A 50,917-nucleotide genomic window follows, 5' to 3' on the forward strand; every position below is an offset into this window, starting at 1 on the left:
CTTCCCAAGGATATGGGATTGCGCCATCGTTCCGGGTTGGGGATGTCATTGGAGACAGATGCGCTGGTTATTATTGTCTCGGAGGAGAGAGGAAAGATCTCCGTGGCCCATAAAGGTAAGTTAAGTGTGAATGTGACAGCGGAAGAACTGCAACAAATACTCTCCGGGGAGCGGGAAGTGACGAATTACTGTTAAAAGATCTGAAACTGGTATCTCTATCTGTAATTCTTTTGCCTATTTTGTAAACTCTATATTGCATTATGCCTAATTTTGTAGCCGGATTACGAGTACAATTATTAAATAATATAAAATATCTTCCGCTATGGATTTAATGCAAGACATTATTGCGCGCGCTAAAGCTGACAAGCAGCGTATTGTTCTTCCCGAAGGTACCGAGGAAAGAACTCTTAAAGCTGCCGACCGATTACTGGCCGACGGTGTAGCAGACATTATCTTAATTGGAAACCCCGCTGAGATCAAGGAGTTGGCGGCAGGTTTCGGACTGAACCACATCGGTGAGGCAACTCTTGTCGATCCGAAAAATCACGAGAAGAAAGCCGCGTATGCAGACTTGCTTTTCCAACTTCGCCAAAAGAAGGGTATGACTCCCGAGAAGGCTGCGGTTTTAGTTGAAGATCCTTTGTTCTTGGCTTGCCTGATGATTAAGTCGGGTGACGCTGACGGTGAGATCGCCGGCGCTGAGAATACGACGGGTAATGTATTGCGTCCTGCTTTGCAAATTATCAAGACGGCTCCGGGCATGAAGTGTGTTTCCGGTGCGTTCCTTATGTTCACGAAGACTCCTCAATATGGGGATGATGGTATTTTGGTATTTGCCGATTGTGCGGTTATGCCGAATCCGAACGCGGAAGAGTTGGCTAGCATCGCTGTAGCTACCGCCGCTACGGCTCGTAATATCGTAGGCGTTGAGCCTCGTGTGGCTATGTTGAGCTTCTCTACGAAGGGTAGCGCTTCTCACGAGATGGTAGACAAGGTAGTGGAGGCTACTCGCTTGGCTAAGGAGATGGCTCCGGACTTGAAGATCGACGGAGAGTTGCAGGCCGACGCGGCTTTGGTTGAGGCTGTAGGTAGCAAGAAAGCTCCGGGTAGCGAGATCGCCGGTAAAGCGAATGTTTTGGTATTCCCGACTTTGGAGGTGGGTAATATCGCTTATAAGCTGGTTCAACGTTTGGGTGGCGCTGAGGCTGTCGGTCCTATCCTTCAAGGTATGGCCGCTCCGGTGAACGACTTGTCTCGCGGTTGTTCCGTAGACGATATTTATAAGATGGTAGCGATCGCTTGTAATCAATCCATCGGTTTGAGATCCGCAAAATAATAGATAATCCTAACGACTTAATAATATGAAGATTCTAGTATTGAACTGCGGTAGTAGTTCTATCAAATATAAGTTATTCGATATGACCTCCGGTGAGGTTATGGCTCAAGGTGGTATCGAGAAAATCGGTTTGCCGGGCGCGTTCCTGAAATTGACGGATAAGGAGGGCAAGAAGGTGGTTATCGAGAGAGAGATTCCCGGCCATCAACAAGGCATCGAGTTTATCTTGAGCGTATTGACCGACGCAACTTATGGTTGTATCAAGGACTATAAGGAGATCGACGCTGTTGGTCATCGTTTGGTACATGGTGGCGAGGAGTTCGCTTCTAGCGTATTGATCAATCAGGATGTAATCAATAAGGTAATCGAGTGCTCTGATCTGGCTCCGCTTCATAACCCGGCTAACTTGAAGGGTGTTCGGGCGATGGAGGCTTTGATCCCGGGTATTCCTCAAGTAGCGGTGTTTGATACGGCTTTCCACCAGACCATGCCGGATTATGCGTATATGTACGGTTTGCCTTACGAGATGTACAAGAAATATGGCGTACGTCGTTATGGCTTCCACGGAACCAGTCATCGATATGTATCCCGTCGTGCTTGTGAGATCTTAGGTGTTCCTTATGAGGATCAGAAGATTATCACGGCTCACGTAGGTAACGGTGGTTCTATTACCGCCATCAAGAATGGTAAGAGCGTGGATACTTCCATGGGCTTGACTCCGGTTGAGGGTCTGTTGATGGGTACTCGTTGCGGCGACGTGGATGCGGGTGCTTTGTCTTTCATCATGGATAAGGAAGGCATGGATGGTGCCGGCCTTTCCGACTTGATCAATAAGAGAAGTGGTGTTGCCGGTCTTTCCGGTATCTCTTCCGATATGCGTGAGATCGAGGCTGCCGTAGCTGCCGGAAATCCGCGTGCGATCATGACCTTGAACGTATATAACTACCGCATCAAGAAATATATCGGCGCTTATGCCGCCGCTATGGGTGGTTGCGATATCTTGGTTTGGACCGGTGGTGTCGGTGAGAACCAATGGGCGACCCGTCGTGCGGTTTGCGAGAACATGGAATACATGGGCATGAAGATCGATGTTGAGAAGAACGAGGGCATGCGTGGCGAGGAGATGGTAATCAGCACTCCGGACAGTAAGGTGACTATCATCGTCGTTCCTACGGATGAGGAATTCATGATCGCTGCCGATACCTTGGAGATCTTAGATAAAAAGTAACCAGTAACGTTTCATATAATTTTAGCTAATCCTCGCAGCTTACAAAACACGGGATTAGTGTTTAGATCGCCCCGACACCGGTTGGGGCGATCTTTTTTATGCGAATATCGGATTATTCGTTACTTTTGCGGAATTACATATTAAATATATACAAAACATGGCTCAATACAAACGTATCTTATTAAAATTAAGCGGTGAGTCGCTGATGGGTGGTAAACAATATGGGATCGATGAGGTTCGCTTGAATGAATATGCGGCACAGATCAAGGAGATCGCCGAGATGGGTGTACAGATCGGTATCGTGATCGGTGGCGGTAATATTTTCCGCGGGTTGAGCGGCGCTTCCAAAGGTTTCGATCGGGTAAAAGGAGACCAGATGGGGATGCTGGCAACGGTGATCAATAGCTTGGCGCTTAGCTCCGCTTTGGTCGCTCAAGGTGTGAAGGCGAAGGTACTGACGGCTATCCGTATGGAACCGATCGGCGAGTTCTATAATAAATGGCGTGCGATCGAGTTGCTGGAACAAGGCAACGTGGTAATCATGTCTGGCGGTACGGGTAATCCGTTCTTTACTACGGATACCGGATCTTCCTTGAGAGGCATCGAGATCGAGGCGGATGTCATGCTGAAAGGTACCCGTGTGGACGGTATTTACACCGCTGATCCGGAGAAAGATCCTACGGCTACCAAGTTCTCCGATATTACGTATGATGAGATCTATACCCGGGGCCTGAAGGTAATGGACTTGACCGCTACCACGATGTGTAAAGAGAACAACCTCCCGATCATCGTATTCGATATGGACACCAACGGCAACTTGAAGAAAGTGATGAGCGGAGAGAATATCGGGACACTGGTGCATAATTAGTGCCATTAACCGATGACATGGCAGTGCCATGCTGATGGCATAGTTGTGCCACTGGTTATGGCACAGCTATGCCATCCGTATGGCACTGTCGTGCCACAGGCATGGCAAGGTTGTGCCAGCCCTGTGGCAAATACGTTAGACCTTTATTCTTGTATATGAAGCATCCCTTTTTACTAGTATGGTTAACCTTGATCGTATTGTGTGGTTGTACGAGCTCGGGGAAACAGAAGAGGCACGTTATTGGCCTCTCCCAATGTATGTTGGACGATGCTTGGCGGGAAGCTATGATTAACGATATGCGTATCGAAGCCTCTAACTATGATGATGTGGAAATTATTATAAAGGACGCGCAAAACAATAACGAGACACAAATACAACAAATACGAGACTTGATCCGCCAAAAGGTGGATGTCTTGATCATCTCCCCCTATCAATCCGAGCCGATCACGGCAGTTGCCGAGGAAGCGTACCGTGCCGGAATCCCGACGATCATTACAGATCGCAAGGTAAATACCGATCAATACACCTCTTTTGTCGGGGCGAACAATTATGAGATCGGACTAGCGGCAGGCAATTACGCCGCCCATTATCTTCCCCCGAACGCTATTATCTTAGAGATATGGGGACTCACGCAAACCTCCCCGGCGCAAGAGCGACATAAAGGTTTTGTCGATGCCTTGCGAGAAAGGGAGGATCTTTCTTTCCGTAAGATAGAAGGACAATGGTTGGTCGATACGGCCCGGATGGAGCTTCGGAAGTTAGAGCATCCCGAGCAGATAGATTTCGTTTACGCCCATAACGACATGATGGCCATAGCCGCCCGGGAATACTTTATAGCATGGGATTCCATCCGAGGACGGGATTTGCGGATTATCGGCGTGGATGCTGTGGCGGGTGCCGGTCTGGAAGCCGTGGAAGATGGACGGATCAACGCCTCTTTCCTCTATCCGACAGGAGGGGAGCAAGTGATTCGCACGGCTATGCGTATCATTCAGGGGGAGCCGGTGGATAAGTTTATCCCTCTTCGTACGGCTCCGGTAGATCATCAGTCTGCCCGCACCTTATTGTTGCAAGCGGACCAACTCCAGAAATATAAGCAACGTATCGAGGCGCAGCGTTCCCGCATCGACGGTTTGTCCGACCGGTTTTATTTCCTGCGAAACTCTTTAGGGGTGATCTCCTTATTGATGATCGGTTTTATTGCCCTTTCCATTTACGCCTTTTACATAAACCGGAAGATGAGGCAGGCGAATCGTAAGCTAATCTCCTTGAACGCGGAGATGAAAGAGGTGACGGCGCAGAAACTCCAATTCTTTACGAATGTCTCCCACGAGGTACGTACGCCCTTGACCTTGATTCTCGCCCCTTTGGATCGCTTGATTGTCTCGTTGCGGGAATCTCCTTACGCCTCGGATCTAGGACTGATCCAGAAGAACGCCAACCGTTTGTTGCGTGTGATCAACCAAATATTGGATTTCCGGAAGGTGGAAGGCAAGCAAGAGAAACTAGCGGTACGGGAAATCGATTTGGTTCCTTTCGTTGGCGAGATCAAATCTTATTTTGACAGTATGGCCTCGGTACGTGTGATCTCCTATACGTTCACTTCTTCGATAAAACAATGTACGCTATGGATCGACCCGGACTTATTGGAGAGAGTATTTTTCAATCTTCTCTCGAACGCTTTTAAGTTTACGCCGGAGGGAGGTAGCGTGCGAATAGAGCTGACGGAAGAGGGAGATCGGGTCTTTATACAGGTTATCGATACGGGAAGTGGTATCCAACCCGCTAACCTTCCGCATCTGTTTGACCGTTTCTATACGGAGGATCGGTCGATGGGAACCGGGATCGGATTGCATTTGGTAAAGGAGTATATACATATGCACGGAGGGGAGATCCGTGTGGAGAGCGAGCCGGGGCAAAGAACTACCTTTACCGTTTGCCTACGGAAAGGAAAGGCGCATTTCGAGGATAGCGACCTGATGGAAACGTCCGTATCCCATCAAGCCTACGAAGCCTCCCGGTTGGACGACTCGGAAACCAAGGAGATGCTTTCCAAGACCTATCCTTATACGATACTGATCACCGAGGATGACGATGAGGTCCGCTGCTTTTTGGAACGTGAGCTTAGCCTTCATTTCAAGATCCGGACGGCCGCGAACGGGAAAGATGCCTTGCGGGTATTGGAAGAGGAGGAGATATCATTGGTAGTAAGCGATGTGATGATGCCGGAGATGAATGGTTTCGAACTTTGCCGGACGATCAAGTCGCAACTTCCCTTTAGCCATATCCCGGTGATCTTATTGACCGCCTTGACCGATGAGCGTCAACGGATTTTCGGAATAACCGGCGGGGCGGACGATTATATACAGAAGCCTTTCCATACGGATTACGTGAAGATCAAGATTATCCACCTATTGCAAGAACGCCAGAAGTTACGGGAACGTTTGTTGGAGAAGCTGCGGGATAATAAGCTCCTTCTGTCCGAGCCGGAAAAGGTGGAGAGTATCGATGATACCTTCTTGCGTAAGTTCGCGGAACAGATCGAGGCGGTTTATGCGGACCCCGAATATAATGTGGAGAAACTAAGCGAGACCTTGGGATTATCCCGGGGGCACCTTCACCGGAAGATCAAGGAGCTGACCGGAACCGCACCCGTCGAGTTCTTGCGTACCTATCGCTTGAATAAGGCGACCCAGTTGTTGAGGCAGAACGCGTATACGGTGAGTGAGGTCGCTTACCGAACCGGTTTCTCCTCGCCCGCTTACTTCTCTAAATGTTTCAAGGCGGTCTACGGGGTTACGCCTACCGAGTATCAATAACATTTGTACGATCTTTATCACAAATGTCATATCTCCCCATCTTTAGGGGATAAGTGCTTTTCTATCCGGAAGAATCCTATTAATTTTGGCGGAGAATCAAACTGTATTATCCTTTAATCCGTTCGTTTATGAAACAACAAACAAAGAGACTTCTTAAGAGTTTATGTATGGCTGTCGGTGTCGTTTTATTAAGTGCTGTCGATCCGTTGGCCGGATATGCGACAGAACGTACTATAGATATAAAGCATCTGGGCGAAGGACAAAGCATTGTCCGTGTGGATGCGCAAGCCAAGTATTTGTTGCTTCCGGTCGAGGAGTCCTCGCCGGAATCCAAGTTATATATGATTGTCGATAATGACGTGGTACGGACTTTCAATGTTCGTTTGGCGGTGAATAAGGTGGATTATTTCGTTCCGGTAGATCTCTCGGGGTATGCGGATAAGCATATCTCCTTCAACTTCCAGCTTGCCCCGGAATCGGCTCTTTGCTGGAAAGAGATGAAGCTATCCGATCAGTTTGATTCGTCTAACCGGGAGAAATTCCGTCCGGCCTATCATTTCTCGCCGGCTTGGGGATGGATGAATGATCCGAACGGCATGGTATACAAGGATGGTGAGTATCATTTGTTCTATCAATACAATCCGTATGGCTCGATGTGGGGGAATATGCACTGGGGGCATGCGATCAGCAAGGACTTGATTCATTGGGAGCATCAACCGGTGGCGATCGCTCCGGATGCCTTGGGTACGATCTTCAGCGGTAGCTGTGTGGTGGATAAGGATAATACCGCCGGTTTTGGCGTTGGCGCTATCGTGGCTTTCTATACCTCGGCCAGCGACCGGCAAGTGCAGAGTATGGCCTATAGCTTGGACAACGGCCGGACGTTCAAGAAATATGACCGGAATCCGATCCTTACTTCTACGCAACGTGATTTCCGTGACCCGAAAGTTTTCTGGCATAAGGAATCCAATAAATGGATCATGGTACTCGCCGTAGGGCAGGAGATGCAACTCTATTCTTCTCCCAATTTGAAGGACTGGACGTATGAGAGCAGTTTCGGGGAAGGACAAGGAGCGCATGCGGGCGTTTGGGAATGCCCGGACTTGATCGAGCTTCCGGTAAAGGGTACGGAATTGAAGAAGTGGGTCTTGATCTGTAATATCAATCCCGGCGGTCCGTTTGGCGGCTCCGCTACCCAATATTTCGTAGGTACGTTCGATGGGAAACAGTTCGTGAATGAATCTCCGGCCTTGACCAAATGGATGGATTACGGCAAGGATCATTACGCTACGGTAACTTGGAGTAACGCTCCGGAGGACCGGAAGATCGCCTTGGCTTGGATGAGCAATTGGGAGTATGCGAATAACGTGCCGACCTCGCAATACCGGAGTGCGAACTCGGTTCCTCGCGACTTGGCTCTTTATACGAAAAACGGGCAGACGTACTTGAGCAGCACCCCGTCTCCCGAGGTGTTGAAGTTGAGAGGGAAAGCCCAGAAGAAAGGTTCCTTCAAGGTAGACCGTTCCCATGAGGTCAATCCGATACTTTCCGATCATACGGGAACCTATGAGATCGAGATCAAGTTTAAGAATAACGGAGCCGATATCATGAGCTTCCAGTTGTTTAACTCGAAAGGCGAGGAAGTGGAGATGTATTATAATCTTCTGGATAATACGTTCACGATGGATCGCCGTAACAGCGGGGCTACGGATTTTAGCAAGACATTCGCCACGGCTACCTCGGCCCCGATCTCCGCCGCTAAGGAATATACCTTACGCTTGTTGGTAGACAATTGTAGCATAGAGGCCTTCGACGGGAATGGAGAGTTTGTCATGACCAACCTAGTCTTCCCGGAAGAGCCGTATAATCGCATTAGTTTCAATGCGAAGGGAGGAGCGTTTACGGTTACGTCATTAACCATTTATCCCTTCAAATAATTAAAAACAAAATATATCATGGAAAAGAGTAAACCTGTAGTAGTAGGCATTGGTGAATTATTGTGGGATGTTTTCCCGGAAGTGAAGAAAGCCGGTGGAGCGCCGATTAATTTTGTGTATCACGCTACCCAATTAGGAGCGGGAGGTTACGCGATCAGTGCCGTGGGCAACGACGTGTTCGGAACCGAGATTATTCAGGAATTGGATAAGAACGGTATCGATAGTAATTATATCAGTACGGTGGAATATCCGACCGGAAGCGTGATGGTAGAGCTAAAGAACGGCATCCCTTCCTATACGATCATCGAAGGTGTGGCATGGGATCATATCCCTCTTACCCAAGCGTCTATCGATTTGATGAAACGTGCGGACGCCGTATGCTTCGGAACATTGGCGCAACGTGCCGCGGAATCTCGTGAGACGCTTCGTACCTTACTTTCTTATATGCCTAGTCATGCCTTGCGCTTTTTCGATATCAATATCCGTCAGCATTTCTATTCGAAGGAGCTGATCGAATCGTTGCTCGAATTGGCGAACGTATTCAAGATCAATGATGAGGAATTGGAAATGCTTCGCCCGATGTTTGGTCTGGAAGGCACGATAGAGGATATGTGTCGCTGGTTCATGAAGAAATATGGTTTGCGCTATTTGATACTTACGGCCGGGGCGGAGTATAGTACGATCTTTTCCGAGGAGGAGGTCTCTACGATTCCTACCCCGAAGGTACAGGTGGTAGATACGGTAGGCGCCGGCGATTCTTTCTCCGGGGCGTTTATCTCTTCGATCTTAACCGGGAAACCTTTACGTGAGGCGCATGAGAAAGCGGTAAAAGTAGCCGCTTATGTTTGTACGCAGAGTGGCGCATGGCCTGCTTACCCTAAAGATTTATAAGCCATGAGCGAGAAGACTTCATCCTTGAAATTGATTCCCGTGATGTTGGCGTTCTTCGCCATGGGATTCGTGGACTTAGTGGGTATCGCCTCTAATTACCTGAAAGCGGATTTAGGCCTGAGTGATTCGGAGGCGAATATCTTCCCGTCGCTCGTGTTCTTCTGGTTCTTGATCTTCTCCGTCCCGACGGGGATGTTGATGAACCGTATCGGGCGGAAGAAGACCGTGCTATTGAGCTTGATCGTGACCTTCCTTTCGCTGGTGATCCCGATCTTCGACGACGCCTATATGGTCATGTTGATATCCTTCTCCCTGCTGGGTATCGGTAACGCTTTGATGCAGACCTCCTTGAACCCGTTATTGTCGAATATCGTAAGCGGGGATAAGCTAGCTAGTTCCTTGACGTTTGGCCAGTTCGTGAAGGCGATCGCCTCTTTCTTGGCTCCTTATATCGCCATGTGGGGCGCTACCCAAGCGATACCGTCGATGGGACTCGGTTGGCGTGTCCTTTTCCCGGTCTATATGGTGATCGCCGTGATCGCTATCCTGCTATTGGGAACTACCTCTATCCGTGAGACCAAAGAGGAGGGGCGGCCCTCTACCTTTGGCGAATGTCTGGCTTTGCTGGGCAAGCCTTTTATCCTGCTTTGCTTTATCGGTATCATGTGCCATGTGGGGATCGATGTGGGGACGAATACGACCGCCCCGAAGATCTTGATGGAACGTCTGGGTATGACTTTGGCTGATGCCGGTTTCGCCACGAGCCTCTATTTCATCTTCCGTACGGCGGGGTGCTTCTCCGGGGCTTTCATCTTGCGGAAGGTCTCTCCGAAAGGATTCTTTGCCTTTAGTGTTTTCTTGATGTTATTGGCGATGACCGGTCTGCTGTTCTTCCATTCGAAAGAGATCATCTATGCTTGTATCGCCTTGATCGGCTTTGGAAACTCGAACGTCTTCTCTATTATTTTCGCCCAAGCCCTGCTTTCTATGCCGAATAAGCAGAATGAGGTGTCCGGCTTGATGATTATGGGACTGTTTGGCGGCACGATCTTCCCGATCTTTATGGGAGTGGCATCCGATATGTTGGCTTCTCAGGCAGGGGCAATACTGGTGTTGTGCGTGGGTGTAGCCTACTTACTATTCTTTACGCCTAAGTTAAGTAAACAGTGACGGCGATAAGCTTTTATACGGTACTATAAATCTTTTGTTAGGGAGTATTTTAATTATATGTTTGCGAAGTTGGAAATCTTTATTACTTTTGTTAATTAAAAGATTCGCAAACAAAAAACGTATATTTATGATAGATACGAAACAATTGATCAAAGCAGGGGAAGAGAAGATGACGTTCGCCATTGAGTATCTGGACGAGCAATTGTCTCACATTCGGGCTGGTAAGGCTAATCCGAAAATCCTCGATTGTGTGAAGGTAATGTATTATGGGGCGCCTGTTCCTCTTACTAACGTGGCTACGGTGACGGTTCCGGACGCACGGACTATCATGATCACTCCGTGGGAGAAGAAGATCATCCGCGATATTGAGAAAGGTATTCTGGATTCTGAGTTAGGTATCACGCCGGAGAATAACGGTGAGGTGATCCGCTTAGGTATTCCTCCGTTGACTGAGGAGCGTCGCCGTCAATTGGTGAAACAATGTAAGCAGGAGGCGGAGAATGCGAAGATCAGCGTTCGTAACGCTCGTCGTGACGCTATCGAGGCTTTGAAGAAAAGCATCAAGTCTGATGGGGTTCCCGAGGACGTAGAGAAAGACGCCGAGGCAGAGGTTCAGAAAATCCATGATAAGTTTATCAAAAAGATCGATGAGCTTTACGCCGTTAAAGAAAAAGAAGTAATGACCGTTTAAATAATTGAAAGTTGAAACTTGAGAATTGAGAATTGAGGAACCCCATTGAGTCCTTATTCCAATTCTCAATTTTCAATTCTCAATTTTCAATTCTCATGAGGGGACTGGTAATAAAAAACACAGGTAGTTGGTATACGGTCCGTACGGAAGACGGGCGAGATATAGAGAGTAAGATCAAGGGTAACTTTCGTCTGAAAGACATAAAGAGTACCAATCCGGTCGCGGTAGGAGACCGTGTCGTAATCGATATTAATAAAGAAGGAACCGCTTTTATTACAGAGATCGAGGAGCGTAAGAATTACATCATTCGTCGTGCCTCTAACTTATCGAAGCAATCGCATATTATCGCCGCGAACTTGGATCAGGCGATGCTGATCGTTACAGTGAATTATCCTATAACAACAACGATATTTATCGATCGCTTCTTGGTGACAGCCGAGGCTTATCGTGTCCCCGTTAAATTAGTTTTCAATAAGATTGATCGTTATAATAATGAGGATCAAAGAGCGTTGGAGAATTTAATCGAGTTGTATACCTCGATAGGTTATCCCTGTTCGACGCTATGTGCCCGGACCGAGGAAGGTTTGGATGCCTTGAAAGCGGATCTAAAAGATAAGATTACGCTTTTGTCCGGCCATTCGGGTGTCGGAAAATCCACGATTATCAATAAACTGGTGCCGGGGGTGAATCTCCGTACCGGTGATATCTCCGAATATCATAACAAAGGAATGCATACGACCACCTTTTCTGAGATGATTTCTCTTCCCGGGGGAGGCTATTTGATCGATACTCCGGGTATCAAAGGATTTGGAACGATCGAGATGGCGGACGCTGAGATCTCCCATTATTTCCGGGAGTTGTTTAAATACTCGGAAGAATGCCGTTTCAATAACTGCACGCACCGTCATGAACCGGGCTGCGCCGTCATTCAAGCCGTTAACGATGGGCTAATCAGCGAGTCCCGCTATAAAAGCTATCTAAGCATCTTGGATGATCGCATGGAAAGCAAGTACCGGGAAGAATTCTAACACTTTATTACAACATCAAACGGCCGGCAGGCTCATACCTGTGATTTTCCGGTATAGATCGAGCGCATATACATCGGTCATGCCGGAGATATAATCGAGTACGCATTGTATCTTGCCATATGTAGTAGGTGCGTTTGTGTCGTATTGCTCCGGTATCCGTTGTAAGAGCAGCTTGCTGTAAGCATGCTCTTGGTTCATCACGGCCTCGGTCAAGCTGTCGATCAGATGGCTGAAAATATGATAACCGGCTAATTCAATGTCGAGCACTTCTTTTGCCTTATATATTTTCTTGTATGCTGTAGCCGAGCAATTAGCGTAAGCCTGTTTGGCTTGATCGCATATGTTACTGATTAACGGAGTGCTGTAGGTACCATTGAGAATGCTTTCCTCGTTCTCTAAAAAGACACGGGAACATTCATCCACTAATAGCCCGATAATACAAGAACGCAGATAGGCGATTTGCTCATTGGTATCGTCTACCATATGCATGACCTTGCGGATATGCTCCAGCCGCTCTCCTTCGAAAAATCCCAATAATAGTTGTATGGCCTCTTCGGTGGTCAGGATATGTAGTTTGCAAGCATCTTCTATATCCATAATTTGATAGCAGATATCGTCTGCCGCCTCTACTAAGTAAACTAACGGGTAACGAAGAAATTTGTCCGGGGCTTCCGGGCTATGTCCGATCCCTAGCTCTTGGGCGATTTGCAGATAGCTTCCCTCCTCCGATTGGAAAAAGCCGAATTTCCCTTTCTTTCCTGAATAGATGGATGCGTAAGGATATTTGATGATAGAGGCTAATGTGCTATATGTTAAGGCAAATCCCCCTTTCCTGCGTCCAATGAACTGATGGGTCAGCAACCGCATGGCGTTTGCGTTACCTTCAAAATGGACGAAGTCTTCCCAGCGTCCCCGTTCCTTCCGTACTTTCTCTTCTAGTTTTCGCCCATTCCCTTCGGAGAAGTAAGCGGAGATAGCTCTCTCTCCGGAATGCCCGAATGGAGGGTTTCCCATATCATGGGCAAGGCAAGCGGCTGATACGATGGAACCTATCTCCGGGAAGTTGATACTGCCGTCCGGATATTTTTGCATAAGTCCTTTCGCTACGTTATTACCCAATGAACGTCCTACGCATGATACTTCCAGACTATGTGTAAGTCGGTTATGTACAAAGATACTTCCCGGAAGGGGGAACACCTGTGTCTTGTTTTGTAGTCTTCGAAAAGGGGATGAGAAAATCAAACGGTCATAGTCACGTTGGAAATCAGTTCTCTCATGTTTCCGCTCGTGATACTCTTCCATCCCGAAACGCTTGCCGGATAATAGCTGGGTCCAGTTCATAGTCAATACATTAATATATATATCGCAAATGTAGAGATAATCTGTGCAAATCATTGAATATTTGTGGAAGAAATTAGAGTTAATGGTTAATTTCCTGACTGAGTTGTTTTCGAAGCTTGTAAATAGAGCTGTAATTTTATTCCAAGATGATAGTCAGATAGTGATTGGATGTTATAGGAGGAAGATGATAATGAAGAAAAATTATGTTAATTGAAATTTGTTGTTAGTTTCATTAGAACTAAGTCGTTTTTCATGTTTTGACAGACAAATATATATATAATAACTATACATACAAGTTAAAACGTAACAAAAATCAGTATGTTCCTCACTTTTTCAGGTGTTTGCGATAACACATAGTCAAATTTTCATCATCCCTCAATAAATTAAATATGTTAATTTGATTTAGTTCTAATGATACTACGTTGTTATTATTATTTAAAATAGAACCGTTTGATTTTAAATAGAAAGAGATTTCTGTATGAACATAATAATAACTTTAAACAAAAAAGAGTAAATGCCTATGCACTAAAAAAGAAAGAAAAGAGAGCCCGATCTCTCTAAAAAGAGTATGAAAATTAAAAAAGCACAAATGTAGAATCACTTAAATCAAAAACGATTTTTCATGAGAAAGTCATTTATCTTATTATTGGCGTTTTTTCTGTGTGTTACAGGATATGCACAGAAACTAACGATTAGTGGTGTCGTCATTGACAAGGATCTAAATGAGCCACTAACAGGAGTGAACGTGTTAGTAAAAGGTACGACAACCGGTACCATTACTGACTTTGATGGAAAATATACCTTGGAGGCTGACGCAAACTCTATTTTGGTATTCTCTTATTTAAGTATGAAAACGATTGAGGAGCCTGTAAATGGCCGTACGAAAATCGATGTTACGATGGTTTCAGACGCAGAGGCTTTGGATGAGGTTGTCGTAACGGCGATGGGTATCAAACGTGAATCAAAGACTTTGACTTATTCCGCACAAACGGTAGGCGGTAAGGACTTGAACGAGATTAAGAATGTGAATATGATCAACTCTTTACAAGGAAAGAGCGCTGGTTTGCAGATTACCCCGAACTCTACGGGTGCGGGTGGTTCTTCCAAGATCTTGTTCCGTGGTAATAAATCTATTAGTGGTAATAATCAGCCGTTGATCGTTGTGGATGGTGTTCCTATGATGATGAATGTCTCGGATTCACAGATTGATGGATCTTATGGTGGTGGTCGTGATGGTGGTGATGCCATGTCTACTATCAACCCGGACGATATCGCTCAGATTACCTTGTTGAAAGGTGCTTCCGCCGCTGCTTTGTATGGTGCGGTCGCTGCCAACGGTGCCATTATGGTTACGACTAAGTCATCGCAGTCTGGAAAAGTCGCTATAAATGTATCTAGCAATACGACGGTTGAGACTCCGATGGTGTTACCGAAGTTCCAGAATTCTTATGGCGTAAGTAACCAAGGAACGTTTAGCTGGGGCGATAAGCTTGCTTCTTCTTCTCCAAACTATGCGAAGGATTATTATAATCTTGGCTATACGACCAACAACTCTATCTCGTTGGCTGGTGGTAATGATAATATCTCATCTTATTTTTCTTATGCGAATGTATCTTCTAATGGTATCGTTCCGGAGAATACATATATGAGCCATAACTTGCTAGCGAAGGTTGGCTTTAACCTATGGACAAAACTTCATGTAGACGTGTCTGCTCGTTATAATAATCAGCATATCGAGAACCAGCCGACTGCCGGTTATGTAGGTAATCCTACTTTGGGCGCTTACTTGTTTCCAAGAGGAGAGGACTGGGATTATTATAAGAGTAACTATGAGGTGTACGATGGGACAAGAAATATAAATGTACACAATTGGACAAATACCGCTCAAGAGCAGTTCTCCAATCCATACTGGATGTTGAATCGCCAAAAACCGGTTTCTTATCGTAATCGCTATGAGTTTGGCGGTAGTGTCAAGTATGACATAATGGAAGGTCTTTCCGTTACAGGTCGCCTGCGCTATGAACGTGGTGATGAGACATGGAACTTGAATGAATATGCGTCTAGTACGGCAGGCCGTAACTTGCTGGGTACGATGAAAGACACACGCGTGAATAGCGAGCAGACTTATGGTGACTTGTTGGCCCAATATAATAAGACTTGGGAGGATACTTATTCTTTGTCTGTAACTGCAGGTGGAAGCTACCAAAAGACAAAAAGTTCTTCTTTAGAATTGATCGGTTGGGGTGATTCTCAGTTCTCTGTTAACGATGCGGGCGTGATTACAAGTGGTGCTTACTATCCTAATATCTTCTCTCCGGCTAACTATTATAAATTACAGACTACAAAGACTTTAGCTGAGAAACGTTTGAATTCAGTGTTTGCTACTGCCCAATTTGGTTATAAGGAAGGTCTGTTTATCGATGTTAGTGCCCGTAACGACTGGTCCTCAACATTGGCGTTTACAGATGGTGTTTCATTCTTCTATCCGTCTGTTGGAGCAAGTGTTTTGTTGGATAGATTTATTGATTTCGGCAAGAACGTGGATTTATTCAAGTTACGTGCTTCTTATTCTATTGTAGGTAACGATGTGCCTATCGGTGTGACCAACGAGCGTTATACATTAGGAGATCAAGGAGCGTTGAATCCGCCGGAAAAATCATCTTTCCGTACGTTGAAACCAGAAAAGACAAATTCGTTGGAAGTCGGCTTTGATGGTACATTCTTCCAGAATCGTTTCAACGTAAATTTGACCTATTATAAGACAAATACCAAGAATCAATATTTTGACATCTCCGCTCCATGGGAAACAGGTTTGAAGAGCCGTTATATTAATGCTGGTAATGTACAAAACCAAGGTTTCGAGGTTAGTCTAGGTTGGTATAATCAATTTACAGATAATTTCAGCTGGAGCACGAACTTTAACTTCTCTTACAATAATAACAAGATTATAGAGTTGGCCGACGAGCTTTCCGAGTGGAACCTGACAAGTTATTGTACAGGTGCCAAAGTGCTCTTGAAAGAAGGTGGGCATTTCGGAGACCTTTATGTTCGTGACTTACAACGTGATGATAACGGAAAGCCTATTGTCTCTGATACCGGTGCCCCTGTATTAGCGGGATCCGATAATAAAGATCTTGTTTATGCGGGCGATATGAATGCGAAAGTGAACATGGGTTGGACAAATACCTTCCACTATAAAGATTTCACGTTGTCATTCTTAATCGATGCGAAGGTTGGTGGTAAGGTCTTGTCGATGACTGAGGCTACCATGGATGGTTGGGGCGTTTCCGAACGTTCTGGTTTGGCTCGTGACGCAGGTTTTGTAGAGGTCGATGGAGTACAATTTGATCCGCAATTGTATTATTCAACTACCGGTGGTACAAGCTACAACTCTAATATCTTGACTTCCCAGTACGTATATGACGCAACTAATGTTCGTTTGCGTGAGTTATCATTTGGTTATACCTTCCGCAACTTGTTTGGCGCAGGTAAAAACTTGACCGCTTCTATCATTGGACGTAACTTGTTCTTCTTCTATAAGGATGCTCCGATGGATCCGGATGTAGCTGCTGGAACGGGTAATGGCTGGCAGGGTATCGATATGTTTGCGTTGCCGACAACCCGTAGCTTTGGTTTGAACTTAAAACTTAATTTCTAAATCTTACAGGTATTACTTATGAAACTAAATAGAATTCTAAAATATGCGGCTGTATCAGCTTTAGCTTTTAGCACAGGATTAACAACCGTGAGCTGTACAGACGATTTTGAGACATTGAATACCGATCAGTATGAGGTAGACCCGAACACTCTTCCTTTCTCTGCGCAGTTTAAAGAACCGCTGTCTTATGTATATGCTCCGCAACAGAACTTGTTCCAGTACTGCTTTAGTTTGAACGTAGACTTGTTTAGTGGTTATTTCATGACACCACATAATTTCAATGGTTCCGGTAACGTGGATTATGCGTTGAATCGTAGTTTTTGTGGAGGTATGTACGAGAATGTTTATTTGCACATATTCAATAATACACGTCGTTTGATCGCCTCTTGTGACGAACAAGGATTGACAGACTATGCGGGAATGATGCGTGTTGTTCAGGCTTATGCGGTCCAGATGTTGACGGATGTTTACGGCCCGGTAGCTTATACGTCTTGCATCGAAGATCCGACAAATGGTGCTTCGTTCTCTTATGATACACAGCAGAGCATTTATAACTCCATTTTCGAATTGTTAGATAAAGCGCTTCAAGATTTCCAGAGTCCGAAATCCACATTGGAGGAGAGACAGTCATTCGACTATTGGTGTAATGGCGATTTGGATATGTGGATTCAAGTAGCCAATCAATTAAAGCTACGTGCAGCCTTGCGTATCGTGAAGGCCGACCCGACTTTAGCTAAACAAAAAGCTGAAGAGGCTGCCAAGGGCGCTATCTTAAAGCAGGATGTATTGATCAATAAGAGTTTGAGTAATGAGCAAACTCGTATGTTCGAATGGGGAGATAGTGGCATGAACGCTAACTTAACCACGATACTGGAAGGATTCCAAGATCCTCGCTTACCGCTGTATATGACGAAGAACCAAGCTGATGTTGAATGTGAGGATGGGAAGACGATCGATTCCGGTACTCAATATTTAGGTATTCGCGGCGGCTGTGACTTGCCTGCTAAACCGAATCAATGGGGTAACTTCTCGAAGATCGTTTGTTCTTATACAACAGCTTTACCGGTAATGATGGCAGCCGAAGGTTATTTCTTGCGTGCGGAAGGTGCGTTGCGTGGTTGGAGTAACATGGGAGGTACGGCGAAGGAACTGTATGAACAAGGTATCCGTGTTTCTATTAAGAATCAGTTGGCTTATAAGGGAAGTCTGGCCGGAGTAAGCTCAATTTCAGAAACAGAGATCGATGCTTATATCAGTGGCACGACAACACAAAAGGACTTCGTCGACCCGGTTAATGGTCAAAACAGCATCAAGGCTCAGAATGATATTACGGTTAAGTGGGATGAGAGCGCAACTAATGAGAAGAAATTACAACGTATCATTACACAGAAATGGATTGCGAACTTCCCGTTGTCTTGCGAGGCTTGGGCGGAATTTCGTCGTACAGGTTATCCGAAATTATTCCCGAACCGCGTGAATAAGAGTAATGGGGATATTGATACGAATGAACAGGTTCGTCGTTTATTGTATTCCGATAATGAGGATAATACGAATACCGTGGAATATCAAAAAGGTATCGAGCTGCTGAACCAAGAGAATACGGGTTCGATCTCCGGTGATAAAGGTGGTACTCATGTATGGTGGGATAAAGCTGGTGCAGGTAATTTCTAATCGGCATTAATAGGTTTTATTGTTAAATAATATGTAATGAAAGGGCTTCTTCGAGTTTGCGAAGAGGCCCTTCTGAATTTTGTAGTACTTTAGAAGGATAAATCTAAGATTATATGATGAACAGATGTATTTATTTATTTTGTTGGCTTTGTCTGGCTTGCTGGTTAAAGCCCTTATCAGCAGAGGAGCAAGCCTTGTTGGCGATCCCGGAGCCGGGAGAGAAAACCTTGATTCACTCAGATTGGTATGCCCGGAAAGCGAATGAAGTGAAAATGGATGGGAACCGGTTGAGTGCGGCGCCTTTGGATAAAACAGGATGGTTACCAGCCCGTGTGCCGGGCACGGTATTGACTACACTTTTGGAGAACCATATGTATCCGGCTCCCGAGTTCGGCTTGAATAACAATCTGATACCCGATATACATGAGGTCGGCAATGATTTCTATACTTATTGGTTTACTCGTCAGTTTACTATCAATAATTTACCAGAGGGACGTAATGTCTGGTTAAATTTCCGGGGCATTAATTATAAGGCGGAAATCTTTTTAAATGGTAAGCGGATCAATCGAAATACCCATGAGGGCATGTTCTTGAGGAAGACTTTTAATATAACCCCTTATCTTCGTACGGATGCCCCCAATGTATTAGCGGTATTGGTTTATCCACCTACACATGCCGGAAATCCGAATGGCGGACAAGGTGGTGATGGGCAGATCGCCCGGAATAATACGATGCAATATACGCCGGGTTGGGACTGGATACAACCGGTACGTGACCGGAATACGGGTATTTGGGATGAGGTCTCTATTACGACAACCGGGCCGGTATGCCTCTCTTCTCCTTATGTCGTGACCAAGGTACCCGGCGTACGTGATCCGGAAACGAAAACTCAAAGGGAGGCTTTTGTGAATACCTCTGTCGAGCTAGAGAATACCGGGAGCACTTCCTTAAAGGGGCTATTGGTTTGTGAGACGAACGGAACCCGCTTAACCCAGCCGGTTACTTTATCGCCATTCGAGAAGAAAACGGTATCCTTGAATCCTTTAGCGGTAAAGAATCCTCGTTTATGGTGGCCTAACGGTATCGGTGAGCAGCCTTTATATGATATGAACCTCTCTTTTGAGATCGGGAATCAAGTGAGTGACCGTGAACGGTTGCGTTACGGTATCCGAGAGATTACTTCCGATAAATGCCCGGATAACGGGGGACGCCGTTTCTTCGTGAACGGACAGAAAATATACGTCACGGGTGGTAACTATATTAATTCCGATTGGCTGCTTCGTCTTTCTCCGGAACGTTATCGGGATGAGGTACGTTTCCATGCGGAAATGAATCTGCGTATGATCCGTGTATGGGGAGGTGCGTTGGTGGAACGGCCGGAATTCTATAACGCCTGTGATGAGTTCGGTATCTTAGTCTTTCAAGATCTGTGGGGCAGTGGTGATTGCAATGGCGCTTGGGAGGACCCGACCAAGATGGATTCCCGAGAGCGTCGTTGGGAATATCCTGATAATCACGATTTATTTATCGCCTCCGTGGAAGATCAAGTGAAAATGATCCGTAACCATCCGAGTCTTTGTTTCTGGTGTGGGGCGAATGAATGGCCTTTAGCGAAAGATATCGATCAATGTTTGAGAAAGGAGGTTTTCCCCCGGTTAGATCCGGAGCGTCTTTTCGTGAGTTTCTCTACAGATACGTTGTTTACCCGGAATTATTTGGGGGATAATGGGGATGGTCCTTACGGTATACAAGAGCCGGAATGGTTCTTTAGCTTCCGTTCGCATCCGTTTAATCCGGAAGCCGGATCGGTTGGTTCCCCGGAGGTCGAGAGTATGCGGGAGATGATGACGGAACAGGATTTGGCCGGTTTCCCAAGGAAAGGTTTTACTCGTAATTATACGTGGCGCTATCATAAGGATCTGGGCTATGGCGATCATCTGGAGCGATATGGGGAGGTGAAAGATATCGAGACCTATTGTAAGTATGCCCAAGTCGTGAATTATGACCAATATCGTAGTTTTATGGAAGGCTGGGCCTCTCATATGTGGGATTGGTATACGGGTATCTTGATCTGGAAAACCCAGAATCCATGGACATCCTTGCGGGGGCAAATGTATGATTGGTCTCTCGATGTAAATGCTTCCTTGTACGGAACCCGGAAAGGCTGTGAACCTTTACATGCCTATTATAACCCGGTAACCCGTAAGGCGGGATTGTTGAATACGACCCTGAAAGATTATACGGATTTATCGATTATAGCCCGTATTTATAATCTGGAAGGCAAACTGCTTTGGGAGAAAGAGACGAGAGCGAGCTCCAAGGCGAATACGGTACAGGAATTATTGGATATCCCCGTTCCGGAAGGGATCCAAGGCGCTTATTTCTTACGGCTGGCTTTGAATGCGGACGTTCCCAATATTTATTGGCTGACAACCGAGCCGAAAGACTACACCAGCTTATCTCAACTTCCGAAGTCAAGACCGGATATCAAGACCGAGATCAAGAAGGAAGGCTCGAATTTCGTAGGTACAGTCCGTCTGAGCGCTGATTCGCAGATCTCGTTCTTCAACCGTATCAAGGTCTTTGATAAGGAGACAGGCAAACGAATCTTACCGGTACATTATTCGGATAACTATATTACGCTAATGCCGGGTGACCAACAAGAAATAAGCTTGGAGTTCCCTGCTAATCTGCCGGAGGAGCGAATACAAATCGTGGTGGATAGCTACAATTCTCCTTTGCCTTGACGTACGATCTCGAAATTATCCGTCGTGCAATCTATAACCGTAGAGGCTTCCAATCCTCCGAAACCGCCATCGATTACGATATCCACTTGATGCTCGTATTTCTCGTGTATCAATTCCGGATCTGTCGTATATTCGATCACCTCATCCTCGTCACGGATGGACATGGTTAGGATTGGATTTCCCAAGGATTGTACCAATGTACGGGTAATGTTATTGTCCGGTACACGGATTCCGACTTCTTTCCGGTTCTTGTAAATCTTTGGAAGCTCGCTGCTGGTGGGTAAGATAAAGGTGAAAGGACCGGGCAGATGTTTCTTCATCAGTTTGAAAGCGGCGTTGCTTACCTTGGCGTATTCACTAAGATTAGACAGGTCGTAGCAGATGATAGACAGGTTGCTTTTCTGTGGATTAACTCCTTTCATCTGACATATTTTCTCTACCGCACGCACGTTTAACGCATCGCAACCGATCGCGTAAACCGTGTCGGTAGGATAAACGACAAGGCCGCCGTCCTGCAGGACTTTGACGACCTTGTCTATTTCTTTTTGATTCGGATTCTCCGGATAGATTCTCACTAACATATTAGCCGTAGATAATGTGTCCGTTCTCGTCTGTATATTCCTCTAATCCTTTACTATATTGGTTCATGGCCCGGAGGCTCATACCCATGCTTGAGAAACCACCATCGTGGTATAGGTTCTGCATCGTTACCTTGCGGGTAAAGTCGGAGAACATCATTACGCAATAGTCCGCGCATTCGTCAGCGTTGGCGTTACCCAGTGGACTCATTTTGTTAGAAAAGTCCATCAAGTGTTCCATTCCCTTCACGCCACTACCTGCGGTTGTCATTGTCGGGGATTGGGAGATCGTGTTCACACGTACGCCTTTCTCACGGCCATAGATGTAACCGAAACTACGGGCGATAGATTCCAACAGGCTCTTAGCGTCCGCCATATCGTTGTATCCGAAGAACGTGCGCTGGGCGGCCACATAACTTAATGCCACTACGGAACCATTCTCGGCGATAGCGTCTTGTTTCTTAGCTACCTGTAGCATCTTGTGGAAAGAAATAGCGGAGATATCCAACGTCTTTTCCAGCATTCCATAGTCCAGATCATCGTACGTACGTTTCTTGCGTACGTTCGGACTCATACCGATAGAATGTAAAACGAAATCTATTTTACCACCTAATATTTCCACTGACTTCGCAAATACGGTCTCCAGATCCTCTACGCTGGTTGCGTCCGCCGGGATTACCTGCGCATTCAACTTCTCCGCCAAAGCATCTACCTGACCCATACGAACAGCGATAGGCGTATTGCTTAACGTGATAGTCGCACCTTCCTCTACGGCTCTTTCTGCCACTTTCCAGGCGATAGACATATCGTTCAGAGCACCGAAGATAATGCCTCTCTTGCCTTTCAATAAATTATGACTCATACCTCTTGTTTATTAATTACGGCACAAACATACACAAAATGTGCAACATACGCAAATGAATATCATAGCCTGACATTTGAATATGTGCCTTGATATTAAAACAAGGTAGAGCCATTCTTTGTTGGCGGCTACTTCTTATTCCCGGAAATAAACCCTCTTTACCCGAGGCGAGATAGAGGTTAATATCTCATAAGGGATTGTTTTCAGTTTATCCGAAAGTTCGCTCACCGGTAGTTCGTCGCCGAAAATAATTACGGCGTCGCCTTCTTGCGCATGCGTGTCGGTGACGTCGATCATGCAAGCGTCCATGCAGATGTTGCCGATAATCGGACAGCGTTGTCCATTGATCAAGACTTCCCCACCTCCGTTGCTGAAGTGGCGATCCAGTCCGTCGGCGTATCCGATCGGGATGATAGCGATCCGGGAATCACGTTTCACATAACTCATACGGCTATAACCGATCGAATCCCCTGCGGGTACGTTTTGTATTTGTAAGATCGTTGTCTTCAAGGTGCTGACATTCCGTAAGCCTTTTTGTCCGGATGCGCTTACTCCATATAAACCGATACCTAAACGTACCATATCCATTTGATAAGCGGCGAAACGCTCGATTCCCGCAGAGTTTAGGATATGTTTGATTACCTTATACTCTAACCCGCTTTCTAGTTCCCCTGCGGCTTTGGTGAATTTATCCAATTGTTGATGGGTAAAATCATCGAAGACGTACGAGTCGCTTCCGGCTAAATGAGAGAAGACCGAACGGGCGATAACCCCGGATTGCGCTATCAAGCGTTCACAGATCGCCGGGACATCCTCCGGTTGAAACCCTAGGCGATGCATGCCGGTATCGATCTTGATATGGATAGGGTAAGAGGTGATCCCTCTGCGCTCGGTCTCCCGGATCATGGCATCCAATAGGCGGAAGCTATAGACTTCCGGTTCCAGATGGTTCTCGAACAAGACATTGAAACTGCTGAATTCCGGATTCATGACGATAATGGGGATCGAGATGCCTTCTTTACGCAATTCGGCTCCCTCGTCGGCTACCGCCACGGCCAGATAGTCGCAACGATGTTCTTGAAGGGTCTTCGCCAACTCGTAAGAGCCGGCTCCATAACCAAAAGCTTTTACCATACAAACCATCTTAGTCTCCGGCTTTAGCTTGGAACGATACTGATTGAAGTTGTGTACGATCGCGTCCAGATTTACCTCTAGGATCGTCTCATGCACTTTCTTCTCCAACAACTCGGAGATCTGCTCGAAATGGAAATGGCGGGAACCTTTAATCAAGATCAACTCATCCTTGAATTTCTTGAAGGAAGGAGACTTGATAAATTCCTCGGTGGTTGTGTAAAACTCCTTCTCGATCTCGAAGACGGAAGCATATTCCTTTAAGTCGCGGCCGATACCGATGATACGATCTATCTTCTTACGGCGAACCAAATCGGCGACCTTCTTATATAGAGATTTCGGCAAGGTACCCGATTGAAGGATATCGGAGAGGATTAAAGTGCTCTTTAATTGCTTGCCTACCCGGCGGCTTTGTTGGAAATCGAGCGCGATATCCAAGGAGTTGATATCCGAGTTATAGGTATCATTTATCAACAGGCAATTGTTGATACCTTGCTTTACGTCCAATCGCATAGCCACCGGCTCAAGATGCAAGAATTTTGTTACGTCGTTTACGCTGGTGGGTTTTAGGTAAAGCATAACCGCCATACAATGGATCACGTTCTCGATAGAAGCGTCGTCCGTGAACGGAATGGTAACGACCCGGTTGAAGCCCAGTAAAGTACAGTGAATGATCGTCTCAAACTCTTTCTTATCGATAGACTCGATAAACAAAGGAGCCTCGGAGTCCGTACGGCTCCATGCGATCGCTTTATGGGAAAGGCAAGCCGATTCGATACAATTGGCGATAAATAAATCATCCCCATCATAAATAATGGCTTCGCAATCATTGAAAAGCGTCAGCTTCTCCATACATTTCTGATTGGAGGAGAGGAAATTCTCTTGATGAGCCTCCCCGATATTCGTGATGATACCGATCGTGGGGGCGATAATGGGTTGCAGGCGTTCCATCTCGTCCGGTTGTGAGATACCGGCCTCGAAGATGCCCAGTGTATTTTTCTCGCTCATCTGCCATACCGAGAGAGGAACCCCCAACTGGGAGTTGTAGCTCCGGGGCGAACGTACGATGTTGAACTCGTTATGCAGCAGTTGATAGAGGAATTCCTTTACGATCGTCTTTCCGTTGCTACCGGTGATACCGATCACGGGGATGTTGAATTGCTTCCTGTGGTGAGTCGCCAGCTTTTGTAAAGCTCGTAACGTATCTTTTACGATCAGGAAGTTCGCGTCCTTCATGCTCTCGAACTCCGGTAGCATATCGCTTACCACGAAGTTGCGAACACGAAGTTTATAGAGTTCCTGTATATATCTATGTCCGTCGTTCGTCTTGGTTTTCAAGGCGAAGAAGAGGCTTTGTTCCGGGAAGGAGAGACGACGGCTGTCAGTCAACAACAAACTGACCGTATCGTCAAGCAATTGGTTTGTTTTAGCACCGATAACTCTTGCTATTTCTTTAATTGCGTATTCCATTCTTTTATTTTAGTTTAGACTTTACTATTTCGATCTCTTTTCTGATATCAAAGGAAGGAATTTTCTCGCTAATTCGTTCCATCTTTAACAAAGTTTGAAGGATAAACCGCTTATAGGCCTCGCTATCCGGTTGAAAGGGCTTATGGTTAATAGCTTTTTGAATATCACCCCATTCTTTAAGGATTGCCGAAGTGTCTGTGGATAAGAAATTTTCGATAAAACGTTGCCAAATATAATCAATGGCCAATGGGGAGGGATGGAGCATATCGTCCGCATAGAAACGATAATCCCGGAGCTCGTCCATAAGGATCTCATAAGCGGGGAAGTAGGCGATTCGGTCGGGATAATCTTTCTGTAAGGCGTCCGTGGCTAGCAATAGGGTAGCTTTGCTGAGTTGGTTCTCGTGCGCCCCGTCTTTCCAGTGGCGGATCGGACTTACGGTAAATAAGATTTTCAAGGCGGGATTTTGTTCCCAAAGGGCTAGTAACAGAGGTTTCCAGTCCTCGACGATCTCTTGCGTGGATAATCGTTGCCGGTCGAACATCTTTTCCGGTAGCTTATGGCAATTCGACACGATTCGCCCGTCGCTCTTGAGGCGGTAGACGAAAGCGGTTCCCAACGTGATTACCAACCGGGTCGCTTTTCGCAGGAAATCGGAGGATTCGGATAAGCGGCTGTTTATATGGCCTAGGCATTCTTCTTCCGAGGGAGCGGAGAAACGGCTATGATGGGTAAAACTATGGTATATGCCCTCATGCTGGAATAAATCGCCGGGAGTGAAATACTCCGGGCGTAGCAGCATCCGCAATCCTTCCGCTACGGAAGCCGGGTTATACAGAGTACCGAATGGGTTTATATCTACGGAGAATTTATTCTCTTCCAGTTTCCGCCCGATATTCTCGGCGAAGCAGGAGCCCATCATCACGACCCGGTCCTCATACGAGAAAGAGAATCGTGCTTTCGGCAACAGGATTCGGGTATAAAGTTCCATATTTACTTTTTCGCGAAAGTAGATATATGTTTACGGAAATGCAAATAAGGAAGGTGTTTTAGGGGAATAATGTAACAATGCCCATTGTAAGGTTGTTAGGATGGGCAGTATAAGGAGCTTACGATGGGCATTGTCGCGACCTTATAATGCCTATTGGCGGAAGGTCGGGAGTGATACTATAAAAGAACGGCGGTAACTTGTTGAATGTTACCGCCGTTGGTCGTAGCCTTTGCCGGGGCTACGCTTCATCTCCCATCGTTGCCATATATTCTTTCCATAAGGAGTCTATGTCGTAATCATTGCCGAGCGCATATTTCACGCCACCATCGAACGACCAAGGAATAACCTCTAATGTGCTTCGGTTGAACTTCCGCAGGAAATCCGGGCTCTTGGTTTGCGTAAGCCATGCGAGGAAGAAGCCTGTCGTGCGGTAACCATCCATATAATGGCCGCCTTTGGGACGATCTTCCAAGGTAAAACCGCCGTTCAGGTATCTTACGGCATCCGCCACACCTTCTATCATAGCCCAGAAAGTCTTATTAGTCCCATAGCTGCCTATGCCTTGAGGCTCCAATTGGAAACCATGTGTCAGCTCATGGTATAATACGCCACGGGTCTCGTAATCCACTTTCGCGGTGTCGTTATTGGCAAAACTTTTCTCGATCCATTTCGTGCTGTATACGATACTGATGGAAGGGGGCGCTCCGTCTTTCGCAGATACCCCGTCGTATTCCTTTAATGTATAGTGGATCTCCTCGATGCCCGGGATACTATCTTCCGGAGTGAAATAAAGCGTCTCTACGACCTTGCGGGCGTGCTTGGTAATATAAGCTTCCGGATCAGGGATAACGGCGGCATAGATCGCCGAGCCCTTAGCCTCGGGGGAAAGATTCTCGAAATCAATCTTTCCGATGTAATAATTATCCCAAGGAGTAGGGGTGGCTTCCGCTACGGTAGCCGCCTGTTCCTTTTTGCCGGAGCAAGCGATGCAAGTCCACAGCAGGAAAGCACCGCTGATTAATTGTTTATATCTCATAAGTCTCGTCTGTTTTTAGGTGAAAATAGGCTAATCTGTCAGTGAATAAGGACGATCCTCTCCGTTGAACAATCGCTTTTTGTTCGGGCTGGAAGTCATCTCGAAAGTGAGCGTTCCACCGTTCATGATGTCATCCTGCGTGATGTATCCTTTGGTATAGGGTTTCCCGTTTAGCTTTACCGCTTTTACATAACGGTTCTTGTCGCTGACTTTATCGGCTTTTACCTCGAAAGTCTTACCATTCTCCAAGCGAACCTTCATATAGGGAAGGTAGGGAGCGCCTAATACGTATTGATCCGTACCTGGGCAAACCGGATAGAATCCCATGGCGGAAAGGATATACCAAGCGGACATCTGGCCGCAGTCGTCGTTACCGCAAAGGCCGTCGATATTGTTGCGATACATCTTATTCATGATCTCACGTTGCCAGTATTGGGTTTTCCAAGGCTGGCTGGTCCATGCGTATAAGAAAGGGATGTGATGGCTAGGCTCGTTGCCGTGTACATAGCCGCCTAGTAATCCTTCCTTGGTCACGTCTTCGGTATGGGCGAAGAACTCATCGGGCAGGTGCATATCGAACAAGGAATCCAGTTTTTGCGTAAATGAGCGGTCGCCTCCCATCAGCTTGATCATGCCGTTCACGTCTTGCGGTACATAGAAAGAATAATTCAAGGCATTTCCCTCTATAAACCCTTCGCCGTGCGTACTCAGCAGGCTGAAGTCTTCCTTGAAGTTTCCATTCGTATAACGAGGACGGGCATAGCCGATCGAGGTATCGAATACATTCGCATAATTGGACGCACGTTTTTTATAGGTATCGGCCACGGATCGGTTTCCCGCTAATAAAGCTGTATTATAGATGGTCCAATCATCATAAGCATACTCCAAAGTCAAGGAGCCTGCGCTACCGTTGCGATCTAAAGGAACATAACCTAATTCCATAAACTCTTTGGTTCCCTCATAATACGGAATCGTAGAACTGCTGATCATCGCTTTTAACGCGGCGTCTTTATCAATCGGTAATCCTTTGGCGATAGCATCCGCCAAGACAGAGACGGAATGATAACCGATCATGCACCAGTTCTCGTTTGCCATATGGCTCCAGATCGGCAAGGCATGATGAACGCTTTGCTCGCAATGTTTCAACATGGATTTGGCGATATCCGTGTTGACTTGTCGGTTGATGATATTGAACAGGGGATGTAGGGCACGATACGTATCCCATACGGAGAATACGGTATAGTTCGTGAATCCGTCCGCTTGATGGATATTATGGTCGAGTCCGCGGTATTGACCGTCAACGTCTGTGTATACGCAAGGATTGATCATCGTGTGATACAAGGAGGTGTAAAGCATAGCCAATTGGTCATCGCTTCCTTTCGCGTCGATGACGGAGAGCGCCTTATTCCAAGTATCGGAGGCTTTGGCGGCTAATTGGTTGAAGTCCGCACCGGAAGCCTCGGCACGTAGATTTTTTAAGGCTCCCTCGGTGCTGACTCCGGAAAGGGCGACTTTCACTTCCAACTCATCAGACATTTTCGGATCGAAATCAAAATAAGCGACGATCTTACGTCCTCCGATATCCGGGAAGTTCTCTTTCATATTGAACTTGGCATAACCGCCCCGATAATTAACTTTCGCTTTCTCTTCGCATCCGTAATGCGTGATCGGTTTGGAGAAAGACATGGCGAAATAAGTATAGTTGGTACGTGCCCAACCGTTTGTAATACGATAGCCGGTTACCAGCGTATCGTTCTCTACGCGAATATTGGTCCAAAGAACTTTGCCGTCATAGTTATAGATCCCGTGAATCATATCAAGGATAATGCGTTGGTTCTCACTGTTCGTAGGGTATGTGTATTTGTGGATGCCGGCCCGTTGGGTAGTGGTTAGTTGCGCCTTTACGCCATAATCGGCGAGCATCACCTCATAGTATCCGGGACGGGATATCTCGGTGTCATGCGAGAAGCGGGAACGGTAACCGCCATCGGGATTCGTGGCTGTACCGGGATTTAGCTTCAACGTTCCGGTGGTAGGCATAATCAAGATGTCTCCTAGGTCGGAGTGGCCGGTACCGCTGAAGTGGGTGTGGCTGAAACCTACGATGCTGCTATCCTTATGTTGATAGCCGGCGCAATACTCGTAGGAGCGAGGTTGGTATTTACCGTCTACGTTGTGCGGTATGGTATCCGTATCCGGACTGAGTTGCACGAGTCCGAAGGGTACGCAAGCGCCCGGGAATGTATGTCCCATTCCATTTGTCCCGATGATCGGGTTTACAAGATCAACTACATTAGTCTGTGCGATCGCTACTGTTGAGCTGGCTGCCAGAAAAAGGCAACACATCGATTTCTTGAGATTTATCATGTCGTATCAATTAGTTAGAAAAGGATGAAACATAAAAGGCCACCTTTGATAGTTCCAAGGATAACCTTTGATAGTGACAAAGGTAACCTTTTATATTTTCAGATCAATAAGTATAGTAGTCCTCTATCATTGTCAAGTGCTAATTTGTTAATAATGGATTTCTACTATACTTAGTTGATATTTAGAACAATGAGTTAGCCTCGTTCGGAGATAAGTTTGCGTTAGCATCCAATTGTCTTTGCGGAATAGGGAAGATATTACGCTTTGGTTCGTTGGATGCAGTCTTGTCCCACCAAGAAGTGGTTACGAACTTGTTGAAACGAACCAAGTCTGTACGGCGGATTCCTTCGAAAGCAAACTCTCTACCTTTTTCGGCCAAGAACTCATCCATGGTCAGAGTAGCGGTCGTATATTTCGCTTTCTCCCAATCCTCTGCCTTGAAAGAACGTTGACGAACGCTGTTGATCATATCTACCACTTCTTGCGTTGCTTTGCCCCCGTTCTTACGCATCAAGGCCTCCGCTTTGTTATAGATAACCTCGGAATAACGGAACATCACCCAGTCGTTGTTCATATCGCCGGTAGTACCCGGTTGGATCTCATACTTGATAGAGCGAGCACCGCTGTTTTCTTCGCCCTCGGTCATGGACTTAATGTAGTTTACGAATACCAAATCCTGCCCATTGTACTCCTCTGAACCTTTCAAAGGCTCTGCGGTCGTGTCGTAGTAGTAATTACCGTTTTCATCTACTTTGCGAGGATATTGCTTACCGATCAAGAAACCCTCAATTTTTCTCAAGTCGTTGTCAGCGAATGAGTCATAAAAGGTAGGTTGCGTCACCAAGCCGTTCCAAGGACCGGATTGCAAATCCCAGCCAGTTTGGTGTGCGTAATGCAACCAACGTTGATACCAGCCCATTCCTTTGGCATATACTTCATCATACACGATTGACCAGATAATCTCGGTAGATCGCTTGTCGTTATCCGCACGGAAAGTGTCGTTCCACTTCTTATCCAATGCGAAACCTCCCTTAGCTAATTCATCGCAAGCAGCGATACAATCATCCCAGCGTGCTTGTCCAGTATAAATTTCCGCATTCAAATAGAGACGAGCCAGTAATGCGTAAGCCCCCCATTTGGATACACGTCCGTAGGTCTCTGTTTTACTCTCTGACAAAGAAGGAATACTCTCGTTTAACTCTTTTTCGATCCAAGCGAATAACTCTGCGCGAGATTTGGAGGAAGGATTGATTTCACCGATTTTCTCGCAAATTGGAGCCGTACCGAACATATCCATCACATACCAATAACAGTAAGCGCGATATACACGCATCTCCGATTGTGCTTGTGCTTTAGACATTGGAACTTGGAGTGCTTCAAAATCTATATTCTCTGTATCTGTAAGGAAGTTGTTAGCATATCCGATACCTTCAAATAATTTTTTCCAAGCATCCACTACTTGACCATCCGTAGGAATCCATTGATGGCGGTGTAAGCGAATCCAGTCTCCATTGTCATAGCCGTGGCGACCTTTTTGAGGCCATGCGGCACAGTCGGAAGATAACTCGTTACATGACCAAGGCGATTGGGCTACTTGCATGGTTCCACAGAAGTGCCCCCATGGACGCATCATGGCGGCCATTACCTCGCCTGCATTGTTGTAATAATTTTCAGCGATTACCGAGCTATGTATTTCCTCTGTCAGGTCCGTACAAGAGGTAAATGCGGTAGCTCCCAGCAATAATGAAATTGCGCATATATTTTTTAAAGCTTTCATTGTATTGTCTTAAATCTATTGTTACTTAATTAGAATCCAAAATTAACGCCAAACGTGAAGGTACGGGTGGTGGGATAAGATCCGCGCTTCTCTATACCTGCTTGTAGTCCTGTTACGTTTACGTCAGGGGTTAAACCTGAGTATCCTGTAATAGTCGCAAGATTGGTGACATTACCATAAATACGTAAGTTGCGCACATATTTATTATTTTTGAAGTTGAATGTATAACCTAGTGTCACGTTATCGATCTTCAAGAAGTTCCCTTTCTCTAGATAATAAGAAGAGAACAATGGTTGCTCTGTTACCTTGTTCTTCAAGGCATCCTTATATACGTTTGTGCCAGACTGATCGATATTGACAGTCGTTCCGAAATAAATAGCACCCTCGTTCAATACGTCATAATCAAACATACCGCGCAGGAAGAAGCTGAAGTCAAAGTTCTTATAGGTAAACGTGTTCTGCAAACCAGCCTTGAATTTCGGCAAACCGTTACCGATAAAGGTACGGTCAGCGTCAGACAGACCTTCCTTTCCGTCTATGTCGCGAAGATTCCAAGTTCCGTCCGGGTTGATGCCATCGCATACATAACCGAAGAATGATGCGATCGGCTGTCCTTCTTGTAGGCGGTAAGCCTTGCCCGGGTTGCCCGGAGAGGGCAGGTCATATTGATCCTCGTAAGAAGATTTGTACACGTCGTTAGACAAAGATGTCAATTTATTATTCTCGTATGAGAACGTGAAATTAGCCGTGTAAGAGAAATCCTTAGTCTTTACGACCTCTGCGTTTAATGCTAATTCTATACCTCTATTTCTCATCGTGCCTACGTTGGTGGTGATCGTGTTGTAGATCAAAGATGGCTGTTGGGCATTGTAGCTACTGATCAAGTCGCGAGTCGTACGACTATACCAATCGATCGTACCATTTAGGCGTCCACCTAGCAAGCCGAAGTCGAAACCTACGTTCAAGGATTCATTCTTCTCCCATTTCAAATCTGGATTCGGGTTGATATTCGGACCGTAAGTGGCGGTTAGCCATGAACCGGTGTAAGCGTTCCAAGCTCCAGCGCCTGTACCGTAGGTAGCGAGAGACATATACGGATCGGTAGGCAAACTACCCGTGATACCGAAACCGGCACGGAATTTCAATACGTCGAACACTTCTTGGCTCTCCATGAAGTCCTCACGAGAGATCATCCAGCCTGCGCTGACAGAGGGGAACCAAGCCCATTTGTTGTTCGCTCCGAACTTCGTGGAACCTTCACGGCGGATAGAGGCGCTGGCCATGTATTTACCGTCGTAATTATAGTTGGCGCGGGCGAAGAAGGCGATCAGTTTGCTGGTCTCTTTTTTACTCTTCATCTCGGCCTTACCATCTTTTAGGTAACCGCCGGCTTCTAGGTTATTGGTACCGAATACGTCCGTCAAGAAGTTCTTGTTCTCGGCGCTGAATTGCTCGTATTCAAAATCTTGGTAACTGTATCCCAGCAAACCGGTAATATTGTGTACGCCGTTGATGGAAGTATTGTAGTTTGCTGTCCATTCAGTGGTACGGTTGGTATTCTGATAATATTCTTTTTTGGCGCGTCCGTTTGTACCGTCTTTATGTTGGCTATATTCCTCACGCATACTATAATCGTTAGTTAACGCATCGTTCTTCTCCATAGCGAAGAAAGCGGCGGCTGTCAAACCGGGGATAATCTCATATTGAGCCTTGAAGTTCGCCAATAAATTCTTGAATTCCTTTTTCTTGGTACGCTGGTATATGCGGGCTACCGGGTTGAAATCTTCGTAACCGCTGTAAGTTTCCCAGAAGGAGCCGTCTTCCTTATAAATAGGCATCGTCGGGTTGATACGGATAGCCTGGTATAATATGCCGTAATTAGGGATATCTCCTACCTTATCCACATCATCGGAAACTGCGTCCACTTTCACGAAAGAGTTTGCTAGATTGAAAGAAAGCTGTAGTTTATCATCAAACGCACGGTGGTTCACGGCGATAGAGCCATTGATCGTTTCACGGCTGGTGTTACGGATCATACCATCATTCTTTTTGTAATTTAAAGAAGCGCGATAGTTTGTCTTACCATTACCACCGGTAGCGGTCAAGTTGTGTACATGGGTGAAATTACTCTTATTCAATAAAGCGTCGTAATGGTTATCCCGTCCACCAAAGTCGCGGATATTGGCGTTGTTGGTTTCCTTGCCATAAGCGACGAACTCGTCTCCATTTAAGATTTCCGGCCGTTTATAAACCGCCTCGTGCATGATATATCCTGAGTAATCCACTTGAGTAGTTCCGGCTTGCGGACGTCTCGTGGAGACGATGATCACACCGTTATTACCCCGGGTTCCGTAGATAGCGGCTGCGGAACCGTCTTTCAATACGTCGATCGCCTCGATATCCTCGGGTGCGATAGCGTTCAAAGAAGTCATATTACCCGGCATACCGTCAATAATAACGAGAGGCTCATTGCTACCTTTCAGAGATGAGGCACCACGCATCTGTACTTTTACCTCGCCATTCGGGTCGGTGCTACCACGTGATACAGTCAGACCAGCTACACGTCCTTCCACCAATTGCATCGGGTTCACTACCGGTGCCTTGTTAAAGTCGGATGCTTTCACGCTGGTAACGGATGAGGTGATCTCACCTTTCTTTTGGGAACCGTAACCTACGACTACTACCTCGTCTAGTGTCTCAGAGTCTTCAGCTAAGACTATGTTCAATGTTTTTTGCCCGGTATAACGAACTTCTTGGGATTTGAAGCCGATGAAGGAAAATACCAATGTGCTGTTATCCGGCACATCCAAGGTGAAATTTCCGTCAAAGTCCGAAGCTGTTCCGTTCGTGGTTCCTTTCACAACAATACTAACGCCAATCAGAGGTTCACCCTTTTGGTCTTTTACTACACCTTTAATGGTTGAACTTTGCTGTGCGATCTGATGAATCTCCATGTTTCCCATTTCAGGAACAGTAGAATCTTCGGCCGCATAAGAGGACTGAAACATTAAAGATAAACAAAGTAACAAAGAGGTTCGTCCACCTAATAAAGTCAGGCATTTCCTCGTCTTACCTTCACTCTTTTTTTTCATAAAAACATTAAATTAAAAGTTAATAATGTGCTTCCCGAAGGAAGAATACACACAAGCGGTTTGCTTTGTTATTCGACAGCAATATTAATAGGTCTTAACGAATTGAAGAGTGCTTTGAAATACCGAAGAAGTGTCATGAAATGCATATGGCAGATTATGATACTCTTTTGGTTGATTATGACACTATTTAGGAATCAATGATTTATGCCTCTTTTGTGCGGTATTCTTTAGGAGTCATGTTATATTTACGGGCAAACTCCCTATAGAAGTATGATTTGTTAGAAATCCCTACATTATAAATAATTTCCTGAACGCTCATGTTGGTATTTACGAGTAATTGCGCTGCATAGTTTAACCTATAATCCTTTATAAAATCACTCGGCGTCATGGTAGATATTTTCTTGAAACGGCGATATAAGATGCGGGTGTTTATATTCAGTGCGTCCGCTACCAGCTCGGGACCGAGTCCTTCCTTGCTGACATTTTCTTTGATGATAGCGGTTACGGCGTCAAGGAATTCCTTGTCTTCTTGATGTAATAATTGCCCTTCCGTATATTGATAAGCACTTTCCGGAGAATAGAAATACTCTTTTAATTCTCTTTGATTTGTCATCAATCGGTTCACGACGGATAGGAGAACTGTTGGCGAGAAAGGCTTGGTTAGATAGGCATCCGCTCCTATATTAAGTCCTGCCGCTTGCTCTTGGTCTGATATTTTGGCAGATACGATAATAAGCGGGATATGACGGGTATATCTATTTTCCTTGATAAGAGAGATCAATTCCAATCCGTCGATATTAGGCATCATGATATCGGTGATGATAAGGGAGGGAGTGTATTGCTTGAGGAATTCCAGAGCCTCCTCCGCATTATAAGCTTCCTGAACCTGATATTCGGAAGAGAGGGTTTCCGTGATTAGCCAGACGATGTCTTTATGATCGTCGATAACGAGTATCATCGGTTTATCTTCCGTCTCTTTTTGTGCCGTATGTGAGATTTGCGGCTTTTGTATATCCGTGTTTGGGGAAGGAAGCGATACGGGAATATCTTCGTCTATCGTGTCGTCTGAGCTCTCCTCTACGATGCCAAAAGGTAAGGTAACTGTAAATTCAGCATATTGGCCGACCTCACTCTCTATGTCGATTTTACCACCTAAGGATTGTACGAGGCTGTGGCAGATAAATAAGCCGAGGCCATTCCGTGCCGTATTTTGCCTGTTATCGTCGTTATCCATCGTGCCAAGGATACGATATCGGTCGAAAATATTTTGCATGTCTGCCTCCTCGATTCCTTTGCCGGTGTTGTAAACTTTAAGGACGAGGAAGTTCTCCTCCTCATGTAAGGAGATACGAACCGTGCCCCCGTCTTCCGTATACTTAAATGCGTTGGAAATCAGATTTGCTAGGATCTTCTTGAAATAGACGGAATCCGTATTCCAATAAAGCTCTTTGGGAGCATCGATCTTGAATTGGATTTGGTGTTGCTCGGATAGTGGGTAAAACCATTCGAATTGAGTTCGCAAAAGAGAGGATACGGATACTCTTCGGATGTGCGTATGACTGAATCCAGCGTCTTCCGCTTTCCGGAAATCAAGGATTTCTTGGATAAGCCCGTTCAGTTCCTCTACATTTTCCCGGAGGACTGAAGTGTATTTTTCTAATGTCTTGTCTTTTGAGGTGGCGGCATAGGCTTGGATATAATTCTCCACGCCATTGATCAAGGTAAGCGGGGTGCATAGCTCATGCGTAATGTGGGTAAAGAAATTCAGCTTGGACTCGTATAGCTTCTCTTTTTGCTCCTCCTTGATCTTGTCTGCGATCTGCTTCTGTTTCTTTAGTATTTGGTGATGGATACGATAGGTGGCGATGATGAGCAAAACCGTACCGATAAAAAGATACGTGAAAATGGCTAACGAGCTTAGATAAATAGGAGGTAATACCTTGATAGGTAGAGTGTATTCTTTTGCTGACGAATCAATGACATCGTTGCGATAACGGACTTTCAGCAAATATTCCCCGTACGGTAGGTTCCTGAAAGTTACCTTGTTTGTCTTTTGCAATTTTTCCCAAGAGGAATTATAGTTGACCAACTGATACGAATACTCGTAATTCTCCCCGTTGATGTAATCCGGAGCGACGAACGCAATCGTTAACGATTGCACATCAGCCGGAACCGTTACACCGTTCCGGCTGATGTCCTTATATAATGGAAGGATTTGTTTATCCATTTGCAACTCGAAGAAACTTAATTCGGGTTGATAGGTATGCTCCGGCTCCGTTTGTTTATTTACCCAGACTAATCCGTTGATGCCTCCAAAGAATAAACGCTCGGAGTATGGGCATTTCCAATAAGCGTCATCAGAGAATTCCGTGACGCTAAAGTAAGGCTGATGATAATTATGGAAAAAGTTGTTCCGGGGATTATATTTGGTGAGACCTTTATTGGTACTAAGCCAGATACAGCTATCGTTCCCCTCATGGATACCATGGATCATGTCGTTTACGATCCCGTCGCTTTTATCGAATTGGCGTAAACGCATCTTTCCCCCTCTGAATTTAATCCGGGTGAGACCGGAGCTGGCGCCTGCATAAAACGTGGAATCTTCGGTCTGGCATACGGAAAGCACATCTCCAATGGCCGGGTTTCTTAAATTGTTGGTTTGCAGGAATTCATATCCTTGATTGAAAATATTGAAACGAATGACTCCGTAACCGCCACGGCTCCCGAGGAACAGGGTAGAGTCGTTGTCATATACCATCGATTGGATTTCTTTACAGATGTTCTTTCCGTTTTTTAACGGGAAGGTTTGTACCTTCCCGATTGTAGGTACGGCTTTATCTATATGTAAGGTAACCTTTTGCAATCCGTTACCCGTTGTCGCTAGCCATAATGTGGAATCATCTACCTCGCAAATAGAGTGGACATAGCGTAGAGGGGTGGTGTCTTCTCGTTGCGGTATCGTTTTTATTCGTTTCTCTTTATACGAATAATAGGTCAGTCCCGGGCCTTCCGTGCCAATCCAGATACATGGATGGTACTCGCTTTTTTGGAAGCAATACACACGGTTGCTGGATAGGCCGTCGGCGGTGGTAAAATGCGTGATAGCGCTTTGTGGGATCATCTTTTTGTTATGGTAAGTGTCATACGCTTGTATCCGGACAATACCGTCTCCTTTTGTCCCGAGCCAAAGGGATTGATCATCGTCTGTATATAAAGAACGTATGGGGTTCTGTATATTAATCGGTAAATCCTTGAGTAAGATAGAGCCGAAAAGATCGGGTTTGTCATAAAACATCCGTATACCTTGCCCGTCTGTTCCCAACCAGAGAATCTCCTGCCTTTTATCGTTCATTAGGCAAAAGATACCGATGCCCATATTTATCGTGTTTTCCGGTTGGCTTAGGTCTAGAATATTGCCGTTACGGAAAACGATATACACATTGGATTGGAAGGTGCATATCTTGATGATGTTACCATATTGTTTTGTCATTTCAGGCAGATCGAACAGGAATTCTTTCCCCTTTCCGTCTACATGCTGTCGATATAATTTATTGTCGGTATCTACTATGAAAATATGATTATTCTCGTAAAATGCGGATAAGATCGGTTTATTATGGAATTGGCGTTCTTCCGATAGCAAATTAAAAGTAGTATCGGAGAAATCCGGAGTCAACTTTTTCAGTATGCCCGAGGCTAATAATAAATAAAAATGTCCGTCCGTCCCGGCGAATAAGGTACGTACGGTTTGAGGGCCTACTCCTTCTCTCGGCAGGTCCCGGAACCCATCGCTAGATGGGGTGTAGCAAGAGATTCTGTTTTCCTTACAAATAGCGAGCGTGATGCCGGATGAATCGGAGGCCAATAGATCGCATTCCATGTATCCGGGGAAAGACTCGGTGACTTTCCGTTCTTTTAGTGAGAATTTATTGATACCTAAAGAGGTTGATATCCATAAAAAGCCGGGTTCTGCGTCGGATATTTTGTGAATGATATTACTACAAAGAGAGTTTTTGTTATTTAATTCGAAACGATATACATACGTATCTTTTCCGTTGTATAAGTTAAGTCCGTCGTAAGTCCCGATCCACAAATAGCCATCCGGATCTTGATGCATGCAAATAATGGCATTGTTCGACAAATTAATCATATTTGCCTTATGCAAAGATTTAGACGCGAGTGAGATAGGAGATGCGATTAAAGATAGTATTCCTATAAATAAAACGGTAAACAGGATATTTCTCATGTGTTTGATCCAGATTAACTTTTACGTTCTGTAGGCAAAGATAGTGAATAAAATGGAGACTTCGTGCAAAGCATCGCATTACTATCCCGTTTCTTCTTGTATATTTTTAATACCTATTTATAGGGATTTTAGAGGGGTGTCGCAAATGTTACAGGAACATGAGGATAAAAGTTTTACCTTTGCGGCGGTAAAAATGTGGTATTAGATAAGATTGTTTATGAAATTTGAGAATGAGTGCTGGGATCACTTTAAGGGTGAGACCTGGAAAAGAGAGATCAATGTAAGAGATTTTATCCAGAGTAACTATACGCCTTATGAAGGGGATGATTCCTTTTTAGTCGCTTCTTCCGAGAAGACCCGTAAGGTCTGGAACAAGCTGACCGAGATGTTTAAGGTCGAGAGGGAAAAGGGAGTTTATGACGCCGAGACAAAATTACCTCAAGGGATCGATGTATATGGCCCGGGCTATATTGATAAGGAGAATGAGGTTATCGTTGGGTTACAAACCGATGCTCCGCTGAAACGTGGTATCTTCCCGAAGGGCGGTATCCGTATGGTTGAGAATAGCTTGGAAGCTTATGGTTATCATTTGGACCCGATGACGAAAGAGATCTTCACGAAGTACCGTAAAACTCATAACGAAGGCGTTTTCTCCGCATATACGGAAGAGATGATTGCCGCACGTCGTTCGGCTATTATCACCGGTCTGCCCGACGCGTATGGTAGAGGACGTATTATTGGTGACTATCGTCGTGTCGCTTTATATGGTACGGCAATCTTGATCGAGGAGAAAAAGCGTTTCTTGAATCGTTTGGATATCCAAGAGATCACGGAAGAGATCATCCAGAGCCGTGAGGAGATTTCCGAACAGATCAAGGCTTTGAAAGCGTTCGAGAAAATGTGCGCTAGCTATGGCTTTGATGTGACTCGTCCGGCACAAAACGCTCGTGAGGCAGTTCAGTTTGTGTACTTAGCTTATCTGGCGGCGGTAAAAGACCAAGATGGCGCGGCGATGTCTATCGGACGTACTTCTACGTTTTTGGATATTTATATCGAGAAAGACATCCGTGAGGGTAAGTTGACCGAAGAGGAGGCGCAAGAATTGGTAGACCAGCTGATCATCAAGTTGCGTATCGTTCGTTTCTTACGTACGCCGGAATACAATGATTTGTTCTCCGGTGATCCGGTTTGGGTAACAGAGTCCTTGGGCGGCCAAGGAGTGGATGGCCGTTCTTTGGTAACAAGAACTTCCTATCGTTATCTCCATACATTATATAATCTAGGTCCGGCACCAGAACCCAATTTGACGGTTCTGTGGTTTAAGAACGCTCCCGAGAACTGGAAACGTTTCTGTGCCAAGGTCTCTATCGATACGTCGGCTATCCAATATGAGAACGACGATTTGATGCGTCCGGATTATGGAGATGATTATGGTATCGCTTGTTGCGTTTCTCCTATGAAGATCGGTAAGCAGATGCAGTTCTTCGGAGCCCGTGCGAATTTGGCGAAATGTTTATTATATGCGATCAACGGAGGACGGGATGAGCGCAGCGGCGTACAGGTAGCCCCGATGTTCGAGCCGGTTCGCGGCGAGTATCTGGAATACGATGAGGTGATGGCTAAGTATGAGCAAATGATGCGCTGGTTGGCGAAAGTGTATGTGAACGCCTTGAAGATAATCCATTATATGCATGATAAATACGCATATGAGGCATTCGAGATGTCGCTTCACGATGGGGATGTAGAGCGTATCCGTGCGACAGGTATCGCCGGTCTTTCTATCGTTGCCGATTCGTTGGCTGCTATCCGTGATACGAAAGTACGTGTGATCCGTGACGAGCGTGGCTTGGCGGTTGATTTCGAACGTGAGGGCGAATATGTTCCTTTCGGTAATAACGACGATCGTACGGATAGTATCGCTGTAGAGATCACCGAGAAGTTCATGGAATATTTGCGTCAGCACGAGACCTATCGCCATGCGAAACCTACGCAGTCCATCCTTACGATCACCTCTAATGTGGTATATGGTAAGAAGACTGGTACGACACCGGATGGCCGTATCGGTGGAACTCCTTTCGCTCCGGGCGCGAACCCTATGAACGGTCGTGATACGAAAGGTGCTATCGCTGCGCTAGCTTCGGTAGCGAAGCTTCCATTCCAGCATGCGCACGACGGTATCTCTTATACTTTCGCTGTTTCTCCGGCTACGTTGGGAAAGGAGCGTGAAGTGCAGATCAATAATCTGGTTAGCTTATTGGATGGCTATTTTACTCCGGATGGAGGTCAGCATCTGAATGTTAACGTATTTGATAAGGATTTGTTGATCGACGCTATGGAACATCCCGAGAAATATCCGCAACTTACGATCCGTGTATCCGGATATGCGGTAAACTTCGTGAAACTGACTCGTGAACAACAGTTGGATGTTATTTCAAGAACCATTAACCATTCACTGTAAGTGATAAAAGGTAAGATACATTCATTAGAGAGTTTCGGGACCGTAGATGGTCCCGGAATTCGCTTTGTCGTTTTTATGCAGGGCTGCCCGTTGCGTTGCCTGTATTGCCATAACCCGGATACTTGGAACCCGAAAGGGAAGGTGAAATATCAGATGACTCCCGGCGAGCTATTGACGGAAGTCTTACGGTATAAGAGTTTTATCGCCCGTGGGGGGGTGACTGTTACCGGTGGGGAACCTTTATTGCAACCTGAGTTTCTGAAAGAGTTTTTCCGTTTGTGCCAAGAGCAAGGTCTTCACACAGCTTTGGACACATCTGGTTTCGTATGTACCTCAAAAGCTTGGGAAGTCTTGGATTATGCGGACTTAGTGTTATTGGACATCAAAACCTTAAACCCGGATTTACATCCGTTACTGGCGGGTGTCAAGCAGGATAATACGCTTCTGTTCTTGGATGAATTGGAGAGACGTGGCATAGATACTTGGATTCGCCATGTTATTGTCCCCGGATATACGGATAATGACGAGTGGCTGGAGGCGTTAGCTCGGTATGTCAGTTCATATAAAGTGGTTCGCAAAGTGGAATTATTGCCTTATCATACGATGGGAACCTATAAATATGAGCAATTAGGTCTCGATTATCCGTTAAAGGGGGTGGAACCCTTATCAAAAGAACGTTTAGATAATGCGAAAGCGATATTCTCTCGCTACAAACCAGAAAATAACAAGGCCTGATCTCTCGATCAAGCCTTGCGATTATGCAACAGCTAATCAGGGAAAACAATCTAATCCGATTAGCTTTTAAACGATAGTAATAATTTTTTGCCTAGACTAACCTTGACTATTTAATATGTGTTTGTTTTGTTATATGCAACAAATATCTATTTTTGTAAGGAGATAAAAAATGATATAGATCAGAAAATGATGAATAGTATGAAGACACCACAAGAAATAGCCGAAATGATATCCAAACGTTTTTATCCATTACCCGATGCGGATTTGGATTCTCTGGCCTCGATCATAGAATCAAGTAAGGCTGCGAAAGGAGAATTATTGTTGGATAACGGACAAATATCTAAATATTTATATTATGTGGAATCGGGATTATTACGCCAGTTTTACTATAAGAATAAACGTGATATTACCGAGCATTTCTCCTGTGAGGGAAATATCGTTATTTGTATAGCCAGCACATTCCAAAGAGAACCGACGCGTTTATTAATCGAGGCATTGGAACCGACGGTTTATCACCGGATCTCTTTTTCGGAATTTAGCGATTTATTGAAAACATCTTTAGCTATTAATAGATTGTACCAGAAAATACTGGAGTGGGCTTTGATGCTTTCGCAAGAGAAAGCGGACTCTTGGCGTTTTGAGTCGGCAAGAAAACGTTATCTGCGTTTTCAACAGGAATATCCGGAAGCAGCGAAACGTGCTTCTGTCAATCATATCGCCTCGTATTTATTGATGACACCCGAATCTTTGAGCCGGGTGCGGGCGGGAGTGTTGTAGTCTCTACCTACATTCAGGTATTATTGAGGTGAAAATAGCAATTTGTGGTGATTTCACGGTTCAAGTAATCCATCTATATTTGCGTCAGTTTAAAAAACGTAGAAGCAATGAAAATAGAAAAGATTACAGGACGTGAGATCCTAGATTCAAGAGGTAACCCGACAGTAGAGGTTGATATTTTACTAGAGTCCGGCGTTATGGGCCGTGCGTCTGTGCCTTCCGGTGCGTCCACCGGCGAGAACGAGGCTTTGGAGTTGCGTGATGGCGATAAGAAGCGTTATGGTGGTAAAGGCGTATTGAAAGCGGTTGAGAATATCAATACGATTATCGCTCCGGCATTGAAGGGGATGTCTGCCTTGGATCAGATAGGTATCGATCATGCGATGTTGGCTTTGGACGGTACGAAAACTAAATCGAAACTAGGTGCGAACGCTATCCTTGGCGTTTCTTTAGCTGTAGCGAAAGCTGCCGCAAATTATTTGGATATTCCTTTATATAGATATATTGGTGGAACGAATACCTACGTGATGCCTGTTCCGATGATGAATATAATCAATGGCGGTTCGCATAGCGACGCTCCGATCGCTTTCCAAGAGTTTATGATTCGTCCGGTAGGTGCCGCTTCTTTCAAGGAAGGCTTACGTATGGGCGCTGAGGTATTCCATGCGTTGAAAAAGGTATTGCACGATCGTGGGTTAAGTACCGCTGTTGGTGATGAGGGTGGTTTCGCCCCGAATTTGGAAGGTACGGAAGATGCCTTGAACTCAATTATCGCCGCTATCAAGGCGGCTGGTTATGAACCGGGCAAGGATGTGATGATCGGTATGGATTGCGCTTCTTCTGAGTTTTATAAGGATGGAATCTACGATTACACGAAGTTTGAAGGAGAAAAAGGAGTGAAACGTACTTCCGACGAACAAGTGGATTATCTGGAAAAGCTGATCAACGAATACCCGATCGATTCCATTGAGGATGGTATGAGTGAGAATGATTGGGCTGGTTGGAAGAAACTGACAGATCGTATTGGTAACCATTGCCAATTAGTCGGAGATGATTTGTTCGTGACAAATGTAGAGTTCCTTTCAAGGGGTATTAAAGAAGGTTGCGGTAACTCAATCTTGATCAAGGTAAATCAGATCGGTTCCTTGACGGAGACACTGAACGCTATCGAGATGGCTCACCGTCATGGATACACGACCGTTACTTCACACCGTTCCGGTGAGACGGAAGACGCTACGATCGCCGATATCGCTGTCGCTACCAATAGCGGACAGATCAAGACGGGATCATTAAGTCGTTCGGACCGTATGGCTAAATATAACCAGCTGCTTCGTATCGAGGAGGAATTGGGAGACCGTGCCGTATACGGATACAAAAGAATCAATTAAGTATATAAAGTAAATTATAATCGCTAATTATGTAGTAATCCAAAACCCAAGATATTGAAGGGCTTATCCGTGAGGATAGGCCCTTTTTATTGATTGATAAAGTATTATCTATAACCTCATAAAATATATCGATTAGAAAAATTGTTTTAATGAATAAATATGTTATATTTTTGTATCGGAAATAAAAACAAATAGTATTCATTTAAAAATAGGAACAAGTATGGAACCGATTATTAATTCTCAACTTCCGGAGTTTAAAGTACAAGCTTTTCAAAATGGTAATTTCAAGACTGTAACCAACGAGGACGTCTTGGGTAAGTGGGCTATCTTTTTCTTCTACCCGGCCGATTTTACATTTGTTTGTCCAACAGAGTTGGTCGATATGGCTGAGAAGTATGAGCAGTTTAAATCAATGGGAGTAGAAATTTACTCTGTAAGTACAGACTCTCATTTTGTACATAAAGCTTGGCATGACGCTTCCGAGACTATCCGTAAGATCCAATATCCGATGTTGGCGGATCCCACTGGAGCACTGAGTCGTGCGTTTGGTGTGATGATTGAGGAAGAGGGTATGGCATACCGTGGCACTTTCTTGGTAAATCCGGAAGGAAAGATCAAAGTGGCCGAGATTCATGATAACAATATCGGTCGTGACGCTTCCGAGTTACTTCGTAAAGTTGAAGCCGCTCAGTTTGTCGCTTCACATGATGGTGAGGTTTGTCCCGCTAAATGGAAGAAAGGGGAGGCTACCTTGAAACCTAGCATTGACTTGGTAGGGAAAATCTAAATAATTAAGAGTATAGATCGTGTTAGAATCAATATTAAAAGAACAATTAAAAGGTATATTCGCAGGGTTAAATGCGAATTATACCTTTGATATATCGATCTCTCCTGCGCATGAAAGTAGACAGGAATTGTTGGATTTATTAGGTGATGTTGCCTCTTGTTCGGATAAAATATCTATGCAGGTATCTGATGGGGAGGGATTGGAATTCATTTTATTAAAGGATGGAGCGAGAACGGGGATTAAGTTTCGTGGAGTACCTAATGGACACGAGTTTACTTCCTTGCTGTTGGCGATCTTGAATTCAGATGGGAAAGGCAAGAATTTTCCGGACGAGAGTATTTGTAATCGTGTTAAAGCCTTGAATGGCCCGATACATCTGACGACCTATGTCTCTTTGACTTGTACGAATTGCCCGGATGTGGTACAGGCATTAAACGCTATGACGACTTTAAATCCTCAGATCCATCATGAGATGGTAGATGGGGCTATCAATCAGGCGGAAGTTGATGCCTTGAAGATACAAGGCGTCCCCTCTGTCTTTGCGGATGGAAAACTGATCCATGTAGGACGTGGGGAATTCGGTGAATTGTTATCGAAGCTGGAAGCTCAGTATGGAATCAATGAGAGCCTGACAGAGAAGACGGTAAAACGATATGACGTGGTTGTGGTCGGTGGAGGGCCGGCTGGTGCTTCTTCCGCTATTTATTCCGCACGAAAGGGGCTGAGTGTCGCTGTCGTGGCGGAGCGTATCGGCGGGCAGGTGAAGGAGACGGTAGGAATTGAGAATCTGATTTCAGTTCCGGAGACAACAGGTACCCAGTTGGCTGACAATCTGCGCTTGCATATGCGGCAATATCCGATTGACCTGCTGGAGCATCGTCGTATAGAGAAGGTTACGATAGAAGGAAACGAGAAGGTTTTGTCTACGGCTGGAGGTGAGATATTCAAGGCTCCGGCGGTTATTGTCGCTACGGGCGCTAGCTGGCGTAAATTGAATGTACCGGGTGAGACAGAGTATATAGGACGTGGAGTGGCTTTTTGTCCTCATTGCGACGGTCCGTTTTATAAGGGAAAACATGTCGCCGTAGTTGGCGGTGGAAATTCCGGTATCGAGGCGGCTATTGATTTGGCGGGGATCTGTTCGAAAGTAACCGTTTTGGAGTTTATGGATGAGTTAAAAGCGGATCAAGTCTTGCAAGAGAAAGCGAAGAGTTTGCCGAATGTCGAGATCTTTGTTCGTTCACAAACAACCGAGGTGGTTGGAAATGGCGACAAGGTAACCGGTATCCGTACAAAGGATCGTAAGACAGGGGAAGAGCGTGTTATTCATTTAGACGGTATTTTTGTTCAAATCGGCTTAGCCGCTAATAGTGGTGTCTTTAAGGAGATTGTCGAAACAAATCGTCCCGGTGAGATCGTGATTGACGCACATTGCCGGACGAATGTCCCGGGTATTTATGCAGCGGGCGACGTTTCCACCGTACCCTTTAAGCAAATCATTATTTCTATGGGAGAAGGCGCCAAAGCGGCCCTTTCGGCCTTTGAAGATCGGGTACGTGGTGTACTCGGTTGATGAAATACCTACAAATAGGTAATTTTTGAACAGCGTATCTCTTTTATCGGTTATATTACTATATTTGCGATCGAGAGAAAAGAGATGGATAGATTAAGAAAATATCTGAGGATATTACTCCCTGCGCTGTTCATAGCCTATTTGGGATGTATTATCGCGTTTACCCACGTTCATATTGTCAACGGGGTAACGATCGTCCATTCTCACCCGTATCATAAAACGGACGATGGTCGTCCGGACCATGAACATGGCTACGCCAAGTTTCAGTTGCTTCATCAGTTATCTGTCTTGCAGATAACAGGTGCGGCTTTCGTCGCTATTCTGCTGGCGGCTTTTTATTCCTTTATCCGTAACTTATCTTTCGCTCCGGTCTATCCGGACTATATCGTTCCCTTCCGGGGAAGACGTACGCTTCGGGCTCCTCCCATATTCTGATATTGTGAGATTAATAACATTGTATTACTTATCAGAATAAATTAAAATGAATAAATTTTTCATCTTTATACTATGCCTGTGCTGTGCCCTAACGGTAGCTCAGGCCACGGGAGAGGACCGTCTAAACGACTCAGACGCAAATGTTTTCGGACATGTATTGGATAAGAAAACAGGGGAACATCTTCCCTTTATCAACGTATTGTTAAAAGGTACCACGATCGGTACGACCACCGATAACTCGGGACATTATTTCCTGAAGAATCTGCCGGAAGGTAAATTTACGCTAGAATATAAAGCGCTCGGGTATAAGACTATCTCTAAAGAAGTGACCCTAAAGAAAGGAAAAACCTTAGAGATTAATGTAGAACTGGAAGAAGACCAGATCGCCTTGGATGGCGTGGTGGTATCTGCGAATCGTGCGGAAACTTCCCGCCGGTTGGCTCCCACATTAGTGAATGTATTGGATGCGAAGGTTTTTACTACGACCAATGCGGTGAATTTGGCACAGGGACTAAATTTCCAACCGGGTGTACGGGTAGAGACGAATTGCCAGAATTGCGGTTTCCAGCAAGTCCGGATCAATGGATTAGACGGACCTTATACCCAAATACTGATTGATTCACGTCCCATATTCAGCGCTTTATCCGGCGTATATGGGCTTGAGCAAATACCGGCGAATATGATCGAGCGGGTAGAGGTGATGCGAGGAGGGGGATCGGCACTGTTCGGCTCGTCCGCTATCGCCGGGACAATTAATATCATCACGAAGGAGCCCTTGAGAAATTCCGGGGAATTGTCGCATACGTTAACCTCGATCGGTGGGACATCCGCTTTCGATAATAATACGACCCTAAATGCCTCTTTGGTATCGGAAAATGGGAAAGCGGGCTTATATCTTTTTGGCCAGAACCGTCATCGTTCCGGTTTTGATCAGGATGGAGATGGTTTTACGGAGTTGCCTAAATTGAAGAATCAAACGGTTGGTTTCCGTTCGTACCTGAAAACGAGTACTTATAGTAAATTGACATTCGAGTATCATCATATGAATGAATACCGCAGGGGAGGAAATCTGTTGGATCGTCCGCCTCATGAAGCGGATATCGCCGAACAGTTGGAGCATTCGATTGATGGAGGAGGTCTGAAATTCGATCTTTTCTCCAAGGATTACAAACATAAATGGAGTGTTTTCACTTCTGCCCAGAATACAGACCGGGATAGTTATTACGGGACGAACCAAGATCCGAACGCTTACGGCAAGACTACGGACCTGACGGTTATGGCCGGTACGCAATATGCTTATAGTTTTGATAAATTCTTATTTATGCCATCGGATTTGACTGCCGGTTTGGAGTATAGTTTCGATCATTTGAAAGACGAGATGATCGGGTATAATCGCTTTACGAATCAGAAGGTGCATATCGAGAGCGCATTTTTGCAGAATGAGTGGAAAAATAAGCGATGGAGCTTCTTGATTGGCGGTCGTTTGGATAAACATAATATGATGGATCATGTAATATTCAGCCCTCGTGCGAATATCCGTTTTAACCCGACGGAAGATATCAATATCCGGGCTAGTTATTCCTGTGGTTTCCGTGCCCCGCAAGCGTTCGATGAGGATATGCATATCTCGGCGGTCGGCGGAGAGGTCGCTATGATCCAGCGTGCGAAAGATTTATCCGAGGAGAAATCGCAAAGCTTGAGTGCTTCGGTCGATTTTTACCATCGTTTTAAGAATGGTATCCAGTTGAACTTCTTGGTGGAAGGTTTTTACACCAGCTTAAGTGATGTGTTTGTCTTGGAAGATATCGGGAAAGATGAGCAAGGCAATCTGATTAAGGAACGTCGTAACGGTTCCGGGGCGAAAGTGATGGGATTAACCTTGGAAGGAAAGTCGGTGTTAACTTCATGGCTATCTTTGCAAGCGGGCGCTACTTTCCAGCGAAGCCGTTATAAAGAGGCCGAGAAATGGAGCGATGACGAGAATGTGCCAGCCGAGACAAAGATGTTCCGTACGCCGGATATCTATGGTTATTTTACGGCTACTCTCACGCCTTTCAAACGTTTCACGGCTTCCCTGTCGGGAACTTATACGGGAAGTATGTTGGTGCAGCATTTGGCGGGATATATACCATTGGATAAGGCGGTGGAGACTCCGGATTTCTTTGATATGAATATCAAGCTTGCGTATGAGTTCCCGCTTTACAAAGAGCTGAAACTAGAAGTAAATGGGGGCGTGCAGAATCTGTTCAACGCTTACCAATCCGACTTTGACCAAGGTAAGAACCGGGATTCCTCCTATATCTATGGCCCGGCTAGCCCGAGAAGTTATTTTGCCGGTGTAAAGATGAGCTTTTAATCATGTAATGCCCTTTGAAAAAACATGTACGTGTTTCCGAAAAAAGACGTACGTGTTTTTTTGAAGGCAAAATAAATAAAAAGACAGTGTTCCCAAGCGTATGATCGCCCTACGGAAACACTGTCTTTTTTATGGGATAAATCGGGATGTTTTATTTAACGAACGGAGCGGCTTGCAAATAGGCGGCGCTCTTCTCTACGCCCTCGAACTGGGTACGGCCTTTTTTGTCACCTTCCAGTTCCACGTAGTAGCCGAGGATACCGATCTCGTACGCTTTTTTGAATATATTCGGGAAATTCATCATACCGGAATCACCGATGATCCAACGATCCTTGATGTGCAATAACTTAAAACGATTCGGATAATTCTCCATCCATTCCACGGGATCTTGCTGCCCCATAACGGCCCAATATACATCCAACTCGAACATAACCTTATCCGGATCGGTATTTTTCAGGAATAACTCCTCGATATAAGTACCCTTAGGAGATGCCCACGGATTCGGGTTCTGTTCCGGTTTCTCGCCGGCTTTCAATACCCGTTTGAACTCATTGCTGTGATTATGGTAGCCCCATAGGATTCCCGCTTTCTTCGTGATCTCTCCGGCACGGTTGAAGATCTCCGATACTACTTTGGCGTCATCCTCGTTTTCGATACGGGGTAAACTCGGTTGTACCATACAACTAACACCTAGCTCGGCATGAATATCGGTTGCCTTTTTCCAGAACTCGTCGAATTTGGGCATATTCTCTTTCGTATACTCGCGAACGGAAGGGGTAAGATGTGAGCTACTGATTCTCAAACCGGCATCATCCACCATTTTCTTATAATCCTTGGAGGCGATGAATGTCGTATTTTTAGGATTATAATCACCGAATTTACCTGTGTCTTCCCTATATCCGAAAATCTCCAGATCGGTATATCCCGCTTTTGCCAATCGGTTCAATCCGTTAGGCATATCTTGCAGTAACTCCTGTCCGAGCGAATAGGTTTGCAACCCCATCTTTTTCCCGGCGGTTGCCGAGGATATCGCATCCGTGGCGGGTATGGATCTGGTGGGATTTGAAGCCATTACTTTTTGGCTGGCTATGCCCCCTAAAGTAAGTAATGAAATGTTTCTCAAAAATGTTCTTCTGTCTGTCATGGTGATAAAGAATTAAAATTAAACATCTGTTTCTCGCAAATATAGTTAACCTTTTTGAAGTTTATTAAGAAAATGTCTCTCAAAAACTTGCGATTGGGTTTAAATAGATTTAAAATTTGACATAACTCAATTTTACGAACTTACTCCATACATCCAATTACCTGAATAAGGGGATTGTTTGGTATACCTCCGTGGATTTTTAATGTGATCCTTAATTCCGCAACACTATTATAAAATATTTTTTTTAAGTACCTGAGCAACAAAAAGTTGCTCAGGATTTTGCCATGTCAGAGGATTCACTTAACTTAGTGTTGCAAAAAAATAATCAAACA

General features: G+C 45.4%; 32 protein-coding genes (1 of these 32 running past the window's edge). 21 read left to right on the forward strand and 11 right to left on the reverse strand.

The features are described 5' to 3' along the window. From cdaA to rsgA, 10 genes are all read left to right on the forward strand, one after another. Window positions 1-195: the final stretch of a diadenylate cyclase CdaA gene (gene cdaA / locus NBH16_RS09980; protein ID WP_010182378.1), read on the forward strand. 591 nt of this gene lie to the left of the window's left edge; only the last 195 of its 786 coding nucleotides appear in the window; the start codon falls outside the window, past its left edge; its stop codon occupies window positions 193-195. A gap of 127 nt (window positions 196-322) precedes the next feature. Then, entirely contained in the window at window positions 323-1,336 is a 1,014-nt protein-coding gene (pta, locus tag NBH16_RS09985; protein WP_048927088.1) for a phosphate acetyltransferase, read from the forward strand. A gap of 25 nt (window positions 1,337-1,361) precedes the next feature. Continuing rightward, window positions 1,362-2,564 carry an acetate/propionate family kinase gene (locus NBH16_RS09990; RefSeq protein ID WP_036614670.1) on the forward strand — a complete coding sequence of 401 codons (1,203 nt, stop codon included), beginning with the start codon at window positions 1,362-1,364 and terminating at the stop codon, window positions 2,562-2,564. Between the two features lie 157 nt (window positions 2,565-2,721). Beyond that, entirely contained in the window at window positions 2,722-3,432 is a 711-nt protein-coding gene (pyrH, locus tag NBH16_RS09995; protein WP_005867363.1) for a UMP kinase, read from the forward strand. 155 nt (window positions 3,433-3,587) lie between these two features. Further along, window positions 3,588-6,251 carry a hybrid sensor histidine kinase/response regulator transcription factor gene (locus NBH16_RS10000; RefSeq protein ID WP_250788446.1) on the forward strand — a complete coding sequence of 888 codons (2,664 nt, stop codon included), beginning with the start codon at window positions 3,588-3,590 and terminating at the stop codon, window positions 6,249-6,251. Window positions 6,252-6,379: 128 nt separating this feature from the next. Further along, window positions 6,380-8,188 (forward strand): glycoside hydrolase family 32 protein, encoded by a 1,809-nt coding sequence (locus NBH16_RS10005; protein WP_250788448.1) that lies wholly within the window; start codon window positions 6,380-6,382, stop codon window positions 8,186-8,188. Window positions 8,189-8,206: 18 nt separating this feature from the next. Beyond that, entirely contained in the window at window positions 8,207-9,079 is an 873-nt protein-coding gene (locus NBH16_RS10010) for a carbohydrate kinase family protein (RefSeq protein WP_250788450.1), read from the forward strand. Window positions 9,080-9,082: 3 nt separating this feature from the next. Then, on the forward strand, window positions 9,083-10,249 hold the full coding sequence (locus NBH16_RS10015; protein WP_250788451.1) for an MFS transporter: 1,167 nt from the start codon (window positions 9,083-9,085) through the stop codon (window positions 10,247-10,249). 127 nt (window positions 10,250-10,376) lie between these two features. Beyond that, entirely contained in the window at window positions 10,377-10,940 is a 564-nt protein-coding gene (gene frr / locus NBH16_RS10020) for a ribosome recycling factor (protein WP_250788453.1), read from the forward strand. 95 nt (window positions 10,941-11,035) lie between these two features. After that, entirely contained in the window at window positions 11,036-11,968 is a 933-nt protein-coding gene (gene rsgA, locus NBH16_RS10025; protein WP_121961583.1) for a ribosome small subunit-dependent GTPase A, read from the forward strand. A 15-nt stretch (window positions 11,969-11,983) separates the two neighbouring features. Here the strand turns inward: rsgA and dgt are convergent, their stop codons facing one another. Next, a complete protein-coding gene (gene dgt / locus NBH16_RS10030) occupies window positions 11,984-13,309 on the reverse strand; it encodes a dGTP triphosphohydrolase (protein ID WP_008772892.1) in 1,326 nt (441 codons plus the stop codon). 622 nt (window positions 13,310-13,931) lie between these two features. On the opposite strand from dgt, the gene NBH16_RS10035 reads away from it, so the two are divergent. From NBH16_RS10035 to NBH16_RS10045, 3 genes are all read left to right on the forward strand, one after another. Then, a complete protein-coding gene (locus NBH16_RS10035) occupies window positions 13,932-16,967 on the forward strand; it encodes a SusC/RagA family TonB-linked outer membrane protein (protein WP_005867376.1) in 3,036 nt (1,011 codons plus the stop codon). Between the two features lie 18 nt (window positions 16,968-16,985). Continuing rightward, on the forward strand, window positions 16,986-18,638 hold the full coding sequence (locus NBH16_RS10040; RefSeq protein ID WP_121961582.1) for a SusD/RagB family nutrient-binding outer membrane lipoprotein: 1,653 nt from the start codon (window positions 16,986-16,988) through the stop codon (window positions 18,636-18,638). Between the two features lie 113 nt (window positions 18,639-18,751). Continuing rightward, window positions 18,752-21,385 carry a glycoside hydrolase family 2 protein gene (locus NBH16_RS10045; RefSeq protein ID WP_250788455.1) on the forward strand — a complete coding sequence of 878 codons (2,634 nt, stop codon included), beginning with the start codon at window positions 18,752-18,754 and terminating at the stop codon, window positions 21,383-21,385. Here NBH16_RS10045 and NBH16_RS10050 read toward each other — a convergent pair. The 9 genes from NBH16_RS10050 to NBH16_RS10090 all read right to left on the reverse strand — a co-directional run bounded on the left by NBH16_RS10050 (window position 21,364) and on the right by NBH16_RS10090 (window position 38,932). Then, window positions 21,364-21,966, reverse strand: a complete 603-nt coding sequence (locus tag NBH16_RS10050; RefSeq protein ID WP_005867379.1) for an L-threonylcarbamoyladenylate synthase — start codon at window positions 21,964-21,966, stop codon at window positions 21,364-21,366. The genes NBH16_RS10045 and NBH16_RS10050 overlap by 22 nt on opposite strands. A gap of 1 nt (window position 21,967) precedes the next feature. Continuing rightward, window positions 21,968-22,825 carry an enoyl-ACP reductase FabI gene (locus NBH16_RS10055; RefSeq protein WP_005859732.1) on the reverse strand — a complete coding sequence of 286 codons (858 nt, stop codon included), beginning with the start codon at window positions 22,823-22,825 and terminating at the stop codon, window positions 21,968-21,970. Between the two features lie 135 nt (window positions 22,826-22,960). Further along, entirely contained in the window at window positions 22,961-25,426 is a 2,466-nt protein-coding gene (locus NBH16_RS10060; protein ID WP_250788456.1) for a bifunctional UDP-N-acetylmuramoyl-tripeptide:D-alanyl-D-alanine ligase/alanine racemase, read from the reverse strand. Between the two features lie 4 nt (window positions 25,427-25,430). Then, window positions 25,431-26,417 (reverse strand): GSCFA domain-containing protein, encoded by a 987-nt coding sequence (locus NBH16_RS10065; protein ID WP_005867383.1) that lies wholly within the window; start codon window positions 26,415-26,417, stop codon window positions 25,431-25,433. A gap of 238 nt (window positions 26,418-26,655) precedes the next feature. Then, window positions 26,656-27,453: a basic secretory family protein gene (locus tag NBH16_RS10070; RefSeq protein WP_154395093.1), complete on the reverse strand. Its 798-nt coding sequence runs from the start codon at window positions 27,451-27,453 to the stop codon at window positions 26,656-26,658. Between the two features lie 30 nt (window positions 27,454-27,483). Further along, the gene (locus NBH16_RS10075; protein ID WP_195283806.1) at window positions 27,484-29,820 is read right to left on the reverse strand and encodes a GH92 family glycosyl hydrolase; all 2,337 of its coding nucleotides are present in this window, start codon (window positions 29,818-29,820) and stop codon (window positions 27,484-27,486) included. 181 nt (window positions 29,821-30,001) lie between these two features. Then, window positions 30,002-31,597: a RagB/SusD family nutrient uptake outer membrane protein gene (locus NBH16_RS10080; protein ID WP_009016818.1), complete on the reverse strand. Its 1,596-nt coding sequence runs from the start codon at window positions 31,595-31,597 to the stop codon at window positions 30,002-30,004. Window positions 31,598-31,626: 29 nt separating this feature from the next. Then, window positions 31,627-34,689, reverse strand: a complete 3,063-nt coding sequence (locus NBH16_RS10085; protein WP_122369520.1) for a SusC/RagA family TonB-linked outer membrane protein — start codon at window positions 34,687-34,689, stop codon at window positions 31,627-31,629. Window positions 34,690-34,891: 202 nt separating this feature from the next. Then, a complete protein-coding gene (locus tag NBH16_RS10090; protein ID WP_122380194.1) occupies window positions 34,892-38,932 on the reverse strand; it encodes a hybrid sensor histidine kinase/response regulator transcription factor in 4,041 nt (1,346 codons plus the stop codon). Window positions 38,933-39,149: 217 nt separating this feature from the next. Between NBH16_RS10090 and pflB the strand changes: the two genes are divergently transcribed. The 8 genes from pflB (at window position 39,150) to NBH16_RS10130 (ending at window position 49,441) form a co-directional block, all read left to right on the forward strand. Continuing rightward, on the forward strand, window positions 39,150-41,390 hold the full coding sequence (pflB, locus tag NBH16_RS10095) for a formate C-acetyltransferase (RefSeq protein ID WP_008772883.1): 2,241 nt from the start codon (window positions 39,150-39,152) through the stop codon (window positions 41,388-41,390). Next, the gene (pflA, locus tag NBH16_RS10100) at window positions 41,391-42,125 is read left to right on the forward strand and encodes a pyruvate formate-lyase-activating protein (RefSeq protein ID WP_005867396.1); all 735 of its coding nucleotides are present in this window, start codon (window positions 41,391-41,393) and stop codon (window positions 42,123-42,125) included. A 186-nt stretch (window positions 42,126-42,311) separates the two neighbouring features. Then, entirely contained in the window at window positions 42,312-42,902 is a 591-nt protein-coding gene (locus NBH16_RS10105; protein WP_008777750.1) for a Crp/Fnr family transcriptional regulator, read from the forward strand. 107 nt (window positions 42,903-43,009) lie between these two features. Next, window positions 43,010-44,290 carry a phosphopyruvate hydratase gene (eno, locus tag NBH16_RS10110; protein ID WP_005867398.1) on the forward strand — a complete coding sequence of 427 codons (1,281 nt, stop codon included), beginning with the start codon at window positions 43,010-43,012 and terminating at the stop codon, window positions 44,288-44,290. Between the two features lie 220 nt (window positions 44,291-44,510). Further along, the gene (gene ahpC / locus NBH16_RS10115) at window positions 44,511-45,077 is read left to right on the forward strand and encodes an alkyl hydroperoxide reductase subunit C (RefSeq protein WP_005867400.1); all 567 of its coding nucleotides are present in this window, start codon (window positions 44,511-44,513) and stop codon (window positions 45,075-45,077) included. Between the two features lie 19 nt (window positions 45,078-45,096). Continuing rightward, a complete protein-coding gene (ahpF, locus tag NBH16_RS10120) occupies window positions 45,097-46,650 on the forward strand; it encodes an alkyl hydroperoxide reductase subunit F (protein WP_122268314.1) in 1,554 nt (517 codons plus the stop codon). Between the two features lie 84 nt (window positions 46,651-46,734). Further along, entirely contained in the window at window positions 46,735-47,085 is a 351-nt protein-coding gene (locus NBH16_RS10125; protein WP_122268315.1) for a DUF8478 family putative metalloprotein, read from the forward strand. Between the two features lie 46 nt (window positions 47,086-47,131). Continuing rightward, complete coding sequence (locus NBH16_RS10130) at window positions 47,132-49,441, forward strand: TonB-dependent receptor (protein ID WP_057328265.1); 2,310 nt, start codon at window positions 47,132-47,134, stop codon at window positions 49,439-49,441. 151 nt (window positions 49,442-49,592) lie between these two features. Here NBH16_RS10130 and NBH16_RS10135 read toward each other — a convergent pair whose 3' ends face one another. Beyond that, entirely contained in the window at window positions 49,593-50,585 is a 993-nt protein-coding gene (locus tag NBH16_RS10135) for a sugar phosphate isomerase/epimerase family protein (RefSeq protein WP_122268316.1), read from the reverse strand. Window positions 50,586-50,917: the final 332 nt, after the last annotated feature.

Origin of the sequence: Parabacteroides sp. Y3-G-102 (assembly GCF_023656845.1) — a bacterium.
GTDB classification, from domain to species: domain Bacteria; phylum Bacteroidota; class Bacteroidia; order Bacteroidales; family Tannerellaceae; genus Parabacteroides; species Parabacteroides distasonis.

Bases quoted from the DNA above. Each gene is read 5' to 3' on its own strand.
- pta (WP_048927088.1), top strand. From the start codon at position 323: ATGGATTTAATGCAAGACATTATTGCGCGCGCTAAAGCTGACAAGCAG.
- NBH16_RS09990 (WP_036614670.1), top strand. From the start codon at position 1,362: ATGAAGATTCTAGTATTGAACTGCGGTAGTAGTTCTATCAAATATAAG.
- pyrH (WP_005867363.1), top strand. From the start codon at position 2,722: ATGGCTCAATACAAACGTATCTTATTAAAATTAAGCGGTGAGTCGCTG.
- NBH16_RS10000 (WP_250788446.1), top strand. From the start codon at position 3,588: ATGAAGCATCCCTTTTTACTAGTATGGTTAACCTTGATCGTATTGTGT.
- NBH16_RS10005 (WP_250788448.1), top strand. From the start codon at position 6,380: ATGAAACAACAAACAAAGAGACTTCTTAAGAGTTTATGTATGGCTGTC.
- NBH16_RS10010 (WP_250788450.1), top strand. From the start codon at position 8,207: ATGGAAAAGAGTAAACCTGTAGTAGTAGGCATTGGTGAATTATTGTGG.
- NBH16_RS10015 (WP_250788451.1), top strand. From the start codon at position 9,083: ATGAGCGAGAAGACTTCATCCTTGAAATTGATTCCCGTGATGTTGGCG.
- frr (WP_250788453.1), top strand. From the start codon at position 10,377: ATGATAGATACGAAACAATTGATCAAAGCAGGGGAAGAGAAGATGACG.
- rsgA (WP_121961583.1), top strand. From the start codon at position 11,036: ATGAGGGGACTGGTAATAAAAAACACAGGTAGTTGGTATACGGTCCGT.
- dgt (WP_008772892.1), bottom strand. From the start codon at position 13,309: ATGAACTGGACCCAGCTATTATCCGGCAAGCGTTTCGGGATGGAAGAG.
- NBH16_RS10035 (WP_005867376.1), top strand. From the start codon at position 13,932: ATGAGAAAGTCATTTATCTTATTATTGGCGTTTTTTCTGTGTGTTACA.
- NBH16_RS10040 (WP_121961582.1), top strand. From the start codon at position 16,986: ATGAAACTAAATAGAATTCTAAAATATGCGGCTGTATCAGCTTTAGCT.
- NBH16_RS10045 (WP_250788455.1), top strand. From the start codon at position 18,752: ATGATGAACAGATGTATTTATTTATTTTGTTGGCTTTGTCTGGCTTGC.
- NBH16_RS10050 (WP_005867379.1), bottom strand. From the start codon at position 21,966: ATGTTAGTGAGAATCTATCCGGAGAATCCGAATCAAAAAGAAATAGAC.
- NBH16_RS10055 (WP_005859732.1), bottom strand. From the start codon at position 22,825: ATGAGTCATAATTTATTGAAAGGCAAGAGAGGCATTATCTTCGGTGCT.
- NBH16_RS10060 (WP_250788456.1), bottom strand. From the start codon at position 25,426: ATGGAATACGCAATTAAAGAAATAGCAAGAGTTATCGGTGCTAAAACA.
- NBH16_RS10065 (WP_005867383.1), bottom strand. From the start codon at position 26,417: ATGGAACTTTATACCCGAATCCTGTTGCCGAAAGCACGATTCTCTTTC.
- NBH16_RS10070 (WP_154395093.1), bottom strand. From the start codon at position 27,453: ATGAGATATAAACAATTAATCAGCGGTGCTTTCCTGCTGTGGACTTGC.
- NBH16_RS10075 (WP_195283806.1), bottom strand. From the start codon at position 29,820: ATGATAAATCTCAAGAAATCGATGTGTTGCCTTTTTCTGGCAGCCAGC.
- NBH16_RS10080 (WP_009016818.1), bottom strand. From the start codon at position 31,597: ATGAAAGCTTTAAAAAATATATGCGCAATTTCATTATTGCTGGGAGCT.
- NBH16_RS10085 (WP_122369520.1), bottom strand. From the start codon at position 34,689: ATGAAAAAAAAGAGTGAAGGTAAGACGAGGAAATGCCTGACTTTATTA.
- NBH16_RS10090 (WP_122380194.1), bottom strand. From the start codon at position 38,932: ATGAGAAATATCCTGTTTACCGTTTTATTTATAGGAATACTATCTTTA.
- pflB (WP_008772883.1), top strand. From the start codon at position 39,150: ATGAAATTTGAGAATGAGTGCTGGGATCACTTTAAGGGTGAGACCTGG.
- NBH16_RS10105 (WP_008777750.1), top strand. From the start codon at position 42,312: ATGATGAATAGTATGAAGACACCACAAGAAATAGCCGAAATGATATCC.
- eno (WP_005867398.1), top strand. From the start codon at position 43,010: ATGAAAATAGAAAAGATTACAGGACGTGAGATCCTAGATTCAAGAGGT.
- ahpC (WP_005867400.1), top strand. From the start codon at position 44,511: ATGGAACCGATTATTAATTCTCAACTTCCGGAGTTTAAAGTACAAGCT.
- NBH16_RS10125 (WP_122268315.1), top strand. From the start codon at position 46,735: ATGGATAGATTAAGAAAATATCTGAGGATATTACTCCCTGCGCTGTTC.
- NBH16_RS10130 (WP_057328265.1), top strand. From the start codon at position 47,132: ATGAATAAATTTTTCATCTTTATACTATGCCTGTGCTGTGCCCTAACG.
- NBH16_RS10135 (WP_122268316.1), bottom strand. From the start codon at position 50,585: ATGACAGACAGAAGAACATTTTTGAGAAACATTTCATTACTTACTTTA.